At 73.7% G+C, this 46,238-nt stretch carries 37 protein-coding genes and 1 pseudogene; 23 read left to right on the forward strand and 15 right to left on the reverse strand.

What is annotated here, in order from left to right:
- Nucleotides 1-662: 662 nt before the first annotated feature.
- A complete protein-coding gene (locus tag ACZ38L_RS21805; protein ID WP_465696025.1) occupies nt 663-1,937 on the forward strand; it encodes a lytic transglycosylase domain-containing protein in 1,275 nt (424 codons plus the stop codon).
- Between the two features lie 210 nt (nt 1,938-2,147).
- On the opposite strand, the gene ACZ38L_RS21810 is transcribed toward ACZ38L_RS21805, so the two are convergent.
- Both ACZ38L_RS21810 and ACZ38L_RS21815 read right to left on the reverse strand, forming a co-directional pair.
- The gene (locus tag ACZ38L_RS21810) at nt 2,148-3,407 is read right to left on the reverse strand and encodes a S53 family peptidase (protein ID WP_465696027.1); all 1,260 of its coding nucleotides are present in this window, start codon (nt 3,405-3,407) and stop codon (nt 2,148-2,150) included.
- A 424-nt stretch (nt 3,408-3,831) separates the two neighbouring features.
- The gene (locus tag ACZ38L_RS21815) at nt 3,832-5,781 is read right to left on the reverse strand and encodes a hypothetical protein (protein WP_465696029.1); all 1,950 of its coding nucleotides are present in this window, start codon (nt 5,779-5,781) and stop codon (nt 3,832-3,834) included.
- A gap of 178 nt (nt 5,782-5,959) precedes the next feature.
- On the opposite strand from ACZ38L_RS21815, the gene ACZ38L_RS21820 reads away from it, so the two are divergent.
- From ACZ38L_RS21820 to ACZ38L_RS21835, 4 genes are all read left to right on the forward strand, one after another.
- Entirely contained in the window at nt 5,960-6,721 is a 762-nt protein-coding gene (locus ACZ38L_RS21820) for a class I SAM-dependent methyltransferase (RefSeq protein WP_465696032.1), read from the forward strand.
- Nucleotides 6,722-6,845: 124 nt separating this feature from the next.
- Entirely contained in the window at nt 6,846-7,844 is a 999-nt protein-coding gene (locus ACZ38L_RS21825) for an SPFH domain-containing protein (protein ID WP_465696034.1), read from the forward strand.
- An 11-nt stretch (nt 7,845-7,855) separates the two neighbouring features.
- Nucleotides 7,856-8,104 (forward strand): type II toxin-antitoxin system antitoxin, encoded by a 249-nt coding sequence (locus tag ACZ38L_RS21830; RefSeq protein ID WP_465696036.1) that lies wholly within the window; start codon nt 7,856-7,858, stop codon nt 8,102-8,104.
- A 25-nt stretch (nt 8,105-8,129) separates the two neighbouring features.
- Entirely contained in the window at nt 8,130-8,762 is a 633-nt protein-coding gene (locus ACZ38L_RS21835; protein WP_465696038.1) for a GOLPH3/VPS74 family protein, read from the forward strand.
- A 36-nt stretch (nt 8,763-8,798) separates the two neighbouring features.
- Here ACZ38L_RS21835 and ACZ38L_RS21840 read toward each other — a convergent pair whose 3' ends face one another.
- The 5 genes from ACZ38L_RS21840 to ACZ38L_RS21860 all read right to left on the reverse strand — a co-directional run bounded on the left by ACZ38L_RS21840 (nt 8,799) and on the right by ACZ38L_RS21860 (nt 12,435).
- A complete protein-coding gene (locus tag ACZ38L_RS21840; RefSeq protein ID WP_465696040.1) occupies nt 8,799-9,044 on the reverse strand; it encodes a hypothetical protein in 246 nt (81 codons plus the stop codon).
- A gap of 147 nt (nt 9,045-9,191) precedes the next feature.
- The gene (locus ACZ38L_RS21845; RefSeq protein WP_465696043.1) at nt 9,192-9,800 is read right to left on the reverse strand and encodes a hypothetical protein; all 609 of its coding nucleotides are present in this window, start codon (nt 9,798-9,800) and stop codon (nt 9,192-9,194) included.
- A gap of 123 nt (nt 9,801-9,923) precedes the next feature.
- Nucleotides 9,924-10,166 carry a hypothetical protein gene (locus ACZ38L_RS21850; protein ID WP_465696045.1) on the reverse strand — a complete coding sequence of 81 codons (243 nt, stop codon included), beginning with the start codon at nt 10,164-10,166 and terminating at the stop codon, nt 9,924-9,926.
- Between the two features lie 275 nt (nt 10,167-10,441).
- Nucleotides 10,442-11,485, reverse strand: coding sequence for a PhlD (locus tag ACZ38L_RS21855; RefSeq protein WP_465696189.1), 1,044 nt, complete (start codon nt 11,483-11,485; stop codon nt 10,442-10,444).
- Between the two features lie 236 nt (nt 11,486-11,721).
- Complete coding sequence (locus ACZ38L_RS21860) at nt 11,722-12,435, reverse strand: hypothetical protein (protein WP_465696049.1); 714 nt, start codon at nt 12,433-12,435, stop codon at nt 11,722-11,724.
- Nucleotides 12,436-12,679: 244 nt separating this feature from the next.
- On the opposite strand from ACZ38L_RS21860, the gene ACZ38L_RS21865 reads away from it, so the two are divergent.
- From ACZ38L_RS21865 to ACZ38L_RS21875, 3 genes are all read left to right on the forward strand, one after another.
- Nucleotides 12,680-13,579 (forward strand): helix-turn-helix domain-containing protein, encoded by a 900-nt coding sequence (locus ACZ38L_RS21865; RefSeq protein WP_465696052.1) that lies wholly within the window; start codon nt 12,680-12,682, stop codon nt 13,577-13,579.
- Between the two features lie 169 nt (nt 13,580-13,748).
- On the forward strand, nt 13,749-14,357 hold the full coding sequence (locus tag ACZ38L_RS21870) for a hypothetical protein (protein WP_465696055.1): 609 nt from the start codon (nt 13,749-13,751) through the stop codon (nt 14,355-14,357).
- Nucleotides 14,358-14,689: 332 nt separating this feature from the next.
- Nucleotides 14,690-16,888 (forward strand): sensor histidine kinase, encoded by a 2,199-nt coding sequence (locus ACZ38L_RS21875; RefSeq protein ID WP_465696057.1) that lies wholly within the window; start codon nt 14,690-14,692, stop codon nt 16,886-16,888.
- Nucleotides 16,889-16,920: 32 nt separating this feature from the next.
- Here ACZ38L_RS21875 and ACZ38L_RS21880 read toward each other — a convergent pair whose 3' ends face one another.
- The 3 genes from ACZ38L_RS21880 to ACZ38L_RS21890 form a co-directional block, all read right to left on the reverse strand.
- Complete coding sequence (locus tag ACZ38L_RS21880) at nt 16,921-18,489, reverse strand: APC family permease (protein ID WP_465696059.1); 1,569 nt, start codon at nt 18,487-18,489, stop codon at nt 16,921-16,923.
- A gap of 90 nt (nt 18,490-18,579) precedes the next feature.
- Nucleotides 18,580-19,344 carry a leucyl/phenylalanyl-tRNA--protein transferase gene (locus tag ACZ38L_RS21885; RefSeq protein ID WP_465696061.1) on the reverse strand — a complete coding sequence of 255 codons (765 nt, stop codon included), beginning with the start codon at nt 19,342-19,344 and terminating at the stop codon, nt 18,580-18,582.
- Complete coding sequence (locus ACZ38L_RS21890; RefSeq protein ID WP_465696063.1) at nt 19,338-22,676, reverse strand: amino acid adenylation domain-containing protein; 3,339 nt, start codon at nt 22,674-22,676, stop codon at nt 19,338-19,340. Before ACZ38L_RS21890 ends, ACZ38L_RS21885 begins: the two co-directional genes overlap by 7 nt.
- Nucleotides 22,677-23,025: 349 nt before the next feature.
- Here ACZ38L_RS21890 and ACZ38L_RS21895 point away from each other — a divergent pair, with 349 nt between their 5' ends.
- Nucleotides 23,026-26,295: a putative bifunctional diguanylate cyclase/phosphodiesterase gene (locus ACZ38L_RS21895; RefSeq protein ID WP_465696066.1), complete on the forward strand. Its 3,270-nt coding sequence runs from the start codon at nt 23,026-23,028 to the stop codon at nt 26,293-26,295.
- Here the strand turns inward: ACZ38L_RS21895 and ACZ38L_RS21900 are convergent.
- Nucleotides 26,268-27,935, reverse strand: a complete 1,668-nt coding sequence (locus tag ACZ38L_RS21900; protein WP_465696069.1) for a phospholipase D-like domain-containing protein — start codon at nt 27,933-27,935, stop codon at nt 26,268-26,270. The genes ACZ38L_RS21895 and ACZ38L_RS21900 overlap by 28 nt on opposite strands.
- Before the next feature lie 313 nt (nt 27,936-28,248).
- On the opposite strand from ACZ38L_RS21900, the gene ACZ38L_RS21905 reads away from it, so the two are divergent.
- Both ACZ38L_RS21905 and ACZ38L_RS21910 read left to right on the forward strand, forming a co-directional pair.
- Nucleotides 28,249-29,673, forward strand: coding sequence for a hypothetical protein (locus ACZ38L_RS21905; RefSeq protein WP_465696072.1), 1,425 nt, complete (start codon nt 28,249-28,251; stop codon nt 29,671-29,673).
- On the forward strand, nt 29,658-30,452 hold the full coding sequence (locus ACZ38L_RS21910) for a helical backbone metal receptor (RefSeq protein ID WP_465696074.1): 795 nt from the start codon (nt 29,658-29,660) through the stop codon (nt 30,450-30,452). The genes ACZ38L_RS21905 and ACZ38L_RS21910 overlap by 16 nt, the downstream gene beginning before the upstream one ends.
- 62 nt (nt 30,453-30,514) lie before the next feature.
- Here the strand turns inward: ACZ38L_RS21910 and ACZ38L_RS21915 are convergent, their stop codons facing one another.
- Nucleotides 30,515-31,384 (reverse strand): EamA family transporter, encoded by an 870-nt coding sequence (locus ACZ38L_RS21915; protein WP_465696076.1) that lies wholly within the window; start codon nt 31,382-31,384, stop codon nt 30,515-30,517.
- 31 nt (nt 31,385-31,415) lie between these two features.
- Here ACZ38L_RS21915 and ACZ38L_RS21920 point away from each other — a divergent pair, with 31 nt between their 5' ends.
- The 3 genes from ACZ38L_RS21920 to ACZ38L_RS21930 all read left to right on the forward strand — a co-directional run bounded on the left by ACZ38L_RS21920 (nt 31,416) and on the right by ACZ38L_RS21930 (nt 35,038).
- Nucleotides 31,416-32,282: a MurR/RpiR family transcriptional regulator gene (locus ACZ38L_RS21920; RefSeq protein WP_465696078.1), complete on the forward strand. Its 867-nt coding sequence runs from the start codon at nt 31,416-31,418 to the stop codon at nt 32,280-32,282.
- Nucleotides 32,283-32,449: 167 nt separating this feature from the next.
- Nucleotides 32,450-33,559: a DUF5954 family protein gene (locus ACZ38L_RS21925; RefSeq protein WP_465696080.1), complete on the forward strand. Its 1,110-nt coding sequence runs from the start codon at nt 32,450-32,452 to the stop codon at nt 33,557-33,559.
- A gap of 153 nt (nt 33,560-33,712) precedes the next feature.
- Nucleotides 33,713-35,038: a serine hydrolase domain-containing protein gene (locus ACZ38L_RS21930; RefSeq protein ID WP_465696082.1), complete on the forward strand. Its 1,326-nt coding sequence runs from the start codon at nt 33,713-33,715 to the stop codon at nt 35,036-35,038.
- A 6-nt stretch (nt 35,039-35,044) separates the two neighbouring features.
- Here the strand turns inward: ACZ38L_RS21930 and ACZ38L_RS21935 are convergent, their stop codons facing one another.
- Genes ACZ38L_RS21935 through ACZ38L_RS21945 form a run of 3 tightly spaced genes read right to left on the reverse strand, consistent with a single transcriptional unit; the run spans nt 35,045 to nt 38,618 of the window.
- Nucleotides 35,045-35,719 (reverse strand): transglycosylase SLT domain-containing protein, encoded by a 675-nt coding sequence (locus ACZ38L_RS21935; RefSeq protein ID WP_465696084.1) that lies wholly within the window; start codon nt 35,717-35,719, stop codon nt 35,045-35,047.
- Nucleotides 35,720-35,775: 56 nt separating this feature from the next.
- Nucleotides 35,776-36,954, reverse strand: a complete 1,179-nt coding sequence (locus tag ACZ38L_RS21940) for a multicopper oxidase domain-containing protein (protein WP_465696086.1) — start codon at nt 36,952-36,954, stop codon at nt 35,776-35,778.
- A complete protein-coding gene (locus ACZ38L_RS21945) occupies nt 36,951-38,618 on the reverse strand; it encodes an FAD-dependent oxidoreductase (RefSeq protein WP_465696090.1) in 1,668 nt (555 codons plus the stop codon). The genes ACZ38L_RS21940 and ACZ38L_RS21945 overlap by 4 nt, the downstream gene beginning before the upstream one ends.
- Nucleotides 38,619-38,901: 283 nt before the next feature.
- On the opposite strand from ACZ38L_RS21945, the gene ACZ38L_RS21950 reads away from it, so the two are divergent.
- From ACZ38L_RS21950 to ACZ38L_RS21990, 9 genes and pseudogenes are all read left to right on the forward strand, one after another.
- Nucleotides 38,902-39,999, forward strand: coding sequence for a SchA/CurD-like domain-containing protein (locus ACZ38L_RS21950; RefSeq protein ID WP_465696092.1), 1,098 nt, complete (start codon nt 38,902-38,904; stop codon nt 39,997-39,999).
- A 64-nt stretch (nt 40,000-40,063) separates the two neighbouring features.
- Nucleotides 40,064-40,498 (forward strand): cupin domain-containing protein, encoded by a 435-nt coding sequence (locus tag ACZ38L_RS21955; RefSeq protein ID WP_396562591.1) that lies wholly within the window; start codon nt 40,064-40,066, stop codon nt 40,496-40,498.
- The gene (locus tag ACZ38L_RS21960; protein WP_465696095.1) at nt 40,495-41,751 is read left to right on the forward strand and encodes a beta-ketoacyl-[acyl-carrier-protein] synthase family protein; all 1,257 of its coding nucleotides are present in this window, start codon (nt 40,495-40,497) and stop codon (nt 41,749-41,751) included. The genes ACZ38L_RS21955 and ACZ38L_RS21960 overlap by 4 nt, the downstream gene beginning before the upstream one ends.
- A 4-nt stretch (nt 41,752-41,755) precedes the next feature.
- Complete coding sequence (locus tag ACZ38L_RS21965; protein WP_465696097.1) at nt 41,756-43,000, forward strand: beta-ketoacyl synthase N-terminal-like domain-containing protein; 1,245 nt, start codon at nt 41,756-41,758, stop codon at nt 42,998-43,000.
- 38 nt (nt 43,001-43,038) lie between these two features.
- The gene (locus tag ACZ38L_RS21970; protein ID WP_465696100.1) at nt 43,039-43,314 is read left to right on the forward strand and encodes an acyl carrier protein; all 276 of its coding nucleotides are present in this window, start codon (nt 43,039-43,041) and stop codon (nt 43,312-43,314) included.
- 1 nt (nt 43,315) lies between these two features.
- Complete coding sequence (locus ACZ38L_RS21975) at nt 43,316-43,771, forward strand: SRPBCC family protein (RefSeq protein WP_465696103.1); 456 nt, start codon at nt 43,316-43,318, stop codon at nt 43,769-43,771.
- A gap of 7 nt (nt 43,772-43,778) precedes the next feature.
- Nucleotides 43,779-44,111, forward strand: coding sequence for a TcmI family type II polyketide cyclase (locus ACZ38L_RS21980; protein ID WP_465696105.1), 333 nt, complete (start codon nt 43,779-43,781; stop codon nt 44,109-44,111).
- 46 nt (nt 44,112-44,157) lie between these two features.
- A complete protein-coding gene (locus ACZ38L_RS21985; protein WP_465696107.1) occupies nt 44,158-45,885 on the forward strand; it encodes an acetyl-CoA carboxylase carboxyltransferase subunit alpha in 1,728 nt (575 codons plus the stop codon).
- Nucleotides 45,882-46,238 (forward strand): annotated as a pseudogene (locus ACZ38L_RS21990) (hypothetical protein); the annotation flags it as partial. The gene ACZ38L_RS21985 and the pseudogene ACZ38L_RS21990, both read left to right, overlap by 4 nt.

Consider the following 46,238-nt stretch of genomic DNA (forward strand, 5'->3'; position numbering starts at 1 on the left):
CCCCCCCCCCCCCCCCCCCCCCCCCCCCCCCCCCCCCCCCCCCCCCCCCCCCCCCCCCCCCCCCCCCCCCCCCCCCCCCCCCCCCCCCCGCTGCTGCGTTCGGGGGCCGGTATCCGGGGGCGACCCGCACGCACCCGCTTCCCCGACAGGGCGGCCCACCCGACGTCGTCGCCGGGACGACCCGGCAGCGCCGTGCCGTGGAGCGCCGCCCGGCCTCCGGCGCGCTCGTGTGGTGATCCCTTCACCGGGGCTTCGTCGACCCGTGGGCCGGGCGTAGCCCGTGCGTTGAACGGTCCGCGGAGGCGGCAGGCAAGCTTCGGGTAAATTGGCCACCTTTGGGGCGATTCAGTCGAAGACAGAACACCGCAGTGCAGACTTCGACGGCCAGACGGGCCGATCGAACTGCCCGAGGGGCCAGCGGAGTTGCCCCGCCGAAGCACGTCGGGGTCCACCGTGCGCTCCGGCGATTTCAGCACATAACAGACACCCACCACCCCCTGGAACCAACCGGCCTCACCCGCCGCCAGAGGGGTGGGGACCACACCTCCCGTTGTCGTGTCGTGATGACATAGTGTCGAGCCGGTCATTAGACGGACCGATCATCGGGAGGGCATACACGCATGGCGTGGCGAATTGACGGACGAACATTCCGGGGGACGGCGGTGACAGTAGCCGCCCTGGCCGTGCTCTCGGCCTCGGGCAATCCCCTGCTGAGCATCACCCCCACCGCCGCGGCGGCGGCAACCGGGTCCGCCGGCCTGCCCGGGGCCTCCGCTCCGGTGGCCGGTACCTTCCCGGCGGACGGCGGACGCCCCGGTGGCGCCCTGTCGCAGCCGCCCACCAGCGCGCCGGGCACCCCCGGCGGCGCGCAGCTGCCCGGCACCCAGCCGACCGTGGACGTGGGCGGGGCGGTCCTGCCCGCCACCGTCTACGCCGCTTACTACAAGGCGGAGCAGACGCTCTCGCAGACCGAGCCCGGCTGCCACCTGCAGTGGGCGATGCTCGCCGGGATCGGCCAGGTCGAGTCCGACCAGGCCGACGGCGGCCGGGTGGACCAGAACGGCACCACCTTCACGCCGATCCTCGGCCCACTGCTGAACGGCACCGACGGCACCGCCGCCATCCCGGCCAGCAACAACGGGATCTTCGACGGCGGCGCGGCCTGGGACCGAGCGGTCGGCCCGATGCAGTTCATCCCGTCCACCTGGGCGGTTTGGGGCACGGACGGCAACGGGGACGGCAAGGCGGACCCGAACAACATCTTCGACGCGGCGCTCACCGCCGGCCGCTACCTCTGCGCCGACGGCCGGGACCTGTCCCAGAAGTCGCAGCTGGACCGCGCGATCCTCAGCTACAACGACTCGACCGACTACATGAACACGGTCGAGAGCTGGATCCGCTACTTCAGCACCGGTGTGCTGACCACCCCGGACCTGCCGGCCCTGCCCAACCCGGGCGGACCGTACGCGACGGGCACGCCTGGTGGCGGCCCGGCCGTGCCAGGACCGGTGGCGTCGAGCACCTCCCCGGCGCCGACCCCGAGCGGCACCCCGGCACCGACGGGTAGCCCGACGCCGCAGCCGACGGTCAGCGCCACGGGCACCGTCACGGTGCCCAGCCCGACGGCCTCGGCGTCGGCCCCGGCCTCGCCGTCGCCCTCGCCGAGCCCGTCGGCCAGTGGCAAGCCGAGCCCCTCGCCGTCGCCGACGACGGGCCCGACCAGCTGCCCGTCCCCGAGCGCTTCGGCGACGGCCGGCCCGTCCCCGAGCGGCTCGCCGAGCCCCTCGCCGTCGCCGAGTGCTTCGGCGTCGGCGTCCCCTTCGCCCTCGGCGTCCGCTTCGGCCTCGCCGAGCCCGTCGGAGAGCGGCAAGCCGAGCGCCAGCCCCTCGCCGAGCGGAGACCCGTCGGCGAAGCCGTCGCCCACCGCCTGTTCCTGAAGCGGGCCGGCTCAACCGAGCGCCCGGGCCATCCCCTTGAGGGGATGGCCCGGGCGCTCGGCGTCTCCAGCGGGAGCGGCGGAAGGCACGAAGGACGCGGGAGCGGCGTCCCCCGCCGCCGAACGCCGCAGCCCGCGGGGCGCTCGGGCGCTCCGCGGGCCGGGCCGCTTGGCGGGGTGGGCGGCCGGTGGCCGGCCCGGGGTGGCGGGGTCAGCCGGTGAAGGCCGCCGTGCCGTTCGGGGTGCCCAGACCGGTCGGGCCGTCGTAGCCCGGGCCGGCGGTGCAGAGGTACGAGCCGCCGCAGTCACCGTTGGAGCCCGAGGTCACGTCGTTCAGCGCGGACGGGTTGGCGTACGCGTCCGCCGCCGGGATGTTCGCGCTCGGGGTGCCGGCCAGCGCGTAGACGCTGGCGATGATCGGCGAGGCGGCGCTGGTGCCACCGTAGACGTTCCAGCCGGAGGCACCGTAGGTGTCGTAGACGGCGACACCGGTGGCCGGGTCCGCGACCGCGGAGACGTCGGCGACGGTCCGGTTGGAGCAATCGCTGTCGGTCTGCCAGCTCGGCTTGGGCTCGTAGGCGGAGCAGCCGGAGCCGGTGCCCTCGGTGCTGCTGGTGTTCCAGACCGACTCGCTCCAGCCACGGGCGCTGGAGTCCTGGGTCAGCGAGGTGCCGCCGACCGCGGTGACGTACGGCGAGGCGGCCGGGTACTCGACGCCGTAGCCGCTGTCGCCCGCCGAGGCGGTGATGGCGACGCCCGGGTGGTTGTAGTACGAGTCGGCCGAGGTCTCGTCCGCCGACTCCGAGCCGCCGTAGCTGTTGGAGACGAACTTGGCGCCCAGCGAGACCGCCTCGTTCACCGCGGTGCCCAGGTCATCGGTGCTGGCGGAGTTGGCCTCGACCAGCAGGATGTTGCAGTTCGGGCAGGTGGCGCTGACCATGTCCAGGTCGAGGGAGATCTCGCCGGCCCAACCCGAGTCGGGCGACGGGTAGTTGGTGCCACCGTTCTCGTCGACCTTGCTGAAGCAGCCGTTGGCCGAGGTGCACGCGGGCAGCCCGAACTGGCTGCGGTAGGTGGCCAGGTCCGACTCGGCGTTGGGGTCGTCCTGGGCGTCGACGATCGCCACGGTCTCGCCGGCGCCGTTGGAGGCGGCCGCCGAGGCCAGGTCGTAGGCGCTCTGGATGTCGGACGGGCCGTAGCCGGAGACCGTGTCCGCCACGGCGTGCGCCGAGTTGGCCCTGGCCAGGTGGGTCTTGACGGTTTCGCCGCCGGTGACCCGGAGTGCGTTACAGGCCATGTATCCGGCCTTCGGCTCCGCGCAGGAACGGGTGTAGGTCACCTTGTGGTGCGCGTTCTGCGCCGTCGCGGCCTGGGCCGGCGCGACCGCGCCGAAGGCCGAGAGAGCGAGACCCGCCGCGGCGGTGAGGGCCAGCGCGGTACGCCGGGCCGCGGGGTGGGGAGAGGTACGCAAGCTCGTGCTCCTCTGAATCAGTGAACCGATCTGTGGGGGTTGGCCGTTCGGCGTGGGGCACCGTCGGGCCGGGCCGCTCGCGAGCACCGGCGGTGGTTCGAACCGCCGGGCCGCACGGGTCGCAGCGGCGAACACGACGGTAGGTTTAGCCGGACATGCCAAGCAATGGCTTTCTCAGGAAAATCACAGAATCCCCGCCAGGGACCCGCCCAGCCCACAGCTCGTCCGACTTCCCGCCGACCCGGCGCCGACCCGCGCCAACCTGCGCTAACTCGCGCTAACTTGCGTCAATCCGCACATTTCCGGGCGGAACCGGCAGCCATGCCGAAAGGCGGACCCTTTCAGGTCCGCCACGGCGTTCGCTCAGCTGACACTCAGTCAACACACCTCGACCGCAACGATATCCCCCCACGGCGGCCGTCCCTCAGCTGCCCTCCGCCCCGTCACCGGACTGCGCGCGGCGCCGGGCGTTGTCCTTCTCCCGCTCCTTCTTGGCCCGCTTCGGGCTGATCTCCCCGCTGCGCACCCGGCGCCGCAACTCCTCGTTGCGGGCGGCGACTTCGGGTGGCAGTGGCGGCCGTCGCACAGCGGACCAACCCCGCTCGGGCCGCCGACCACCGGCACCTTGCTGTTGCACCCGCTGACCCTGTTGGGCCTGCTGGGCCTGCCACTGCTCCGGAGTCCGGTAGGCGTCCCCGGGCCGCAGCGCGTAGGGCTCGCGGGCACCGGCGACCCAGGCGGTGTGGCCGAGCCGGTCCAGCGCGTACTGGCCGGCCTCCTCGGGCGCGGTAGGCCAGTTGGCGGCGATGAAGACACTGCGACCGGGGCCGTGACCGTGCGCCTCCCAGTACTCCGCGAGCCAACGGGCGAACCGCACCGGGCTGGTGTCGAGCAGATCGCAGGCCACGGCCTGGCGCTCGCTGAGGCTGAGCACGCCGTCGGGCCGGCCGGGCGCCGGCTGGGTCGCGTCGGCCGGAACGAACGGCCTCAGCGCCTCGGCGAGTTGGTAGCCGTCCTGGTCGAGAGCGGCCAGCCAACCCGTGTCGAGCAGCTCCCGCAGGTGGTCGGCGCCGACGCCGGAGGGGAGTTGGGGCAACGGGCCGGGGCCCCCGTCGGGGTTCGCGTGGGCCGCCAGGTACAGCGCGGCGAGCCGGGTCGCGCTGCCGGCCTTCCGCAGCGGCCGGGCGGCGATCGTCCGGGCGAACCAACCGCCGATCCTGGCCCGGGCCTTGGCGCTGACCTCCAGCGGTCCGTCCGGTCCCAGCCCGGGCACCTCGACCACGGCGGGCCTGGACGGGTCACTGGTGAGCGGCGAGGCGGTGAACCGCCAGCCGAGCGCCACCAGCAGGTCGAGCGCCTGCTGCGGTTCGGCCAGTCGCAACCCCGCGACGTCGGCCGCGACCAGGTTGGCGCGCCCCTCCCGGGCGGCCCGTACCGCGACCAGGGTGGCCAGCAACCGGACGTCCGTGGTGGGCAGTTGGAACGTCGCGGCGTGCGCCAGGATCATCCGGGCGGTGTCCCCCTGCCGGGCGGTGAGCAACGCCTTGACCACCGGCGCCGGTTCGGCGGATGACGACTGCGCGGAGGGCGGCTCGGGAGCCGGCCGCGGGACGGCGCCGGCCGCGGCGGGCGGCGGGTTGTGGACGCCCTGCGCCTCGCACAGCTCGCAGCTCAGCGCCCGCTGCACGGCCAGACGGTGACCGGCACCCCGCCAGGCCGGCTGACGGACGGGCTGACGGACGGGCTGACGGACGGCGGGCTCGCGAGCGGGTCTCCGCTGCACCGGCCCCGACCACGAGGCAGGTGCCTCCGCGAACACCGGCGCGGTGGCGGCCGCCGAGAACAGCGCGGTGGTGGCGGCGCGCGCGGCAGACTGCCGGGGCAGGTTCGCGGCCTGATCCGCCGGAGCCGCCGGACTTCCGGCATCCCCGGCACTCGCCACGCCCGGCACCGGGGGTCCGGCGGGCCGGCCGACGGCGCCGGTGAGCAGCTTGGCCCGCGGCATCAACCCCGCGCAGGCCCGGCAGGTCTCGACCATCCGCCAGGAGGTCCGGGTCGCGTCCACCGAGAGCACCCGAACGCCCCCGCCCGTGCAGCGGATCCGCCCCGCGTGCCAGGCGTGGTCCTCCGAGCGGCAACGACAGTAGAGCAGGGGCGGCAGGGCCCCGGCCCGGCGGGCGTGCGCGGCCAGGTGCTCCAGCGCGGCCTCGCGCGCCTTCGCCGGCTCGGTGAAGCGCCGGTGGGCGGTCCGGCAGCGGGTGTCCGCACAGACCACCTGCAGCACGCCGGAGCTGGGATGCCCGTAGGCGGCGATGCGCACCGCCCACAGCCGACCGACCACGCCGTCCTCGGCGACCGTGGTGTCCTGCGTCACCGGTCCCCCTTTCGTTGCCCCTGACCTGACGTCACTTCCCCGTTGGCAAAGGGAGGGTAACGCCGTCACGTGCTCGCGCTGCGGATCCGCACCACTACAGGGCGTGTCCGCCGGTTGGCGGTGGCGGGCGCGACCCGGATGCGGCGATGGGGTGACGGAGCGCGTCTATCCTGACGGTATGGCCCACGGTGCGCCCGGACGTGCGCGGCACCGGATGCGGCGGATCGCACGGACGTTCGCCGCAGACCCGGTGGAGGCGGTGCTGTCGCTGCCGGCGGAGCTGGGCCGGTGGCGCGAGCGGCCGGTGACCTACCAGGCGGACGAGGCGTGGGAGGCCGGGCTGCACCACCTGCTCGGCGCACCGTGGCCCTGCCCGTGGACCACCACGGACGGGAGCGACGGCGACTGGGCACCGGCCCGCGCCGTCCGATGCGCGGTGCTGCACCGCCGCCCCGAGGTGGTCCTGGAGAGCGGGGCGGCCGGCGGGGCGGTCAGCCGCCTCGCGCTGGAGGCACTGGAGCACAACGGCCACGGCCGGCTGTGGAGCGTCGAGCCACCGGGCCCGCGGCGGCCCGCGGCCGTGCCGGAGCTACACCGGGAACGCTGGACCCGCGTCCAGGGGTCGAGCCGGCGGCAGTTGGCCGGGCTGGTCCGGGAGCTGGGCACGGTGGGCGTGTTCGTGCACCACGCCAGGCCCGCCACCCCCACCGCCGCGTTCGAGCTGGACCAGGTCGCCCACGTGCTGCCACCGGGCGGGATCATGCTGGTCGACGACCTCGGCACCGACCCGGCCTTCGCCTTCTGGACCGGCGACCCGACCCGGGCCGCCACGCTGGTCTGCGCCTCCCCCGGCGGTGCCCGGCTGTTCGGCGTGATCTGCACCAATGCGGCCGCCGCCCGCCGGCACCGGCCCCGCCGGTCCGCCGCCGGCTGGCACTGAACCCGGCCCTCCTCAACCGGCCCGGCCCTCCTCAGCTGGACGGCCAAGGGTTTCGACGCCAGAAAAAGTGATATCACTATGATAGGTTCGTGCCTGCGAACACCGGATGAGAGGAGCCGGCCCGATGGCCGCTCAGCACAGCAACGACGGCGCGCCCGAGCGCAGCGCCTCCCCCATCGGCACGCTGACCGCCGGCACGCCCGACGGCCTCGACCTGCGGATGCCCGACGCCAAGGTCACCGAGCGGCCCCTGACCGGCGCACCCGGCCTGCCGATGCTCGCCCTCGCCCTGCTCGTCCTGCTGGCCGGCGCCGGTCTGCTTGTCTGGGGCCTGGTCGAGGAGGCCGGCCGCTCGACCGCGCTCGGCATCACCCTGGTGGTGGTCGGCCCACTGGCCGTCCTCACCGGGGTGCTGCTGGCCGCCGGCCTGACCGCGGTCGCCCCCGGCCAGGCCCGGGTGGTCCAGCTGCTCGGCCGCTACCGCGGGACGATCCGCCAGTCCGGCCTGAGCTGGGTCAACCCGTTCACCAGTCGCCGCCGGATCTCCACCAGGATCCGCAACCACGAGACCGAGACCACCAAGGTCAACGACGCCGACGGCAACCCGATCCAGATGGCCGCGGTGGTGGTCTGGCAGGTCGAGGACACCGCGAAGGCGGTCTTCGAGGTGGACGACTTCGTCGCGTTCGTCGGCATCCAGACCGAGACGGCGGTGCGCCACATCGCCAACAGCTACCCTTACGACGCGCACCAGGAGGGCCAGCTCTCGCTGCGCGACAGCGCCGACGAGATCACCCGCAAGCTCTCCGCCGAGATCGCCAGCCGGGTCGCCTCGGCGGGTGTGCGGGTGATCGAGTCCCGGATCACCCGGCTCGCCTACGCGCCCGAGGTCGCCCAGGTCATGCTGCAGCGTCAGCAAGCCGGTGCCGTGGTCGCCGCCCGGCGGATGATCGTGGAGGGCGCGGTCGGCATGGTGGAACTCGCCCTGGACCGCCTCGCCGAGCGGGACGTGGTGGAGCTGGACGAGGAGCGCAAGGCCGCCATGGTCAGCAACCTCCTGGTGGTGCTCTGCGGCGACCGGGGCACCCAGCCGGTCGTCAACACCGGCTCCCTCTACCAGTAGGAGACGACCCGGTGGCGACGGAGCGGAAGAAGATCCTGCTGCGCCTGGACCCCGCCGTCCACGACGCGCTCGCCCGCTGGGCGGCGGACGAGTTGCGCAGCACCAACGCGCAGATCGAGTTCCTGCTCCGCAGAGCCCTGGCCGACGGCGGGCGGATGCCGGGCGGCGTGGCCCGGCTCCCCCGGCGCGGGCGGCCCCCCAAGGAAGCCGAACCCGCCGAGGCCGGGGCCGCCGAGGCCGCAGCCCCACCCCAGCCGTAACCCGTCGAGCCGCGAGGAGTCCGCCGTGGACCTGCCCGACACCGACACCCTTCCCTCGAAGCTCTTCCTACTGGCCCTCGACCCCGAGCGCGAGCGCCTCACCGGCCGGCACAACCTCGATCTCCTGCTGCGCGCCGCCGTCCTCACCGAGCTGTTCCAGCGCGGCCTGCTGCGCGACGAGCGCGGCTGCGCCGTCGCGACCGGCCCGGCCCCCGCCGACCTCGATCCGCTGCTCGCCGAGGCACTCCAGCGGATCCGCGACGCCCGGTTGCGCCCCTGGAGGGCCTGGATGACGAGCCGCCGGCACACCACCCGTGCGGTGCGCGAGCAGCTGGCGGCGGACGGCCGGATCCGGGTGGCGGAGCACCGGGTGCTCGGCCTCTTCCCCGCCCGGAGGATCACCTGCCGCGACCCGCGGCCCCGCAAGGCGCTGTTGACCGCCGTCTCCGGCGCGCTGCGCGGCCCGCTCGGCCGGGTCACGCCGGCCGACGCCGCCCTGGTCGCCCTCGCCGACGCCGGCCAGCTGCGGATCGTGGTCGACTGCCGGGTGCGGCGCGCCCACCGCCGACGGCTGGCCGAACTGGCCGCCCGCTGCGGTCCGTTGCCGCTCGCGCTGCGCCGAGCGATCCGGGCCCGGGACGCGGTGGCGTCCTTCTGACCTGCTGCCGGCAGCCGTCCGACCCGGCCCGTCGGTTCAGCCGGCCGGCTCGGCGACGTGCTGACGATCGGCCAACTCGCCTGCCAGCCGTCGTTCTTCCACCGCCTCGCCGATCCGCCCCAGGCTCTGCAGCACGTCGCCGATGAACTCCCGGCAGTAGGCCTCGATCCGCAGGTTGCCCTGGGCGTGCCCGAGTGCCATGGCCCGGCGGCCGGCCGCCAGCGCGGCCTGCGCCCGACCGAGCGCGTGCAGTGCCTCCGCCTCGGTCTGGGTGGCGAGCACCAGGATCGGGCCGGCGGTGCTGGCACTGAGCAGCCGGGCGGCCTCCCGCGCGAGGTCCGGACTGGCTGCCAGGACCAGCGCGTTCGCCAGGTTGTTGTGCGCCTTGGCGGTCCGCCGACTCGACCGCCTCGCCCAGGATCTGACGGATCATCGGCAGCGCCGACGCCGGCTCCCCGGCCCCGACCAGGCAGTTGGCGTTTGCCGGGTGCGGCAGTGGTGGCGCAGCGCCGGGTCGTCCGCCGACTCGGCCAGCGCGACGGCCCGGCCGAGGTGCCCGCCGGCGTCCGGGCGGCGGCCCTGCTCCATCAGCGCCAGTGCCACGTCGGCGTGCAGTCGGGCCTGGTCGCCGGGATCCCCACAGGCCTCGGCGGCCCGCGGGCCGCACCGCGCGGTGAACTCCCACTCCCGCTTCATCCGGCCCTCGTTGTAGTACAACACGCATACCTGGTGGGCCAGTTGCCAGGCCTGCTCGGTCCGCCCGTACTGCTCGGCGCACTCCACCAGCCGGCGCAGCGCGCTCTCCTCGCGGCGGAACCAGCCGATCGCCGGGCCGGCCCCGGCCAGTGGAGGTGTCCCGCCGGCCGGCGGGCGGGGCGGGGTGTAGAGCCGGGTCCGGGCCTCCAGGCCGACACTGGGTGGCAGCAGGCGCTGGCCCGCTGCCGCGAGGCCGGATTCCTGCACCTGCAGGCGCTCGCCGAGCAGCAGTTCGCCGACTTCCTGCAGTCGCTGGGCCGGTCCGAGGATGCCGCCGGGCACCTGCACTCCGCCGTCAAGCTGTACGAACTGCGCGGCTACCAGGAGCTGTTGGGCGACCTGACCAGCCGGATCGCCGGCCCGGAGGCGGCCGGTCCCGAGCCCCGACCGCTCCGTGACGGCCCGTCAGGGTGCGTCGGTCAGGACCCGCACCAGGCTCTGCACCCCGTCCTCGCCGAACCGCCCGACCAGCACCGCCACCCAGCGCACCGCCTGCCCGCGCTCGGCCGCCGTCCAGTCCGGCGCCGACGGGTACTCGTCCACCACCAGGACCTCCGCCACCAGCAGCAGCAGCTCGCGGGGCGGTGGTGGCGGCACCCACTTCTCGGGCAACCCGCGCAGGGCGGGCCGGCGGGCCGCGGCGATCACCGCCGACGCCTCCGCCGCCGGGACGGCCCGCCCTCCGGCGAGTCGGCCGGCCGGCCGAGTCGCCGGAGGGCGGGAACACGGCCAGCCACCTGGCGATCCGCCGGCGCGTCCACAACTCCTGCCGCGCGAACTCGTCCACGTCACGCCGCGTCACCGGCCGGCCCGACTCCACCGCCACCGCTGCTCCCCGTCCATTTCCGGCACCACGCCGGATGGTGGGCCCCACCCTGCCGGGGACCCACCACTTCGTTCACGTGGCCGACCCCGGCCCGGGTTCACGCCTGCTCGGGAACCCACCAGGTGGCCCGGGCGGCCGTGCAGCGGAAGCCGGGGCCGAAGCCGAGCAGCATGCCCCGGTCACCGTGGGCCGGGGGCGTGCGGTGGGTGCGCTCCAGGACCGCGAGGACGGACGGCCCGCCGAGGTTGCCCTGCTCGTTCAGGCAGTCCCAGGAGTGCCTGAGCAGGTCGGGCTCGAGCTCCAGCCCACCGGCCAGTTCCTCGAGGATCCGCGGGCCACCGGTGTGCGAGACGATGAAGTCCAGCTTCCAGCCCTCGCCCTGGATCCGCTCCCGCAACGCGGGCAGCACGTCGGGGACGGCCCGCAGCGCGCTCTTCTCCGAGTCGAAGTGCACGCCGTACCGGTCCACCCGCTTGCGGTAGCGCTCGGCGCTGTGCGGCAGCAGGTACTCCCAGAAGGCGTCGAGGCGCAGCCCCGGGCCCAGCGGCCGGTCGCTGACCAGGCAGGCCACCGCGCTGTCGCCCCACAGCGCCTTGTAGATCATCTGCTCGATGCTGACGTCGGTGTGGTGGTAGAGCGAGCTGAGCGACTCGGCGAGCACGACCAGCACGGTGGCGCCGGGGTGGGCGGCCAGGAACTCGGCGGCGACCGCCAGCGCGTGGGCACCGCCCGCGCAGCCGAGCTGGCTGGCCGGCCGGCAGGCGGCCTCCGGGCGCAGGCCGAGCGCGTTGTGCAGGAACACGTCCAGACCGGGCACCGCCTCACCGGTGCCGTGCACGGTGACCACGCAGTCGATGTCACCGGCACTCAGACCGGCCTCGGCGATGGTGGCCCGGGCTGCCCGCAGGCCCATCTCGGTGATGTCGTCGAAGGCCGTGTGGATGCGTTCGGCCGGCTCGCGCTCGCCCGTGACGACCTCGAAGGGCTGGCTGTAGTGCCGGTGGGCCGGCAACTGGCCGAGGATCCGGGGAATCACGGCGATCCTCGGCAGATCGGCATGACGGATCATGATGTCGTCGATGATCTGCCGCAGGGGTATCCGGTGCGGCGGTAGAACCACGGCGGGCCGGTTCACATACACGGGCAAGGCGGACCAATCCTCTCGGACGTGGGTGGTCGGCACCGACTCCCCACCAGCGCCGCTACGACTCGTGGCACACCCGGCGCGAGGGAATCGGCGGCCACTGCATCAGATCACAGGTCACGCCGGCACTGAATTCGACCTCGCCATTCCGTTTCCGCTGAGAGCAAACCGACCGGCCGCCACGGGTCATGGAAGCGTAATGTCCGCACGGTGCGCCGGGAAAGGGGCCGGGATCATCCCCTGCCGCTGACGGCGCGGCTCAGGCCGGCCGCGGTCGCCGTCACGGCCGCGGCGATGTCCTCGCGCAGCGCGGTGGCGGACAGCCGGTAGCTGGGCAGCAGCACGGCGACCGCGCCCGCGCAGCTCTCGCCGTTCCAGACCGGCGCGGCCACCAGGTCGAACCCGGCGATCGGGGCCGGGCCGTGGTCGTAACCGTGCTGGCCGGCGGCCGGCTGACCACCGATCACCCGGCCGACCGCACCGGCCTCCAGCGAGGTCCGCCACAACAGCGCGCGCCGCTCGGCCGGGGCGCAGTGGATCTCGCGCTCGTAGGGCCCCAACGTGCGGTCCAGGCACACCGCCGCGGCCTCGGCCGGCAGAAGAGAGGCGTACAACAGGGCCATGCCATTGCATTCGCACTGTAGTGTGACGAGCGCGCTGTGTGTGGCCGGCGAGTTGGCAGCCGGATCCGCCGGCAGCGCACCCGTGCCCAACGGGCGCGGCGACGACGAACCCGGGGAGGAGTAGTGGTCGGGAGCCACCCGCACCGCCATGCCGAAGTCGGCGGCGTCAGCCAGGATGTGATGGGCCGTCGTGACCGGGATCTGCGCCTCCTCGGCGATCCGCCGCAGGTAGTGCGGTCCATCGCCCAACTCCCGCAGCGTGCGCAGTACTCCGAAGACCGTGCGGCGGGTCGGCGCGGGCGCCGTCGGGACAGACTGCTGCATGGCGCACCCCCGATCGCGGCGTGACGGTGACGGCGGGACGGCGACGACGGAGCCGAGTGGACTGTCCATTGGACAGTGGCGGGAAGATCCGCTCGCCGAGACCACGATTCTGGCCAGCGATCAGCCGTACAGGGAAGGTCTTCTAGCCGACACGTTTTTGTACGCAAATCCCGTACACCTAAATCAGCTCACCAGGAGGGGAAGCGTTCGACCGGGGAGGATCCGGCGGGCGCCGGGACCGGACATGATCACACCATCCGCGGGCCGCACCACTCGGCAACCGGCCCACCAGCCCGAGCGGTTGAGCGACTTCCTCAAGCGCCACCGAGCCCGGGTCAAGCCACAGGAGCTCGGCATGGCGGCACGCACCGGTGGTCGCGGCCGCTCGGCGCCGGGCCTCACCCAAGCCCAGGTCGCGCAGTTGATGAGCCTCGATCCGCGGCACTACCAACGGATCGAGGGCGGCAAGGCGACGCCCACCGAGGAGCAGCTCGACCACCTCGCCCGGATCCTGCGACTGCGCGAGCCCGAGCGGATCGACCTGTACCTGCACGCGCTCAAGCGCCCTCCGGTCACCGCCCAGGACCCGGAGTCCGCCAGCGAGCTCTGCGCCTACTGGCGGTTCGTCGTCCCCGCCATCGGCCACCAGGTGCGGGAGCACGCGCCGGGTCAGGTCATGGTCGGCCCGCTCGCCTACGCCTCCAACATGTGGTGGGACGTCGACGCGTACAACCAGGCCTTCGCCGACATGTTCGGCGAGGGTGACATCCCGACCAACATCTTCCGCTGGATGGCCTGGGAGGGCCGCGAGCAGTTGCCCGAGCACTCCACCTACTGGCTCTCCCGGGCGCTGCCCCAACTCGACGCGCTGTTGCGGCTGCACCCCGACCGGCGCGAACTGCGGGAGCTGGCCGACTGGGTGGAGCGGACCATCGAGTGCCCGGCCGCCCCGAGCTCCTACCAGCACCCGGACGGCGACGTCCGCCCGGTGCTGCACCACCGCTACGGCTACGGCTCGCTCGTCATCGGGGCGGCCGCGCCGATGGGCGGTCTGGGCAGCCGGTTGATCATGATGCACTTCTACCAGGGCCTGACACCTGATGAGCTGCGTCGTCGCTTCGGTCACTGCACGCACCATCTCTGAGCCCGCGACCCCGTATTCCCCCCGCCTCCCCGCAACCCCGCATTCCCCCACCCCTCACAGCCCCGCATTCCCCCACCCCCCGCAACCCCGCATTCCCCCCACCCCCGCAACCGCGCATTCCCCCACCCCCACCTCCTGCCGCCACCGCGAGATAGGCACAATCGTGCTCATGAAACCTCCGGAGCAGCCGGCCGCCGGCAGCGCACCGTCCGTATCCGCCGAGTCCACCTGGGCGGAGTTCGTGCGCAGCATCAGCGCGTACACCACCGAGCACGCCCCGGGGAAGGTCCTGGTCGGGCCGATCGCCTACGCGACCACGGCCTGGTGGGACCTGATCGCCCACAACCAGGCCTTCGCCGACCTCTTCCCGGGCCAGGTCATCCCGACCAACACCTTCAAGTGGATGGTCTGGGAGGGCCGCGACCAGCTCCCAGACCACACCCGGGCCTGGCAGCGGCCGGTGCTCCCGCACCTGGACGCCATGTTGCGCCGCCACCCCGAGCACCCGGAGCTGCTCCGGCTGGCACGTTGGACGGAACAGCGGGTCCCCCAGCCGCCGCGGCAGACCCGCGCCCGGCTCTTCGACGGTGCCGTCCGACCACTGGTGCACGCGCAGCACGGCTACGGCTCGCTGCGGATCGGCGCGGCGGCGCCGGTGAGTGGTCTGGACAACCGGGTGGTGCTGATGCACTTCTACGGCGGGATGAGCCCCCGGGAGCTGCGGCAGTCGCTCCGCGGCGAGGACGGCACGGGCCCGGGAGCGGCCCGGCGGGACTGAGCCTCCGCCCGTTCCGTATGGGTTCCGCAAATACCACCCGGTGGCCGGCCGGGCGGGCCTTACGGTGTGCCTCATGGGCCCGCCGGTCTCACTGATCCCAGCCGCCATGGCGGCCAGTTCTCGCCAACCGTCGTCATTCGGTCACCCAGCGTGGATCCGCTGCTATAGCATCATGCCCATGCCACCCGCACCCCTGTGCGGATGAGCTCAGGGGCCACCAGGACCCCAACCCACCGCCTCGGCGTTCCCCCACCGCCCCCTCCCCCGCCGTCCACCCATTCGTCCGTCCCGTCGCGTCGGCACGGGACATGGCTCCCAAGGGTTAGAGAAACGTGCACGGGTCATTCGAGAAGCGCCAGGCAGCCAACACGCGACACGCCGGGGAACATCGCGCCGGAGGCGCCACCGCACCGGACCAGGAGACCCCGCCCGCCACCCGGCCGGCCCGCGCCTACGCCCCGCGCAACTGGCGGATCCGGACCCGGCTGACCGCGCTGCTCGCACTGCCCGTGCTGGCGGCCACCGTGCTGGGCGGCTTACGCGTGCAGAGTTCCCTGCAACGTGGCGAGGCGCTCAGCGCGGTCAGCGCCACCAATCGGCTGGCCGCCTCCGCCACCTCGCTGGCCGACGCGCTCGAGGAGGAGCGGGACCTCTCGGCCGGCGTGCTGCCCGCGCAGCCCGGCCGCACCGACCCCGCCGTCGAGGCCGCCCGCGACACCACCGACCAGCAGCGCACCGCGTTCGCCGCGGCCATCACCGCGGTACGGCCCAGCACCCTGCCGGGCGGTGACATCGGCGTGCAGGCCGTCCAGGCCGACCTGGACCAGCTGGGCACGATCCGCCAGCAGGCCTTCACCCCGACCACCACCGGCCGCAGCTCGGTACAGCGGACCGTGGCCGGCTACGACACGCTCATCCAGAGCACCATCAACCTGAGCCAGGACCTGGCACTGGCCACCGGCAACACCCGGATGATCCGGGCCGCGCACGCCCTGCAGCAGTTCGCGCAGGCGCAGGACGACGCGTCGGTGGTCCGCGCGGTGATCGCCGCCGCGCTGGCCAGCCCGTCGCACCAGCTCAGCCCGGACGACCAGGCGTACGCCGCGCAGGCCGACCAGGACCGCCAGGCGTTGCTGAAGGCCTTCCGGGCGTCCTACGGCGCGGCGGCGGCCAAGGCCGTGCTCGACCCGCTGGCGACCGACTCCGCCGCCCCGAGCGCTACCCCGGGCGCCGCCACGCCGGCCGACCCCTCCTCGGCCGACCTCGACCAGCAGACCCGGCAGTTCCTCGGCGAGACCAACGGCCCGGCCACCGCTCCCACCACGATGTCCGCCACCACCTGGTACGCACTGGCCAGCCCGCGGATCCAGGCGATGCACCAGGGCGAGCAGCAGCTCCTCGCCGGCATGAACACCCAGGCGGCCAACCTGCGTTCGCTCACCAACCGCACCGCGCTGCTCAACGCCCTGCTGGTCTCGCTGGTCCTGCTGGTCGCGGTTGGTGGTGCCACCCTGCTGGCCCGCTCGATGGTGCGCGGCCTGGCCCGCCTCCAGCGCGCCGCCGAGGACGTGGTGGAACGCCGACTGCCGGACGTGGTCGAGGCGTTGTCGCAGGCCGCGCCGCAGGCCGTGGACAGCCCGGTGGCGCCGATCGGCATCGACTCCACCGACGAGATCGGCCAAGTCGCCCACGCCTTCGACCAGGTGCACCGTGAGGCGGTCCGGCTGGCCGCCGAGCAGGCCCTGCTCCGCGGCAACATCAACGCGATGTTCACCAACCTCTCGCGCCGCAGCCAGGGACTGATCAAGCGTCAGCTCTCACTGATCTCCGAACTGGAGGGCCGCGAGGCCGACCCCGACCAGCTGGCCAGCCTCTTCAAGCTCGACCACCTCGCCACCCGGATGCGTCGCAACGGTGAGAACCTGCTGGTCCTCGCGGGCGAGGACCCGGGCCGGCAGTGGACCCGGCCGGCGCCGCTGGTCGACGTGCTGCGCGCCGCCGCCTCCGAGGTCGAGCAGTACGAGCGCATCGAACTCGCCACCATCCCGCCGACCGAGGTGGCCGGCCGGGTCGTCAACGACCTCGTCCACCTGCTCGCCGAGCTGCTGGAGAACGCCACCTCGTTCTCCGACCCGCAGACCCGGGTCCGGCTCACCGGCCACGCCCTGCCGGACGGCCGGGTGCTGGTCGAGATCCACGACACCGGCATCGGCCTCAACCCCGACGACCTCGCCGAGATCAACGAGCGCCTGGCCAACCCGCCCACCGTGGACGTCTCGGTCTCCCGCCGCATGGGCCTCTTCGTGGTCGGCCGCCTCTCGCAGCGCCACGGCATCCGGATCCAGCTGCGCGCGGGCGACCACGGGGGCACCACGGCGCTGGTGATCCTCCCCGCCGACCTCTCCCCCGTCCCCGGCGGCTCCCCGGTGCCGGCCACGGCCACGCTGGGGGCGACCGACCCCCGCGTCCTCGCCGGGCCGCCCCGCACTCGGCCGACGCCGCTGCCGTCCTCCGCGCCCGGCCGGGCCTGAACCGGTGGCGGCCGGCTCCCCGGGGGTTCGGCTCAGGGCGCGTCGGCGGGGTCGGCGGCGCTGACCGGGATGTCCGGGTGCCGGAACCAGGAGCCCTGGACGGCCCACTGGACGAGCATCAGCACCACCCCGACCAGCAGTGAGGCGATGCCGATCACCGACACCCCGCCGGTCCGCCCGATCAGCGGCAGGTCGATCGAGGTGGCGCCGTAGCCGGGCTGGGCGTAGACGTCGAAGGCGGCGTAGCAGAAGAAGTAGAGCAACAGCAGCCCACCGAGCCCCGGAAACAGCCCCTTGAACACGAAGTCCCGCACACCACGGGTCAGCACCCGGCGGTAGTACCAGGCACAGGCGAAGCCGGTCAGGCCGTAGTAGAAGGCGATTCCCAGGCCGACCGAGGCGATCGAGTCGGTGAGCACGTTGCCGCTGATCACGGTGAGCAGCACGTAGAACGCGATCGAGACCAGGCCCATCCCGAGGGTGGACCAGGTCGGGGTGCGGAAACGGTGGTGCACCCGGGCGAACTGCCCCGGGATGGCCCGGTGGGCGGCCATCGACAGGGTGGTCCGGGCGGTCGGCAGGATGGTGGTCTGGGTCGAGGCGGCCGAGGAGGTCAGCACCATCAGGATCAGCAGCTTGGTCAGCAGCCAGCCCGGGCCGCTGCCGCCGAACACCGCGCGGCCGAGCCCGGAGAGCACGTCCCCCGAGTTGGCGGTGTTGGCCAGGCCGATGCCCTGGTGACCGATCCCGGCGAAGGCCTGCGCCGAGGTGGCCACCAGACCGTAGATCAGCAACAGCAGCACGGTGGAGATGACCGCGGCCCGGCCCGGGGTGCGCGCGCTGTCGGCGGTCTCCTCGTTGACCGACACCGCGGTGTCCCAGCCCCAGTAGATGAAGACCGCCGCCAGGATGCCCGAGGTCAGCGCGCTGGACGAGGCCACCGCGAAGGGGTTGAACCAGGACGCGCTGATGTGGATCGCGGTCGCCGGCGGGTTCCTGCCGTACGTGCGGACCAGCGCGGTGACCGAGAGCAGCACCAGCATCGCGACCTCGACGGCGAGCAGCCGGCGTTGCAGCGCGGCGGAGATCTCGATGCCGACGTAGCAGATCACCGTCATCACGATGATCCACAGCACACCGGCCACGGTGGTCCACAGCTGGTTGCCGGCCAGGGAGTCCAGGCCGATCAGCCGGAACCCGTAGATCCCGGCGATCTGGGCCAGGTTGGCCATCACGATGACGTCGGCGACCACGATGCCCCAGCCGCCCATCCAACCGGTTCGCGGGCCGAAGGCACGGGCCGCCCAGGTGAAGGTGGTGCCGCAGTCGGGGTCGGCCGCGTTGAGTTCCTTGTAGGCGTAGGCGATCAGCAGCATCGGGACGAAGGCCAGAACGGTGATGATCGGGGCCTGCAGGCCGACCCCGAGCACGATCACCCCCAGCGTCGCGGCCAGGCTGTAGGCCGGGGCGGTGGAGGCGATCCCGATCGCGACCGAGGAGACCAGGCCGAGCGCACCGCCTTTGAGCCCCTTCTCGCCCGCCCCGGATCCGGCGGCGGGCGGTGCGTCCGGGGGTGCTGGGCTGCCGGCGGAGATGGACACTGCCCGACCTCTTCCCAACCCGGGGACAGGACCGCTCCATCGTCCCACGCGGTCGCCGGGGCCCGCCACGCGACGGGATCCGGCGGGCGGTCAGCTCAGCCGCTGGGCCGGCCGCGACTCGACCGGCAGCGGCCCCGGCTCGGGGCCGTCCCGCAGCACCGCCAGGTAGTCGGCGCGGGCGACCGGTTCGGCGCCGAGGCTGCGGATGTGCGGGCCGTCCCACTGGGCGTCCAGCAGCCGCCCGCCAGCCTCGGCGAACCGGGCGGCGAGGTCGGCGATCGCCACCCGCGAGGCGCCCGGGCGGCGGTGGAACATCGAGTCCAGGCTCAGTACCGGGCCCACCCGCAGGCCGAACGCGCCGCCGACCAACTCCCCGTCCTCCCAGACCTCGACGCTGTGCGCCCAGCCCCGCTCGTGCAGCCGGTCGAGGCTCGCGCGCAGTTCGCCGGTGAGCCAGCAGGGCTCCCGGCCGGCCGCGCAGGCGTCGACCACCCGGGAGAACGCCTGGTCCAGGCTGGTCGACCAGTCCAGCTGGTGGCGCAGCCGGCGGGCCAGCCGGCGGCCGAGCCGGGCCCGGTCCAGCGCGATCACCGGCCGCGGATCCGGTGACCACCAGGGCACCTGGTAGGCCACCTCGCCCTCCCCGAGCACCGCGATGGCGCCGGCGGCGACCTCGTCCTCGTAGCGGGCCTCGTTGAGGAAGCCGGCGTACTCGTCCGGCGCGGGCATCGGGAAGAGCCCGTGCCGGTAGGCCGTGAGCAGGCTGTCGGGGCCGAGGTCGGCGCAGAAGGCGACCGGCCCGTCGCCCGGCGCACCGGCCGGCTCCAGCGCGGACCAGTCCCCGAGCGTCAGCACGGCAGCTCCGCGGGCAGGCCGGCCGGCGCCGGGATCCAGCCGGCGGCGAGCATCCGGTCCAGGTAGTGGTCGATCAACTCGTCGTCCACCGGCGGCAGTTCGATCCCGCTGTCGCGGAGCGCCAACTCTGCCTTGGCGGAGTCGAATTCCGGGAAGGTGGGCCGGAAGTACAGCTCACTGATGGACAGTTCGGTACCCGGGCAGCGGTCGACGAAGAGCGGCACGAACGGGGTCAGCGGGTGGGTCGGGTGGGTGGCCGCGAACCGCACCAGCTCGCCCACCCAGTCCTGGTACGGGATCTCCTCGATCGGGTAGCCGCGGACCCGCAACCGCTCGGCGAGCACGTCGAGCAGCACCGGCCGCGGGTTGGCCAGGTGGTAGACGTCGCCGCCGGCGGGCGCGTGGGCGGCCAGGTGGGCGAGCGCCTGGCTGAACCGGTCGGCCGGCACGAAGTCCAGCGGCAGCCGCACCTGCGGGCAACTTCCGGTGTCCGCAAGGTACTTGACCAGTGCGCAGAGTTCGGTGGCGGTGTTCATGGTGCCGGTGACCAGGTCACCGGTGACGTCGTTGGTCCGCACGATGGTGACCGGCAGCCCGGCCTCGGCGGCCCGGTGCAGCAGCGACTCGGCCACCCACTTGCTCTCCACGTAGCCGACCGCGAGGTGCTGCGCGTGGTCGAGCGGCGTCTCCTCGGTGACCGCGGGCACGCCGGCCGCGCCGAAGCCGGCCAGCACCGCCAGGGTGGAGACGTAGTGCACCGGGATGCCCCGGGAGCGTCCGGCCAGCCGGATCACCTCACGGGTGGCGCCGACGTTGGCCTCCCGCAACTGGTGGTACGGGTAGAGGAAGTTGACCTGTCCGCCGAGGTGGTGGATACCGTCCAGGGAGTCCGCCAGCTGGTCGAAGCGCTGCTCGTCCAGGCCGAGCAGCGGCGCGGTGAGGTCGCCGACCAGCGGCACCACCCGGTCGGAGGTCAGGTCGCGGTGGAGGAACCGCTGGTGCGCGGCGCGCAGCCGCTCCCGGGCGTGCCGCTCGTCGTCCGCGCGGACCAGGCAGTGGATCCGGGCGTCGGTCCCGGTCAGCAGGGTGTCCAGCAGGTGCGCGCCGCAGAACCCGGTGGCGCCGGTGAGCAGCAGCTCGGCCGGCCGCTCCCGGCGTGGTCGGGGCAGGGCCGAGGTGCGGATCGGGACGTCGGCCAGGGTGACTTCGGCGGCCAGGTCCACGCTGCGCCCCGCGCCGGCCGAACCCGCGCGGGCGGCCTCGATCGCCGCGGTGAACGCGCCGATGCCGGCGTCGCGCAGCAGCGCGCGGGTCAGCGCGCGGATCCCGGTCACCTCGATGCCGAACATGCTCCGGGCCCGGGCCAGCATCTCCATCAGCAGCAGCGAGTTGCCGCCCAGCGCGAAGAAGTCGTCGTCCTCCCGGACCTCCTCGACGCCGAGCACCTCGGACCAGAGCCGGGCCACCGCGGTCCGTGCGACGGCCGGCCGCCCGGCGGAACCGTCCACCGGCCCGGCGTCCACCGGCCCGGCGTCCACCGACGCGGCCCGGCGTTCGGCCAGCGGCTCGACGTGCGGCAGCCGATGGCGGTCGATCTTGCCGGCCGGGGTCAGCGGCATCCGGTCGAGCAGCACGAACCGGGCCGGGACCATGAACTCCGGTAGCCGTGCGGCGAGATGGCGTCGCAACTCGGCCCGGACCGCGCCGACCTCGACGGTCTCGCCGTCGGCCACCGTGCAGTAGGCCGTCAACACCCGTGCGCCGTCGCCGGGCCGACCGTTCGCGACGCCCGCGCCGGTCTCCTCCGGGTGGACCCGCACCTGCCGGACGGCCGGATGGGTCGCCAGCACCGACTCGACCTCGAGCGGGTCCACCCGGAAGCCGCGCACCTTGACCTGGTCGTCGAACCGGCCGAGCAGCTCCAGGTTGCCGTCCGGCCGCAGCCGCCCGGCGTCCCCGGTGCGGTACATCCGCTCACCGGGGGCGTCCGCGAACGGGTCGGGCAGGAAGCACTCGGCGGTGAGACCCAGCCGCTGCCAGTAGCCGTGGGCCAGGCCCGGGCCGCCGAGGTGGATCTCGCCCCGCTCGCCGGGCGGCACCGGGCGCAGGTCGGCGTCCAGCAGGTACAGCCGGACGCCCGGCAGCGGCCGGCCGATCGGGACCGGCGCGGACGGCTCGGCGTCCAGCAGTTCCGCGGTCAGTTCGCACAGGGTGGAGGTGACCGCCGCCTCGGTCAGCCCGTAGGCGTTGACCAGCCGGGTGCCGGGCAGCCGGCGCAGCGAGCGGCGGCAGTCCTCCGCGGGCACGGTGTCGCCGCCGACTATCAGCAGGCGCAGCCCGGGCAGGCCCGGGCCGTGCTCCGGGAGCAGGGTGAGCAGCTGGTGCCAGTAGGCCGGGGTCAGGTCGGCCACGGTCACACCGAGTCGGGGCAGCCGCTCCAACGCCTCGCTGGGCGCCCAGGCGGGGCTGCCACCGAGGACCAGGGTGGCGCCGCTGAGCAGGGTCGCGAAGATCTGCTCCAGCGAGGTGTCGAAGCCCAGCGCGGCGAGCTGGAGGACCCGGTCGGCCGGGGAGAGCTCGTAGGCCTCGGTGACCCGGGCGAGCGTGAACAGCAGTGAACCGTGGGTCACCAGCACCCCCTTGGGGGTGCCGGTGGTACCGGAGGTGTAGATCAGGTAGGCGGGGTCGGACGGCCGGCCGGCGTCCGGCACGGACGCGGCGGACACGGCGGACACGGCGGACACGTCCCGCGGCTCGTCCACCAGCAGCACGGCCGGACCGTCGGTGAAGCGCGGCCCGTGCTCGCGGTCGGTGATCAGCAGTTCAGCCCCGCAGTCCACCACCAGCCGGTTCAGCCGCTGGTCCGGGTGGTCGGGATCGAGCGGCAGGAAGGCGGCACCGGCCTTGAGCACCGCGAGCAACGCGATCACCAGGTCGATCCCGCGCGGCAGGCAGACCGGCAGCACCCCGCCCGGTCCGGCGCCCAGCGCGCGCAGCCGCCCGGCCAGCCGGTCGCTGCGGAGGTCCAGCTCCCGGTAGTCGATCTCGCCTTCTTCGGCGGCCACCGCGACGGCCCGCGGATCGCGCGCGACCCGGGCCCGGAACAACTGGTGGATGGTGTCGCCGATGGCCGCGGCGCCGGCCGGTGACGTCCCCGGCCGGCGTTCCTCGATCTCGGCCAGGCAGTGCCGCCGGGAGTCCGCCGCGTACACACTTCTCCAACCGATGGGAATCGGCAGCTGTCCGGGCCAGATTGAGTACTGTCCGTCGCCATTGAGCAGCACGGTGTGCCGGCCACCGCTCCTCGCGGTGACACCGATCGGTTCGTCCACGTCTCGACTCTCGTCCAGGGGCGCCCGCACCAGGACACCAGTGATGCGCGGAGTCGGTGGCCCACCCCGCGCCGCTGCGCGGGAGGGGCGGCGAACGGACAGCGGCACCCCGCCCGAGTGCCTCCGAAGCACCAGGCGCGCCGCTGTTTCTCCTGACTATACTCACACCAGATGCCTCCTGGTGGCCGAGTCGGCGACCGAGGCCGAACTCCTATTTCCGACCGGGCATTTCCGGCCGGGAATTCCCGGACACCGCCGACTGCACCACCGATTGCTTTGCACCCGCGACATTCCTCCCGATTCGTACCCCTATCGGTGATTCGGTCATGTCGCGGAGGAGGTAGCGCTCTTGACACGCCGACGACAGCAGCTGATGGCCTGCTATCTGCTCTGGATGGTGGTCTTCACCGGCATCTACTACATGTATCCGGAGCAGCGGATCATCTGGTGGACCGGTGTCGGGCTGGGCGGAGTGGCCGCCATCACGGCCGGCGTACGGCTCAACCGGCCCGCACACCCGGCGTCCTGGCTGCTACTCGCGGTGGCGAACCTCAGCTTCACCGGCGGCGAGGTCGTCCAGGTCATCCAGACCCAGTTCCTGCGGCTGCACAACCCCTTTCCGTCGGTCGCGGACGGCTTCTACTTGGCCGAATATCTTCTGTACGCGGTGGGCGTCTGGGGGTTCATCCGCTGGCGCAGTGCGCACCAGGACCGGGCCAGTCTGATCGACGCATTGACCCTGACCGTCGGGCTGGGGCTGCTCGCCTGGATCTACCTGATCCTCCCCTATGTCCACACCCCCGACCTGAGCTGGGTGCAGAAGGCGGTCTCGATCGCATATCCACTCGGCGACATCCTGATCCTGGCCATGTTGCTGCGGTTGCTGGCACCGGCCGGCGGAAAAAGCCGCGCGATGCTGCTGCTCACCGTCGGCACGATCGGCCTGCTGGTCTCGGACGCCCTCTACGGGCTGATCCAACTGCACGGAAACTGGCGGATCGGCTCTCCGGTGGACCTGGGCTGGGCCGCCTTCTACTGCGCCTGGGGCGCCGCCGCGCTGCACCCCTCGATGGTCGAGCTGACCCGGCCGATCCCGACCCAGCAGACCGACATCACGGCCGGGCGGCTGTCCCTGCTCACGCTGGCCTCGCTGATCGCGCCGGGCATCCTGATCCTGGAGGCGGCGCACGGCATCACCAGCCACGCCGCCGTGATCGGGGCGTTCTCCGCAGTGCTCTTCCTGCTGGTGCTCGCCCGGCTGGCCGGCGTGGTGCTGGTGCACCGCCAGGCGCTGGCCCGCGAACGCGCGCTGCGCGAGGCCGGCGCCGCGCTGACCGCGGCGGTCACCGTCGAGGAGGTGGCGGACGCGGTGCAGGCCGTCGCGGCACGGCTGATGCCCCGCGAGGAGGGCCACCAGGCGCTGCTGGCGGTGAGCGAGCACGGCGTGCTGCGCGTCCGGCGGGCCCGGCGGAGTGCGGACCTCTCCCCCGGGCTCGGGGAGTCCGGCCTGCCGCTCACGCCGGCCTCGGCGGCGGAGACCCGGCTGCTGCGCGCCGAGGAGCTCAGCCCCGAGCTCGCCGCCTTCCTGTGCGGGATGCCGACCGCGCTGCTCTGCCCGCTGGCGCTGGACAAGCGACCGTCCGGCGACCCGCTGATCGGCGCGCTGATCGTCACCGGCACCGAGCAGGAACTCACCTCGCGCTGGGACTCGTTGGAGATCGTCGCGGCGCAGTCGGCACTCGCCGTGGAGCGGGTCATGCTCAGCCAGGAGATCACCAGACGCGACAGCGAGGCCTACTTCCGCACGTTGGTGCAGAACGCCTCCGACGTGATCCTGATCCTGACCGCCGAGGACGGCATCCGGTACGCGAGCTCCTCGGCCGAGCGGGTGCTCGGCCGCGCCGACCTGGCCGGCACCCGGTTGGCCGACCTGGTGCCCACCGAGGACACCCGGACGATCGGCGGCGCGCTGGCCCGGATGCGCTCGCGCGACCACTCCAGCGAGCAGCGCGAGCACTGGCGGCTGCTGCGCCACGACGGCACCCTGATCGAGGCCGAGGTCCGCTGCAACGACCTGCGCGACGACCCGACCGTCGGCGCCCTGGTGCTCACCCTCCGGGACGTCACCGAACAGCGGCAGATGGAACGCGAGTTGACCCACCGGGCGTTCCACGACTCGCTGACCGGCCTGGCCAACCGGGTACTCTTCCAGGACCGGGTGGGCCACGCGCTGACCCGCAGCCGGCGCGGCGGCACGGTGACCGGGGTGCTCTTCATCGACCTGGACGACTTCAAGGTGGTCAACGACACCCAGGGACACGCGGTGGGTGACGAGTTGCTGGTGGCGGTCTCACTGCGGCTGTCCACCGCGCTGCGCGCCTCGGACACCGCGGCGCGCCTGGGCGGTGACGAGTTCGCGGTGCTGGTCGAGGACGCGCTGCGGCCGGCCGACGTCGGGGCGATCGCGGACACCGTGCTGGCCGCGCTCAACGAGCCGTTCAAGCTGAGCTCCGGGGCGGTCCGGGTGGCGGCCAGCGTCGGGGTCGCGACCACCGAGGACAGCGAGGACGCGGCCGAACTGCTCACCCACGCCGACCTCGCGCTGTACGCGGCCAAGGCGGCCGGCAAGCGGCAGTGGCGGCGCTACCAGCCGGCACTGCAGGCCGGCCTGATCTCGCGGCACGAGATCAACGAGCGGCTGGACCACGCGCTGGCCCTCGCCGACTCGGCGTTCGAGCTGCGCTACCAGCCGGTGGTCGACCTCGCCACCGGCGACCTGGTGGGGTTCGAGGCGCTGATCCGCTGGCCGCACGACCAGCGCGGCCTGGTACTGCCGGACGAGTTCATCCCGGTGGCCGAGGAGAGCGGGCAGATCGTCCAGCTCGGCGCCTGGGTGCTGGAACGGGCCGCCGCGGACACCGCGGACTGGCAGCGGGCCAGCAGTGCCCGGCGCGGGGCCGACCAGCGGCCGCCGCTGCGGGTGAACGTCAACGTGTCGGCCCGGCAGTTCCGCGACGCCGGCTTCGTCGACGTGGTGCGCGAGACCGTCCGCGACTCCGGGCTGGCGCCGGGCTCGCTGGTCCTGGAGCTGACCGAGAGCGTGCTGATGCGCCGCGACGAGCGGGTGCGCGCGGACATGCGGGCGCTGACCGAGCTCGGGGTCAAGATCGCCATCGACGACTTCGGCACCGGCTACTCCTCGCTGAGCTATCTGCGCGAGTTCCCGATCTCGATCCTGAAGATCGACAAGTCGTTCATCGACGGCCTGGCGCACTCCCCGCAGCAGTACGCGCTGGTCGAGGGGATAGCCCGGATCGCCGACACGCTCGACGTGCAGGTCGTCGCCGAGGGCATCGAGCACGACACGCAGCGCGACCTCCTGGCCGCGATGGGCTGCCCACTGGGCCAGGGCTACCTGTTCGCCCGCCCGCTCTCGGTCGAGCAGGCGGGCACCCTGGTGCGCGGCGACGCCGAGCTGGCCGGCCTGCAGAGCCGGCGCGGCCGGCCCGAGCAGGCCCCGGATCTCGTCAACGCCGTGCCGGCCGGCGCGGGCCGGTCCTCCGCCACGGAGGAACCGGCCCGGTCGGGTGATCAGGACGGACAGATGCCGCGGGTGTAGTCCACGGTCGCGGTGGCCTGGGAGTACTGCCACTCCGGGGTGAGCAGGTGGGCGTCCAGGTCGGCCGCGGCGGTCCGGTCCTCCGTCACGTAGCCGAAGTCCTGCAGCCAGGCCGGGTAGAGGTTCTTGGAGCCGAGGTAGAAGGCGGCGCCGTCAACCGAGACCAACTTGTGGTGCAGCGCGTACGGGTGGCCGTCCGCCCAGGTGTCGCCGGGGGCGGCCCGGAACGAGGCGAGCTGCAGGTTCTGGCACATGGTCGCCTTGGCAGCGGCCGGGTCCTGGCCGGTCACCGCGGCGATCCGGTCCCGCAGCACGTCACTGACCTCGGAGAGCGACTTGATCTGCGAGTAGCCGCCGCTGCCGACCGCGCCGCGGTTGGCCGGGTCGCTGACCACGATCCGCACCTTGACCCCGGCGGCGAGCTTGGCCGCGAGGGTGTCGTAGAGCCGGACGTCGTAGCGGGGCAGCGGCGGGCAGGTGGCGTTGAGGTCCTGCTGGGATATCTCGATGTGGCTGGTTGCGCTGCCCACCAGTGCCCGCAGGGCGCTCTCCTCGGGGTTGACGGTGGCGTAGTCGCGGTCGGCGTTGGTGTGGTCGGGCAGCTTGATCGGGCCGCAGCTGGTGTCCGGCGCGGTGGCCGGGGCCTGCTGGAAGGCGGAGCCGGGGTCGGCGTTCTGGATGCCGACGCCCAGGCCGCCGACGGCGATGACGGGGACGTCGCCGGTGGTGGCGGGGGCCGGGTTGGTGTCCTGTTCCATCGTGGCCAGGCAGCCGGCACCGTTGGAGGAGGCGAACCAGGCGGCCGAGAACACCCCGGTGTGCTGGCAGGTCCAGCCCCACAGGGTGTCCAGGTAGCGGCCGGCGACGCCGGCCGCCGGACCGGTCAGCGCCAGGTCGGCGTCGGTGACCGGGTGGGCGGTGTCGAGGTAGTCGGCCTTCCAGTCGTTGATGCCGCCGGTGATCACGCTCTGGCCGTCCACCACCAGCAACTTGGCGTGGTTCCAGGAGAACGAGGTCTTGGCGGTGGTCATCGAGGCCACGTTGAGCGTGACCGAACCGGCCGCGTCACCCAACTTGCCCACCAGCTCGTCGCGGTAGGAGGTGGGCAGGACGTTGATGTTGTAGATCGGCGCGGCGCCGACCAGGATCCGCACCTGGAGCCGGTGGCCGTTCGCCACCGCGGACTTGAGCCCGGCGACGATGGCGTCCTCGAACGCGCCGTTGGGCAGCGGGGCGAGCGAGGAGATGTCGACCGTGCGGGTCGCGGCGGCGATGTCGGCGGTCATCTTCGCCAGCAGCGCCTGGCTGCCGGGACGGTTGGCGCAGGTCGGGTCGCCCCAGCAGCCCGGGGTCTGCAGCAGCCAGCCGGACGGGTCGTCGGCCGGGGCGTCCAGGGAGTTGCCGGCGGTGCGCTGCCAGACCGTGCCCTCCAGGCCGGGCGAGACCTGACGCAGCGTCTGCTCGACGGCGTCCAGGTGCGGGGTGGCGGAGTTGGCGACCGGAGCGGGGGCCGGCACGGGGGTGGCAGCGAGGGCGGGCGTCGCGGGCAGCACGGCGAGAGCGGCGGTGAGGGCCAGCGCGGATCGTGCGAGACGGCGGGAACGGCGGGTGCTGGGCAGCGGCACGTGACGGTCCTTCACGGAGTCATGGACAAGTGTTCACCAATTCGGCACCGCAAAACTACCCGAAGGTAACCTCACGTCACGTCAGGGCTGCGTTAAGCAGCCGATCGGCGGGGGATCCACCGCCGATCGGCGGGTGCCGCCGGGCAGGCCGGGGCTGTTCGGCGACGTCGCCGCGACCCCGACCCTCCCTTGGCGCGGCCTTGGCCCGACCTTGGCCCGACGCGCACTTGCGCCACCCCCGGGCAATGCAGTAGTACCTCTGCGAAGAACCCTGCCATGCAAGAGAACTGACGATAAGTCAGCTAATTCTGGGATACTAGGAGCGCCGGTGGATCCGATCATCGAAGCCCTCCCCGGCGTCCGCGCGACTCCCGAGGAACTGCTCGGGGAGTTCCGCGAGCGGCTGGCCCGGACCGGCTGGGCGGCCGAGGCACCGGACAGCCTGCTGCTGCCGATGGTCACCTCCGACCGGTCGCTGGCCCGCTTCGAGGCCCTGCTGCGAGCGCTGTTCCGGGCACATCTGAAGGTGCTGCGGGTGGTCCGGGCGGGCGGCGAGGCGACGCCGGTCTCCCAGCGGTACGCCGAACTCGCCGCGCACACCCGGCAGCGCCACCTGGACTGGCCGGTGCTCGGCCCCGACCGCCGCCGGCTGCCGGACGAGTGGCTGCTCTCGGAGTCCGCGGCCGACCTGCTGTACGGCCGTCCCGACGTGGTGATCGCCGGGGACGGCCCCAAGGTGGTGGACACCGGTTTCGACACCGCGGTGGCGGGTTTCGAACGGCCCGACGACCTCTGGACGATCACCGCAGGACTGCTCCGCCTGCCGGCCGGCCTCGGTGGCCGACCGCTGGACGGGCTGCGCGACTACTTCGGCGAACTCCCGGGTGCCGACGGCCGGTCGGCGGGCCACCGGTCGGTGCACTGGGTGCTGCGCGACGACCCGAAGGTGCGCGAGAGGTTCGACGCGCTGACCAGCGCGCTCAATGACAACCCGGACGGTGTGCGGCACTTGGCCCACTACCCCGGCGACCGGGTGCCGCCGCTCCCGCCCGGCGCGCCCGGCTACCTGCACCGGGCCTGCTCGATCCACTCGGTCCAGCAGGACCGCGCGCGGTTCGCCGAGCTGTTCTCGGCACTGGCACCCCGGATGGTCGGCTGCACCGTGCCGCTGGAGCTCTCCCAACTCTCCTCCGGGCTCTACTCGGCCTGGCTGAGCGACCCGGCCGCCCGGCCCGCCGCGCTCACCGCCGGCGAGCGGCAGGCGGTACGGCTACTGCTGCCGTGGAGCCGGCCGGTGGCCCTGCTGGATCCCGCCGACCTCGCCCAACTGCACAGCCATCGAACCGAGTTCGTACTGAAGAGGGCGGACGCCCCGCAGTCCGGCGAACTCCGCTTCGGCCGGCACCACTCGGCCGCCGAGTGGGCCGCCCTGCTGGAGGAGGCCCGGGCCGAACCGGTCGGCGGCTCGGCCGGCCCGCCGCCGACCGTCTGGATCGTCCAACAGCGCGTGCACGCAAGACAGTTCGAGATCACCTCGGCCGCCGGTGGGGGCCCGTCGGGAACGGCGCCGCGCCGAGCCGGGCTCTCCTGCCGCCCGTACCTGATGGGCGGCCGGATCCGCACCATGGAGACCTGGCTGACCCCCGGCGAGCCGGACCCGCCGCGCTCGGCCCACCGCCAGTTCGTCGCCCACTACATCCGCCCCACGCCCACCACCCGTCCGGCCAGGCTGAGCGCATGGACACCCCGGTAGGCCGGCCTTCCGGTGCCGCGAGAGACGACCTGGGCCACCTGCTCCGGCTGGGCCCGGTGCACCGGGTGGTCTCCCTGGTGCCCTCGCTCACCGAGGCGGTGGCCGCCACCGCGCCCGGCCTGCTGCTCGGGGCGACCGACTGGTGCAGCCATCCGGCCGACCTGGCGGTGGTCCGGATCGGCGGCACCAAGAACCCCGACGTCGCCCGGATCATCGGGCTGCGGCCCGACCTGGTGCTCGCCAACGAGGAGGAGAACCGCGCCGCCGACCTGGCGGCCCTGCGCGCGGCCGGGCTGGCGGTCTGGGTGACCGAGGTCCGCTCCCTCGACCAGGCCCTCAGCTCCCTGGACCGCCTGCTCACCGTCGCCTGCGGCCTGCCCCGCCCCGGCTGGCTGGACGCCGCGGCGGCGGCCTGGCGGGCCCTTCCCCGGCCAGCCGTCGCACCCAGTGCGGTCGTTCCGATCTGGCGGCGCCCGTGGATGGTGCTCGGTCGCGACACCTTCGCCGGCGACCTGCTGCACCGCCTGGGGATCCGCCAGCTCTACGCCGACCACGCGGACCGCTACCCGAAGCTTCCGCTCACCGAACTCCGCGCCGCGCGGCCGGACTTGGTGATCCTGCCGGACGAGCCCTACCGCTTCACCCGCACCGACGGCCCGGAGGCCTTCCCCGGCGTCCCGGCCGCCCTGCTCAGCGGCCGCCACCTCACCTGGTACGGCCCGTCCCTGGCCGAGGCCCCCGCGCTGCTGACCGCCCAACTCGCCGCCGCCCGCGCCTGACCGCCCCCGCTCCACTCGCGCGCGCCCCTCGGCCGGACCGCCGAGCCGGCCCCGGACGACCCCTAGCCGTGGGCGAGTTCGAGCACCGCTATGCCGGCCAGCACCACGCCGCTGGCGGCCATCCGCAGCCGGCCGAGCCGCTCGTGGAAGACCAGGGTGCCGATCAGCGCCGCGATCACGATGCTGGTCTCGCGCAGCGCGGCGACGGTGGCGAGCGCGGCCCGCGACTGCGCCCAGACCACCAGCCCGTACGCGACCAGCGAGAGCACGCCCCCGGCGAGACCGCGCCGACAGAGCGGGCGCAGCTCGGCCAGCACCCCGCGCCCGCGCCGGGCCAGCACCAGCAACGGCAGCACCGGGCTCTGCAGCAGGAAGAGCCAGGCCACGTACCCGAGGACGCTGCCGGCCTGCCGAACCCCCGTACCGTCCACCAGGGTGTACGAGGCGATCAGCACGCCGGTACCCAACGCCGCTGTCAATGCCGGCAGTTGGTCACGTCGCGGCAGCCCGTCGGCGAACGCCAGGCCGGCCAGGCCACCGGAGATCACCAGCACCCCGGCCAACTCGCCACCCGGCAGCGGCCGTCCGAGCAGCACGGTGGACAGGATCGCCACCAGCCAGACCGAACTGCCGCGCGCCAGCGGGTACATCTGGCCGAAGTCGCCCAGCCTGTAGGCCTGCAACAGCAGCGCCAGGTAGAGCACCTGCAAGGTCGCCGAGGCGGCCAGGTAGGGCCAGGCCGCCCGGTCCGGCAGCGGCGCCAGGCAGACCAGCACCAGCGCGCAGGCCAGGTACGCCACGTTGAGCAGCGCGAACCCGAGCAGCTTGTCCCGCACGCCGTGCGCCAGCGCGTTCCACGACGCGTGCAACCCCGCCGCGGCCAGCACCGTCACCGACACCAGCACGTCCACCTCCTCGCCCTCACCACGCATCCGGAATTCGATTCCACGGTACTCTATACCTATGGAACAGAATTCCGAAGAGTCGACCGCCGACCGGGCCCACGGCCGGCTGGCCGCCCGGCTGCGGGCCCGGCTGCCCGACCTGCGGGACGCCGAGGCCCGGGTCGCGCAGGTCTTCCTCGACCGCGGCGCCGACCTGGTCGGCCTCAGCGTCAGCGACGTCGCCGCACTGGCGAGCACCGCGCCGTCCACCGTGGTGCGGGCCTGCCAGCGACTCGGCTTCCGCGGCTACCAGGAGGTCAAGATCGCGGCCGCCCGGGAGGCCCCCCAGTCGGCCGTGCCCAGCAGCGGTGACCCGGCCGAGCAAGCCCTCGCCACTACCGTGCGGGCCGCGCGGGAGGCGCTGGACGGGCTGGCCGCCACCGTCGGCGGCGCCCAACTGCGCGCCGCCGCCGAGGCGATCGCCACCGCCGGCCGGGTGCTGGTGATCGGCGAGGGACTGTCCGGCGCGGTGGCGCTGGACGCGGCCTACCGGCTTCGGGCACTCGGCTGCGGGGTGGACGTACCAGCCGACTCGTCCACCGCCCAGTTGGCCGCCGGGACCCTGCCGGCCGGCGCGGCCTGCCTGGCCGTCAGCCACAGCGGCGCCACCCGCACCGTGGTCGACGCCGCGCGCCGGGCCCGGGCGGCCGGCGCCGAGGTCATCGCCCTGACCAGCTACGCCTGTTCACCGCTCACCGAGGCCGCCACCCGGAGCCTGGTCGCCGGCGGCCAGGAGCTGGTGCTCGGCCTGGAGGCGGTGGCCAGCCGGCTGGCCCATCTCGCGGTGCTCGACGCGCTGATGCTGCTGGTGCGCGACCGGCGCGGCCCGACGGCGGAGGCCGCGCTGGCGCTCTCGGCGGAGGTGACGGCCCAGCACACCTACTGACCGGCGGATCGGCGCATCGGAGGGCGCTCGCACCGATCCACGCGCCCCAGCTCTGACCTACCAGGCGCGGGCGTGCACCGGCCTCGACGCCCCTCCGGTCTTCGCCCGCCAGCGGAGTTTCAGCGATCCGGCTGCGCCGAGTGACCACGCGTTGGCATGCTGTGACCATGGCTGAGCACGGCGACTACATTCCCGCGTACCGGACGATCCGGGTCACCGCCCCCGAGGCCCCGGTCGCCGCCCTGGCGGACCTGGAGGCCTGGAAGGCGCGCGAGCCCTACCCCGACCTGCTCTCGGCGGGCGGCCCCGTCTTCGGGGTCGCCGTCGAGCGCGAGGCGGGCGGCTGGGAACTCCGGGCGCACCTCAGCAACCCCGAGCCGCAGGGCGCTCGGGACAGCATGGCGATGTGCCTGCGCAAGCTGGCCCACGAGGCCGAGGAGGCGGGCGACGAGGACGCCCGGGCCGAGTACCAGCAGGCGGCGGAACGGCTCGACTGGGAGACGCTCGACGATCTCACCGTGCGCGGCGTCCGTTACCGGGTGATCCGCGCCGAGCAGTTCATCCGGATGGGGCCGGAGGGTCCCGAGCCGCCGCGCCCGACCGACCCCGACCCGGCGCCGACCGGCCGCTCGCACAGGTTCCCCGACCCCACGGAGGGGTTCGTGGTCGACCCGATCTTCCCCACCGGCATGTCCGAGGGCATCCTGCTGATCGAGCTGCTCGCCCTGGTCCCCCGCCCGGGCTCGGTGCCCGAGGACGTCCGGGCGCACGCCCTGCGCGCCGCCCGGACCCACCCCGGCGGGGTGCTGCTGCCGCCGACCTTCATGATCGCCGAGAACGACGGTCAGGGCTGGCGGCCCGACTCCGCCGGTGTCGCGACCAGCCCGCAGGCCGCCCGCGACCAGCTCTCCTTCAACCTGCGGGTGATGGCCCCGGTGACCCACCGGCTGAACCAGGCCGAGCGCGCCGCCTACACCCGCGCCGCCGACCGGCTCGACAAGCGGCGCGGCAACGACGTGCACCTCCCCGATGACCGACACCTGCGGGTGGCCCGGGTCGAGCGCCTGCTGCGGATCGGCCCCGACGGCCCCGAGGGCCCACGCCCCTGCGACATCGACTCGCAACTCCCGGTCATGGTCCAGGAGGAGCAGCTGCGCGCCGAGGGGAGGTTCCCACCGGACGAGAACACCCCGATCGAACTCGACGCGGACGGCAAGGAGATGTCCCGCCTGCTGGATCTCGAAGAACAACGCCGGGCCCGCCTCTACGGCGACTGACGGCCGGGCCGGACTGCGGCCGGCCGATCTCGCCCGGTCGCCCCGGACGGGCCCGCCACACCGCTGGTGGCGACGCTCGGGGCCGCCGGCCGGGCGCCGAGGGACGCGGGCTAGGGTCGCACCCGATCACCGGTGCGGACGGGGAGGGCCACCATGCTGGACGAGTTGGGCGAGCGCTGTACGGCGGCACTGGCGGAGCACGGCTGCCCGTCGGTCTCGGTGGCGGTGGCCGAGCGGGGTGAGGTGGTGCTCGCCGAGGCGTACGGGGCGGCCGAACTCGCCACCGGGCGGCGGGCCGGCACCGACACCGTCTACCCGCTGGGCTCCGTCACCAAGCCGATCACCGCCGTCGCCGTCTGCGTCGCGGCCGACCAGGGACTGCTCGAGCTGGACGCGCCGGTGCCGGGTGAGTTCGGCCGGTGGCCCGCGCCGACGGTCCGCCAACTGCTCCAGCACCGGGGCGGGTTCGGGCCGTACTACGACTGGGACTACGGCGACGGCGCGCCGCGGATCGACCCGGACCGCTACGCGGTGCTGTTCCGCGAGCCGGGGAGCGGGTTCGAGTACGCCAACCTGGGCTACCGGATCCTCGGCCGGCTGCTGGAGTCCGTCACCGGGCTGGAGTTGGGCGGGTTCGTCCGGGAGCGGGTCCTCGAGCCGCTCGGGCTCACCCACAGCCGGCTCGCCCGGACGTACCCGGGCCCGGCTCCGGCGGCGGTCCGGCACGCGGCCGACGGTCGCGGCTACCCCGACTACGACTGCGGCCACCCCGGTGCCACCCTCGGCTGGGCACCGGCGGGTGAGTTGGCACTCTTCGCGCAGACCTACCACCGGTTGCTGGAGCCGCGGACGGCCGCCGCGATGCGGGCCGCGCTGCCGATCAACGAGCAGGTCGGCTACGGGCTGGGCTGGTGCCTGGCAGCCGGCGCCGGGCAGTTGGTGCAGAGCCACGGCGGTGGCGGCGGTGGGGTGGCCGCCATGACGGTCGCGCTGCCGGAGCGGCGGCTCTCGGTCGCGGTACTCTCCAACTCCACCGACAAGGCGGCCCGCGACGCGATCCTGCGGTACGTGCTCGGCGAGTTGGTGCCCGGCTTCCAGGACGCGTGGATCAACCCGATGACTCCGCGGCCGACCCGCCCGATGGAGCTGCCGGCGGGCGACTGGAGCGGCCGGATCTGCACCCCGGACGGTGAACTCCCGGTCGAGCTGAGGACTCTGACGGATGGTCGGATCGAGGTGGGAGTAGCCGGGGAGCAGGCCGGCGCCGCCGCGGTCAGTACGGACGCCTGGGACCTGCTGGCGAGCCTGCCGCTGCAACTACCCACCGCCGATGCCCGGGTCAACAGCCCCCAGCTGATGCTGGGCCTGCGCCGTGAGGCGGGCCACCTGGTCGGCATGGCCTGCGCCAACAAGGACGGCGAGGGCGACGGACGGCTCGGCAACTTCCTCAGCCACCGCTGCGAACTCCGGCCGCGCTGAGGGGGGTCACCCCGCCAGGGCCGCCGCGGCCTTGGTCCAGTTGCCGTGCAGCTGGTTCAGGTAGGACTGGGCGGCCGGGCCGAGCGAGGTGCCACGGGCGAAGGCGAGCATGTTGCCGGCGCCGGTGTTGTAGCCGAGGGCGAGCAGGTCGTCCCTGGTGTAGCCGGCGGACCAGTGGGCGGGCAGCTGGGCACCCAGGTCGTGCAGGTACCAGGCGGCGGCCTCGATCGCGAGGTCGGGGTCGCCGGGCAGCTCGTCCCAGTCGCGGTCGGCGAAGTCGCGGCCCCGCTTGGTGTCGTCGAAGGCCGCCCTGTGCATGTTGGCGATGCCGAAGGCGGCGTCCGGTTTGAGCTGCTGCCAGGCCCGTTCGAAGGCGGGATCGTGCGGTTTGTAGGACTCGTTGTAGAGGATCGCCATCAGCAGCTGCGGGTCGATCCCGGCCGCGGCGGCCCGGGTCCGCACCTGGGTGGCGAAGTGCGCGGGGTCGTAGGCGTCCGAGGCGGACGGACTCGGGGTGTCGTCCGCTCCCCCGGCCGACGCCGCCCCGCTGGCCGTGGCCCGCGGCGGACTGGCCGCCGGGCCGGCCGGGCCCAGGTGCCCACCGCCGCGGGCGGCGAGCCAGACCGCCAGCCCCGCGGCCACCACCGCCAGCGCCCACCGAGAGCCTCCCCGTCCGCTCACTGTGCCTCCCCTCGACTCCGTGGTCCCCATCGTGCCGCACCGCCCACCATCGGCCGCTACCCGGTCGCTTCCCGCACCTGGTAGCGGGTGGCCATGCCGCCGAGCATGTGCGCGTCCACGTGGCAGTGGAACTGCCAGATGCCGGGGTTGTCCGGCCGCATGTCGGCGGTGATCATGCTGGCCGGGAGCACGGTGACCACGTCCGTGCGCCGCCCGGCGACAGTGACCGTGTTGCCGTGCCAGTGCGGCGTGTGCTGGTCACCCACACCGCCGAAGCCGAAGACGTGCCAGCGCGCCAGCCGCCCCTGGACGAGCCGGAGACCGGGCTCGGTGGCGGTGGTGCCGTGCGGCCCGTTGCCGAACAGGTAGCCGTTGATCGAGGCCTTCCGGCAGCTCAGCCGGAACGCCGGGTCGCCGGTGTCGACGGTCTGCCCGGGCGCGTACCGGGCGAGGTTCTGCTCGAAGTACGGGCTGCCGGTCTCGTCGAACTCGGTGAACAGGGCGAAGAGCTCCTGGTCCACGTCGGCCGGCCGGGCGTCGGGGGTGGCGTCGGCCCGGCGGGTCACCACCAGGGCGCCCACCAGCCCGGCCTCGGTGCGCGGCACGCCCATCGTCACGCTGTGGTCGTGGTAGAGCCAGGCGATCGAGGACGGGTCGTTCGGCCCGGGGCCGGCCCGCTCGGGGACCTCCCAGGTGTACGTGAAGGTGTCGCCGGGCGCGACCATGCCACCGGTCGGGCCGCTGGGCGTCGTGCCGTCCGAGCCCATCGTCCCCTCGTTGGCCTTGGTGTAGAAGACCCCGTGCGGGTGGATCGAGGCCGGGAACGGGGTGTTGTTGCGGAACACCACCCGGACGGTGTCGCCCACCGCGGCCCGCAGCACCGGTCCGAGCAGTCCCAGGTGGGTCTCCTCGGCGGCCGGGCGGACCGGGGTGCCGAACGAATCGTCGGTGTACTGCCGGTACCGCGACTTCTGGTAGACCGCACCGAGCCGGCCCGGCCCGGGGACCGTGAAGTCGCGCTCGTCACCGGCGAACGGCGCACCGGTGATCAGGTTGCCGCCCTGCGGGGCGTAGTTCCAGGTCACCTGGTCGGCGGCGAGGTAGTAGGTCCGAACGGTGGAACGGGATCGCCGCTCCACCGCGGCGGCCGGCACCGCCGCGATCCCGCCCACCGCCACGGCGGTCAGCAGCGCCGAGCTCCGCCACAGCAGCTCCCGCCTGGACGGTCCGGTCATTGCGCCCACCGCAGGACGGCACGCAGCACGCGGTCGAGTTCCGCCTCCGGGTCGGCCACCGGCCCGGTCGAGCGCCAGGCCACGAACCCGTCCGGGCGGACCAGCACCGCGCCACCGCTCGACACGCCGAAGGAGGCCGCCCAGTCGCCGCCGGGCTCCGGCACCAGCTCGCACTCCGGCTCGTCGCCGATCCGGTAGCTCACCAGCGGGACGGCCAGCCGGTCGGCGAGCCGCCCGGCCGCGCCGTGCCAGTCCACTGGACCGGGACCGCTGAGCAGCACCGGCGAGGCCTCGAAGAGGTCCAGCGTGGAGAGCCGTGTGGCGGCCCGGGTGGCAACGCCCCCGCCCGTCGCACCGGCCGCTCGGCGCAGCCAGACGTGCGGCGCCCGGGTGCCGGCGGCGCCGCTCGGCTCGAACCGCTCGGGCACCGCCGGCAGCGCCGGGTCCGCGCCCACCACGGCGCCGACCGGGTAGCGGTAACCCAGCGCGACCGCCAGCACGTTGCCCTGCCGCCCGGTCCCGGGCACCGCGCCGTAGCCGGGGTGCTGGTGCTCGGCCGACCGCTCGGTGGCCCGCTCGCTGGTCGCCCGCGCCACCGCCCGGCGCTCCTCGCCGTAGGTGTCCAGCAGGCCGGGGCCGGCCCAGCCGCGCAGCACCGCGGCCAGCTTCCAGGCCAGGTTGTGCGCGTCCTGGATGCCGGTGTTGGAACCGAACGCACCGGTCGGGGACATCTCGTGGGCCGAGTCCCCGGCCAGGAAGATCCGCCCGACCGAGTACTGCTCGGCCACCCGCTCGGCCGCGTGCCAGGGCGCCTTGCCGGTGATCTCGACGTCGAGGTCCGGTACCCCGACGGCGGCCCGGATGTGCGCGACGCACCGCCGGTCGGTGAAGTCGTCCAGGGTTTCGCCCAGTTCGGGATGCCAGGGCGCGTGGAACACCCAGTGCTCCTCGTTGTCCACCGGCAGCAGCGCACCGGCTCCCTGACTGTTCGTCAGGTAGCAGACGATGAACCGGCGATCACCCACCACCTCGGCAAGTCCCTTGGCTCGGAAGGTGATGCTGACGTTGTGGAACAGGTCGCCGGGGCCGGTCTGCCGGATGCCCAGCTTCTCCCGCACCGGGCTGCGCGGGCCGTCCGCGGCGACCAGGTAGTCGGCGCGCACCACCCACTGCTCTCCGGTGGCGCGGTCGCGCAGGGTGGCGATCACCTCTCGCTCGTCCTGCTCGAAGTAGACCAGCTCGGTGCCGAAGCGCAGGTCGCCGCCCAGCTCGCGGGCCCGTTCCAGCAGGACCGGCTCCAGGTCGTTCTGGCTGCAGAGGCACCAGCCGGAGGGGCTGAACCTGGCCAGCGCCCCGCCGGGGTCGATCTGCCGGAACAGCCACTCGTGCTCCGGGCCGGCCAGCGTGTCGGCCTGCAGGATGCCGTGGTTGTCGGCGAGCACCGACGCCGCCGCCCGGATCCGCTGCTCCAGCCCGGCGACCCGGAACAGCTCCATGGTCCGCAGGTTGTTGCCGCGTCCGCGCGGGTGGTGCGAGGTGCCCGGATGCTTCTCGACCAGCAGGTGCCCGACACCCAATCGGCCCAGGAAGACCGAGGTGGACAGCCCGACCAGCGAGCCACCCACGACGAGGACCGGTACCCGGCCATCGACCTGCGAGTTCATCAGTTGCTCCCGTCTGTACGACGTGTTCTGTACGACGCGTCTGGACGTGCCCGGTACCCCGGCCGGTGCGGACACCGGCCGAAGCACCCCGCCCCAGCCTCCGATCACCCGGGCTCGCGCGCTCGGCCAGCGGTCCGATCCGGATGGTTTTCGCCCGGATGGCTTCCCGCTCTCGCGGCATTCCTGGCGGAGGACCACGATCGACTTCATGGCCTTCAGCGCTGCGCTGTAGCTCCCAGCGAGCCGTCACCCGGACGGCAGACGCCCTTCCAGAGGAGTAGGTATGACGACCGTGTCCGCATCGACCGCGGCCACCCTGCGAGGCACCTCACCCACCGCCGCCCGGCTCCGGGTGGTGCTGATGCTCAACGTTCGCGACGGCGCCCAGGAACGCTTCCTCGACGTCTACGAGGAGCTGCGCCACCAGGTGGCCTCGGTACCCGGACATGTGAGCGACCAGCTCTGCCAGTCGATCGAGGACCCCTCCCAGTGGCTGATCACCAGCGAGTGGGACAACGCCCAGCAGTTCCTCGACTGGGTGGACAGCGAGAGCCATCGCGCGGTGGTGAAGCCGATGCACAGCTGCGTCGAGCAGACCCGCTCGCTGCGCTACACCATCCTCCGGGAGACCAGTGGCACCCAGCTGGTCGACGGCCCGGCCCCGGTGCTGGACGGCATCGTCCGGCACGCCATCACCTTCACCGTCCGGCCCGGCAGCGAGCAGAAGGTCGCCGAGCTGCTGTCCGGCTACGACTCCCCGCGGGCCCGGGTGGACGACCGCACCCGGCTGCTGCGCACCTCGCTCTTCCTGCACGGCAACCGCGTGGTGCGGGCCGTGGAGGTGGCCGGCGACCTCGGGGCGGCGCTACGGCACGTGGCGATGCAGCCCGAGGTGCGGGCGGTGGAGGAGGCGATCAACCCGTTCCTGGAGGAGGATCGCGACCTCTCCGACCCGGAGTCGGCCCGCTCGTTCTTCGTCCGGGCGGCGCTGCCGCTGGTCCAGCACGTGGCGGCGCCGGGCACGCCGGGCCGGGTCGGCCGGTACGCGCTGCACTACCCGGTGCGGCCCGGCCGCGGCGCCGAGCTGGCCGCCCTGCTCGCCGAGCAGGACCGGATGGCGCTGGAGCCGGGCGGCGCCCTGGTGGCGAGCAGCCTGTTCCACCGCGACGACGTCGTGGTCCGGATGGTCGACCTGCGCACCGAGCCGACGGCGGCGCCCGCCGCGGCCGTCGGACTGGCCGACCTCGGCGCCGCGGGCCGGCTGGCCGCCCTGCTCGACCCCACCGAGCCGTACGAACTCCATACCGAGCCGGGGCTGTGCGAGCTGCTGCGCCAGTGCGCGACGACCCTGCTCACCGATCGCCGCGCCGCCGGCGCCTGAGCCGTCCACGGCCTGGCCCGACCCACTCGGGCCCTCCCTGCGAAGCCACTTGGAGAGGAAAACCATGACCACGCAGACCCCACGCATCATGCATGTCGACGAGGCGGCGCCCAACCGCCGCCGCGGTGGCGACCTGCGCGCCATGCTCACCCCCACCGCCGTGGGTTCCACCAGCGGTTTCATGGGACTGGCGATCATGCAGCCGGGCGAGCGGATCAGCGAGCACTACCACCCGTACTCCGAGGAGTTCGTGTACGTGGTCTGCGGCGAGCTGGAGGTCGACCTGGACGGCGTCACGCACGAGCTGCGCGCCGACCACGGGCTGATGATCCCGATCGACATGCGCCACCGGTTCCGCAACGTCGGCGACACCGAGGCCCGGATGGTCTTCCACCTCGGCCCGCTGGCCCCCCGGCCCGACCTCGGCCACGTGGACACCGAGGAGACCCCGGGCACCGGCCCGCATGTCCAGGTCGGGGCGTCCGGCGGGGCGTCATGACCCGCCGGGCGGCGGTCACCGGGGTCGGCGTGGTGGCCCCCGGCGGCATCGGCGCCCCGCAGTTCTGGGACACCCTCACCGCCGGGCGCACCGCGACCCGCGGCATCACCTTCTTCGACCCGACCGGGTTCCGCTCCCGGATAGCCGCCGAGTGCGACTTCGACCCGGGGGCCTGCGGCCTGACCCCCGAGCAGATCGCCCGCTCCGACCGCTACGTCCAGTTCGCCCTGGTCGCCGCCGCCGAGGCGGTGCGCGACGCCGGGCTGGAGCTGGCCCGCGAGGACCCCTGGCGGCTCGGCGTCTCGCTGGGCACCGCGGTCGGCGGCACCACCCGGCTGGAGCACGACTACGTCGCGGTCAGCAGCCGCGGCGACCGCTGGGACGTCGACCACCGGGAGGCCGAGCCGCACCTGCACCGGGCCTTCTCGCCCAGCACGCTGGCCTCCGCGGTGGCCGAACAGGCTGGCGCCGGCGGTCCGGTGCAGACCGTCTCGACCGGCTGCACCTCCGGGCTGGACGCCGTCGGCTACGCGCTGCACGCGATCGAGGACGGCCGGGCCGACGTCTGCCTGGCCGGCGCCTCGGACTCGCCGATCTCCCCGATCACGGTGGCCTGCTTCGACGCGATCAAGGCCACCTCCTCGCGGAACGACGATCCCACCCACGCCTCACGGCCGTTCGACGCCAGCCGGGACGGCTTCGTGCTCGGCGAGGGCGGCGCCGTCCTGGTGCTGGAGGAGCTGGAGCACGCCCGACGCCGTGGCGCCCGGATCTACTGCGAACTCGGCGGCTTCGCCACCTTCGGCAACGCGTACCACATGACCGGCCTGACCCAGGAGGGCCGGGAGATGTCGGAGGCGATCGACCGGGCGCTCGCCCACGCGGGCGTCGCCAGCTCCGACATCGACTACGTCAACGCGCACGGCTCGGGTACCAAGCAGAACGACCGGCACGAGACCGCCGCCGTGAAGCGCTCGCTCGGTGCGCACGCCTTCCGCACCCCGATGAGCTCGATCAAGTCGATGGTCGGCCACTCGCTCGGCGCGATCGGCGCGATAGAGCTGGTGGCGTGCACCCTGGCGCTGGCCAGCGGCGTGGTGCCGCCGACCGCCAACTACGAGACGCCCGACCCGGAGTGCGACCTCGACTACGTGCCGGGGACGGCGCGCGAGCTGCCCCTGCGACACGTGCTGTCGGTCGGCAGCGGCTTCGGCGGCTTCCAGTCCGCCGTGGTGCTCAGCCGAAAGGAGTGAAGGCATGACAGGCCTACAGGCCGGCCGCCGCGCGGTGGTCACCGGAATCGGCGTCATCGCGCCGAACGGAGTGGGCGCCGACGACTTCTGGAAGGCCGTCCGCGAGGGCGTCAGCGTCCTCGCGCCGGTCTCCCGGGACGGCTGCACCCAACTTCCGCTGCGGATCGCCGGTGAGGTGCACGGCTTCGACGCCGAGGCCGCGGTGGAGGGCCGCTACCTGGTGCAGACCGACCGGTTCACGCACTACGCGATGGCGGCGGCCGACCTGGCGGTCAAGGACGCCCGGTTCCGGATCGGCGAGGGCTCGCCGTTCAACGTCGGAGTGGTCACCGCGGCCGGCTCCGGCGGCGGCGAGTTCGGCCAGCGCGAGCTGCAGAACCTCTGGGGCCAGGGCCCGCAGTACGTCGGCCCGTACCAGTCGATCGCCTGGTTCTACGCCGCCAGCACCGGCCAGATCTCGATCCGCGGCGGGTTCAAGGGCCCGTGCGCGGTGGTGGCCAGCGACGAGGCCGGCGGACTGGACGCGCTCGCGCACGCCGCCCGGGCGATCCGCCGCGGTACCGACACCGTCGTGGTCGGCGCCGCCGAGGCGCCGTTGGCCCCCTACTCGATGGTCTGCCAGCTCGGCTACCGCGAACTCAGCCTGTCCGACGACCCGTTGCGGGCCTACCAGCCGTTCGGCGCGAGCGCCTGCGGCTTCGTGCCGGCCGAGGGCGGCGCGATGTTCGTGCTGGAGGACGAGCGCTCGGCCCGGGCCCGCGGCGCCCGGGTCCGGGCCGAACTGGCCGGGCACGGCGCCACCTTCACCGGTGCCTCGCGCTGGGAGGAGTCCCGGCACGGGCTGGCCCGGGCCATCCGCACCGCGCTCGACCAGGCCAGGTGCGCCCCCGACGAGGTCGACGTGGTCTTCGCCGACGCGCTCGGGGTGCCGGAGGCGGACCACGCAGAGGCCCTCGCGCTCGCCGACGCGCTCGGCGAGCACGCCGGCCGGGTCCCGGTCACCGCGCCCAAGGCGGGCTTCGGCCGGGCCTACTGCGGCGCGCCGGTGCTCGACGCCGCGGCTGCCGTGTTCGCCCTGGAACAGGGCGTGGTGCCGCCCACCCCCAACATCACCGACCTGTGCCACGGCATCGACCTGGTGTGCGACTTCGCGCGATCCGCGCAGCTGCGCACCGCCCTGGTGCTCAGCCGGGGCCTGATGGGCTCCAACGCGGCGATGCTGCTGCGCCGCCCGGACGGCCTCGACTGACGAAACATCAACTCGCCCCATCAGCAAGGAGAAGCGCGATGAATCCCCCTCTCACCTACGACGAGCTGGCCACCCTGATCGCCACCCGGGCCGGGATCAAGGTCACCCCGCCGGACCTCGAACACCCCAACGCGACCTTCGACGGCTTCGGCGTGGACTCGCTCGCACTGCTCGGCATCGTGGGCGAGTTGGAGAACCGCTGGGGCACCCCGATCACCAGCGGCGCGGAGAGCTCCGCGACCCCGCACGCCTTCCTCGCGGCGGTCAACACCACCACGCAGGACCTCAACACCACCGCGCAGAACGGAGTCTGAAATGGCCGGTCACACCGACAACACCATCGTCATCGCCGCCCCCGTCGACCTGGTCTGGGACGTCACCAACGACCTGGAGAACTGGCCGCAGCTGTTCAGTGAGTACGCCCAGGTCGAGATCCTGGACCGGGACGGCCCGCGCACCACCTTCCGGCTCACCATGCACCCCGACGAGAACGGCCAGGTCTGGAGCTGGGTCTCCGAGCGCACCACCGACCGGCACGCGCTCGCCGTCCGAGCCCGCCGGGTCGAACCCGGTCCGTTCGAGTTCATGGACATCCGCTGGGAGTACGCCGAGGTGCTGGACGGCACCCGGATGCGCTGGATCCAGGACTTCGCCATGAAGCCCACCGCCCCGGTCGACGACGAGGGCATGACCAACCACATCAACCGCAACTCCCGGATCCAGATGGAACTCATCCGGGACAAGGTCGAGAAGAAGCACGGGAAGGGCTGACCGGACGATGCACCGCGCACTGATCGTGGCCCGGATGAACCCGGGTTCGGCTCCCGACATCGCCGACATCTTCTCCGACTCCGACCGTGGTGAGCTGCCGCGGCTGATCGGCGTCACCGGTCGGAGCCTGTTCCAGTTCGGCGACGTCTACCTGCACCTGATCGAGTCGGAGCGGCCGCCCGGTCCGGCCGTGGCCCAGCACGTCGAGCACCCGGAGTTCCGGGACGTCAGCCGGCGGCTGGAGGCCCACGTTCGGGCCTACGACCCCGCCACCTGGCGGGAGCCGAAGGACGCGATGGCCCGCGAGTTCTACCGCTGGGAGCGCACCGGCTCCTCCTGAGCCGCCGCCGTGGCGCAGTGGTCCGGGCGAAGCTGGAGGAGACACCATGGTCGGGACCGATGACCGATCGACCGCCGACGTACCCGACTGGGTGCGCTGCGAACGCTGCGCCGTACTGATCTACGGCAAGCGCTTCCTGCGGAACCTGCGGGTCTGCCCGGACTGCGGCTGGCACTCCCGGCTGACCGCCCGCCAGCGACTGGCGCTGTTGCTCGACCCCGGCTCGGCGACGCCGATCCGGCACGTCGAGCCGATGACCGACCCGCTGGAGTTCGTCGACAGCCGGCCCTACACCGACCGGCTGCTCGACGCCCGGGCCAGCACCGGCCTGCGCGAGGCGGTGCTCTGCGTGACCGGCCGGATCGAGGAGCAGCCGGCCGTGGTGGCCGCGATGGACTTCGAGTTCCTGGGCGGCAGCCTGGGCTGCGGGGTCGGCGCGCAGATCACCGAGGCCGCGCGGACCAGCCTGCGGCTGCGGCTGCCGCTGGTGCTGGTCACCGCCTCCGGCGGCGCCCGGATGCAGGAGGGGGTGCTCTCCCTGATGCAGATGGCGAAGACCGCGCAGGCGATCTCCGAGCTGGACGAGGCGGGCATCCTGGTGGTCTCGCTGATCACCGACCCGACCTACGGCGGTGTGGCGGCCTCCTTCGCCACCCTGGCCGACGTGATCATCGCCGAGCCCGGCGCCCGGATGGGCTTCGCCGGGCCGCGGGTGATCGAGCAGACCATCCGCGAGACCCTCCCCGAGGGCTTCCAGACCGCCGAGTTCCTGCTCGCACACGGCATGGTGGACGACGTGGTGGCGCGCCCGGCGCTGCGCGGCACGCTGGGCCGGCTGCTGAGCCTGTGCGGCCCGCGGGACCGGGCCGATGGCGCCGCCCCCGCCGACCTTCCGGACACCGCCGGCCCGACCGGCGACGAGATCCTGCGCCACCTGGAGGACGTGACCGAGCAGGACTCCTGGGAGGCGGTCCAGCTCGCCCGGCACCCGGACCGGCCCACCACCCTGGACTACGTCGGCCACCTGCTGGACGACTTCCACGAACTGCACGGCGACCGGCTGGCCGACGACTGCGCGGCGATCGTCGGCGGCCCCGGGCGACTCGACGGCCGCCCGGTGATGCTGATCGGCCATCACAAGGGCGGCCCCGACCTGGCCGAACGCCGTCGCCGCAAGTTCGGCATGCCCGAGCCGGCCGGCTACCGCAAGGCGGCCCGGCTGATGCGGATGGCCGCCAAGCTCGGCCTGCCGCTGGTCACCCTGATCGACACGCCCGGCGCCAACCCCGGCCCGGCGGCCGAGCGCGGCGGCCAGGCCGTCGCCATCGCGGAGAACCTGCGGCTGATGTCCCGGCTGCCGGTGCCGATCGTCTCCGTGGTGATCGGCGAGGGCGGCAGCGGTGGCGCGCTCGCCCTGGCCGTCGCGGACCGGGTGCTGGTCAGCGCGAACGGCGTCTACTCGGTGATCAGCCCGGAGGGCTGCGCGGCCATCCTGTGGAAGGACGCCGAGGCCGGCCCCGCCGCCGCCAGCGCGCTGCGGCTGCACGCCCGGGAACTGCTCAGGCTGGGCATCGTCGACGGTGTGGTGCCCGAGCCCCCGGACGGCGCGCACCAGGACCACGCGGGCGCCGCCGGCATGCTCGGCGCCGCGCTGGCCGCCGCCTTCGACGAGTTGACCCCCTGGGAGCCCGAGCGGCTCCTCCAGGAACGCAGGAACCGGTTCCACCGCTTCGGCATCGAGGCGGGGACGTCGTCCGGGAGAGGTGCACCATGACGCTGAACAACACCGAGAAGAAGACCAACGACAAGCAGGTCCCAGCACGGCACAGCCGCCGGTTCGTGATCGCCGCCGGTCCGGTGCCGACCGGCCAGGCGGACCTGGAGTCGGTCTGCCGCAGCGTCACCGAACTGGCCCGGTCGACCCCCACCCCGCCCAGCCGGATCCGGCTGCAGCACGGCTCGACCACGGTGGAGGTGATGTGGGCCGAGCCGGCCGCGACGGCCCCACCGGCGGGGGGGGGGGGGGGGGGGGGGGGGGGGGGCGTGGGGGGGGGGGGGGAGGGGGGGGGGGGGGGGGAGGTGGGGGGGGGGGGGGGGGGGGGGGGGGGGAAGGGCAAGCGGGGGGAA

Source organism: Kitasatospora sp. NPDC024654 (genome assembly GCF_055559155.1).

Coding starts and splice junctions, on each gene's coding strand:
- ACZ38L_RS21820 (WP_465696032.1), top strand. CDS start 5,960: ATGGCCCACGGTGCGCCCGGACGTGCGCGGCACCGGATGCGGCGGATC.
- ACZ38L_RS21825 (WP_465696034.1), top strand. CDS start 6,846: ATGGCCGCTCAGCACAGCAACGACGGCGCGCCCGAGCGCAGCGCCTCC.
- ACZ38L_RS21860 (WP_465696049.1), bottom strand. CDS start 12,435: ATGCAGCAGTCTGTCCCGACGGCGCCCGCGCCGACCCGCCGCACGGTC.
- ACZ38L_RS21865 (WP_465696052.1), top strand. CDS start 12,680: ATGATCACACCATCCGCGGGCCGCACCACTCGGCAACCGGCCCACCAG.
- ACZ38L_RS21870 (WP_465696055.1), top strand. CDS start 13,749: ATGAAACCTCCGGAGCAGCCGGCCGCCGGCAGCGCACCGTCCGTATCC.
- ACZ38L_RS21910 (WP_465696074.1), top strand. CDS start 29,658: ATGGACACCCCGGTAGGCCGGCCTTCCGGTGCCGCGAGAGACGACCTG.
- ACZ38L_RS21915 (WP_465696076.1), bottom strand. CDS start 31,384: ATGCGTGGTGAGGGCGAGGAGGTGGACGTGCTGGTGTCGGTGACGGTG.
- ACZ38L_RS21920 (WP_465696078.1), top strand. CDS start 31,416: ATGGAACAGAATTCCGAAGAGTCGACCGCCGACCGGGCCCACGGCCGG.
- ACZ38L_RS21925 (WP_465696080.1), top strand. CDS start 32,450: ATGGCTGAGCACGGCGACTACATTCCCGCGTACCGGACGATCCGGGTC.
- ACZ38L_RS21930 (WP_465696082.1), top strand. CDS start 33,713: ATGCTGGACGAGTTGGGCGAGCGCTGTACGGCGGCACTGGCGGAGCAC.
- ACZ38L_RS21940 (WP_465696086.1), bottom strand. CDS start 36,954: ATGACCGGACCGTCCAGGCGGGAGCTGCTGTGGCGGAGCTCGGCGCTG.
- ACZ38L_RS21945 (WP_465696090.1), bottom strand. CDS start 38,618: ATGAACTCGCAGGTCGATGGCCGGGTACCGGTCCTCGTCGTGGGTGGC.
- ACZ38L_RS21950 (WP_465696092.1), top strand. CDS start 38,902: ATGACGACCGTGTCCGCATCGACCGCGGCCACCCTGCGAGGCACCTCA.
- ACZ38L_RS21955 (WP_396562591.1), top strand. CDS start 40,064: ATGACCACGCAGACCCCACGCATCATGCATGTCGACGAGGCGGCGCCC.
- ACZ38L_RS21960 (WP_465696095.1), top strand. CDS start 40,495: ATGACCCGCCGGGCGGCGGTCACCGGGGTCGGCGTGGTGGCCCCCGGC.
- ACZ38L_RS21965 (WP_465696097.1), top strand. CDS start 41,756: ATGACAGGCCTACAGGCCGGCCGCCGCGCGGTGGTCACCGGAATCGGC.
- ACZ38L_RS21970 (WP_465696100.1), top strand. CDS start 43,039: ATGAATCCCCCTCTCACCTACGACGAGCTGGCCACCCTGATCGCCACC.
- ACZ38L_RS21975 (WP_465696103.1), top strand. CDS start 43,316: ATGGCCGGTCACACCGACAACACCATCGTCATCGCCGCCCCCGTCGAC.
- ACZ38L_RS21980 (WP_465696105.1), top strand. CDS start 43,779: ATGCACCGCGCACTGATCGTGGCCCGGATGAACCCGGGTTCGGCTCCC.
- ACZ38L_RS21985 (WP_465696107.1), top strand. CDS start 44,158: ATGGTCGGGACCGATGACCGATCGACCGCCGACGTACCCGACTGGGTG.